This is a genomic window from Streptomyces sp. NPDC007971 (assembly GCF_042958635.1).
In the GTDB taxonomy this organism is placed as follows: domain Bacteria; phylum Actinomycetota; class Actinomycetes; order Streptomycetales; family Streptomycetaceae; genus Streptomyces.
Map to the genome: position 1 here is coordinate 1 of NZ_JBIBJK010000023.1, position 55,588 is coordinate 55,588.

The 55,588-nt window shown below is 72.3% G+C and carries 56 protein-coding genes and 3 pseudogenes (1 of these 59 cut by a window edge); 24 read left to right on the plus strand and 35 right to left on the minus strand.

The genetic code is table 11. The annotated features are described in order from the left end of the window. The first annotated feature begins 234 nt into the window (after positions 1–234). Positions 235–1,074, plus strand: coding sequence for a GH25 family lysozyme (locus tag ACFZCP_RS36590; RefSeq protein WP_391437226.1), 840 nt, complete (start codon positions 235–237; stop codon positions 1,072–1,074). Positions 1,075–1,194: 120 nt separating this feature from the next. Here the strand turns inward: ACFZCP_RS36590 and ACFZCP_RS36595 are convergent. After that, positions 1,195–1,285 (minus strand): annotated as a pseudogene (locus tag ACFZCP_RS36595). A 28-nt stretch (positions 1,286–1,313) separates the two neighbouring features. Continuing rightward, entirely contained in the window at positions 1,314–1,970 is a 657-nt protein-coding gene (locus ACFZCP_RS36600; RefSeq protein ID WP_391437229.1) for an MFS transporter, read from the minus strand. 14 nt (positions 1,971–1,984) lie between these two features. Between ACFZCP_RS36600 and ACFZCP_RS36605 the strand changes: the two genes are divergently transcribed. Continuing rightward, positions 1,985–2,212, plus strand: a complete 228-nt coding sequence (locus ACFZCP_RS36605) for a transposase (protein ID WP_391437231.1) — start codon at positions 1,985–1,987, stop codon at positions 2,210–2,212. Positions 2,213–2,544: 332 nt separating this feature from the next. Here the strand turns inward: ACFZCP_RS36605 and ACFZCP_RS36610 are convergent, their stop codons facing one another. After that, positions 2,545–3,000 (minus strand): MarR family transcriptional regulator, encoded by a 456-nt coding sequence (locus ACFZCP_RS36610; RefSeq protein ID WP_391437234.1) that lies wholly within the window; start codon positions 2,998–3,000, stop codon positions 2,545–2,547. 111 nt (positions 3,001–3,111) lie between these two features. On the opposite strand from ACFZCP_RS36610, the gene ACFZCP_RS36615 reads away from it, so the two are divergent. Together ACFZCP_RS36615 and ACFZCP_RS36620 are read left to right on the plus strand one after the other, a co-directional pair. After that, positions 3,112–4,194: an ABC transporter substrate-binding protein gene (locus ACFZCP_RS36615; protein ID WP_391437237.1), complete on the plus strand. Its 1,083-nt coding sequence runs from the start codon at positions 3,112–3,114 to the stop codon at positions 4,192–4,194. 151 nt (positions 4,195–4,345) lie between these two features. Then, positions 4,346–6,040: a purine-cytosine permease family protein gene (locus ACFZCP_RS36620; RefSeq protein ID WP_391437239.1), complete on the plus strand. Its 1,695-nt coding sequence runs from the start codon at positions 4,346–4,348 to the stop codon at positions 6,038–6,040. 71 nt (positions 6,041–6,111) lie between these two features. Here ACFZCP_RS36620 and ACFZCP_RS36625 read toward each other — a convergent pair. The 4 genes and pseudogenes from ACFZCP_RS36625 to ACFZCP_RS36640 all read right to left on the minus strand — a co-directional run. Further along, positions 6,112–6,466: pseudogene (locus ACFZCP_RS36625) on the minus strand (superoxide dismutase); the annotation flags it as partial. A 381-nt stretch (positions 6,467–6,847) separates the two neighbouring features. Next, entirely contained in the window at positions 6,848–7,786 is a 939-nt protein-coding gene (locus tag ACFZCP_RS36630) for an alpha/beta hydrolase fold domain-containing protein (RefSeq protein ID WP_391437242.1), read from the minus strand. 251 nt (positions 7,787–8,037) lie between these two features. Then, positions 8,038–8,748 carry a hypothetical protein gene (locus ACFZCP_RS36635; RefSeq protein WP_391437245.1) on the minus strand — a complete coding sequence of 237 codons (711 nt, stop codon included), beginning with the start codon at positions 8,746–8,748 and terminating at the stop codon, positions 8,038–8,040. Between the two features lie 45 nt (positions 8,749–8,793). After that, the gene (locus tag ACFZCP_RS36640; protein WP_391437250.1) at positions 8,794–9,996 is read right to left on the minus strand and encodes an SMI1/KNR4 family protein; all 1,203 of its coding nucleotides are present in this window, start codon (positions 9,994–9,996) and stop codon (positions 8,794–8,796) included. A 24-nt stretch (positions 9,997–10,020) separates the two neighbouring features. On the opposite strand from ACFZCP_RS36640, the gene ACFZCP_RS36645 reads away from it, so the two are divergent. The 5 genes from ACFZCP_RS36645 (at position 10,021) to ACFZCP_RS36665 (ending at position 13,784) form a co-directional block, all read left to right on the plus strand. Beyond that, positions 10,021–10,164, plus strand: coding sequence for a hypothetical protein (locus tag ACFZCP_RS36645; protein ID WP_391437255.1), 144 nt, complete (start codon positions 10,021–10,023; stop codon positions 10,162–10,164). Beyond that, complete coding sequence (locus ACFZCP_RS36650; RefSeq protein ID WP_391437258.1) at positions 10,146–10,676, plus strand: helix-turn-helix transcriptional regulator; 531 nt, start codon at positions 10,146–10,148, stop codon at positions 10,674–10,676. Before ACFZCP_RS36645 ends, ACFZCP_RS36650 begins: the two co-directional genes overlap by 19 nt. A gap of 908 nt (positions 10,677–11,584) precedes the next feature. After that, complete coding sequence (locus ACFZCP_RS36655) at positions 11,585–12,241, plus strand: hypothetical protein (protein WP_391437261.1); 657 nt, start codon at positions 11,585–11,587, stop codon at positions 12,239–12,241. Positions 12,242–12,301: 60 nt separating this feature from the next. Then, a complete protein-coding gene (locus ACFZCP_RS36660) occupies positions 12,302–13,270 on the plus strand; it encodes a hypothetical protein (protein ID WP_391437265.1) in 969 nt (322 codons plus the stop codon). A 10-nt stretch (positions 13,271–13,280) separates the two neighbouring features. Continuing rightward, positions 13,281–13,784, plus strand: a complete 504-nt coding sequence (locus tag ACFZCP_RS36665; RefSeq protein ID WP_391437268.1) for a molybdenum cofactor biosysynthesis protein — start codon at positions 13,281–13,283, stop codon at positions 13,782–13,784. A gap of 70 nt (positions 13,785–13,854) precedes the next feature. Here the strand turns inward: ACFZCP_RS36665 and ACFZCP_RS36670 are convergent, their stop codons facing one another. Then, positions 13,855–15,012 (minus strand): FAD-dependent monooxygenase, encoded by a 1,158-nt coding sequence (locus tag ACFZCP_RS36670; RefSeq protein ID WP_391437282.1) that lies wholly within the window; start codon positions 15,010–15,012, stop codon positions 13,855–13,857. A 106-nt stretch (positions 15,013–15,118) separates the two neighbouring features. Between ACFZCP_RS36670 and ACFZCP_RS36675 the strand changes: the two genes are divergently transcribed. Beyond that, positions 15,119–15,676 (plus strand): TetR/AcrR family transcriptional regulator, encoded by a 558-nt coding sequence (locus tag ACFZCP_RS36675; protein WP_391437292.1) that lies wholly within the window; start codon positions 15,119–15,121, stop codon positions 15,674–15,676. A gap of 320 nt (positions 15,677–15,996) precedes the next feature. On the opposite strand, the gene ACFZCP_RS36680 is transcribed toward ACFZCP_RS36675, so the two are convergent. Further along, a complete protein-coding gene (locus tag ACFZCP_RS36680) occupies positions 15,997–17,163 on the minus strand; it encodes an AI-2E family transporter (protein ID WP_391437297.1) in 1,167 nt (388 codons plus the stop codon). 531 nt (positions 17,164–17,694) lie between these two features. Then, entirely contained in the window at positions 17,695–18,117 is a 423-nt protein-coding gene (locus ACFZCP_RS36685; protein WP_391437301.1) for a DUF2267 domain-containing protein, read from the minus strand. Between the two features lie 195 nt (positions 18,118–18,312). Here ACFZCP_RS36685 and ACFZCP_RS36690 point away from each other — a divergent pair, with 195 nt between their 5' ends. From ACFZCP_RS36690 to hypE, 7 genes are read left to right on the plus strand one after another with little or no spacing between them, the layout of a single operon-like run. Further along, on the plus strand, positions 18,313–20,028 hold the full coding sequence (locus ACFZCP_RS36690) for an enoyl-CoA hydratase-related protein (protein WP_391437306.1): 1,716 nt from the start codon (positions 18,313–18,315) through the stop codon (positions 20,026–20,028). Then, entirely contained in the window at positions 20,025–20,615 is a 591-nt protein-coding gene (locus ACFZCP_RS36695; RefSeq protein ID WP_362696538.1) for a hydrogenase maturation protease, read from the plus strand. Before ACFZCP_RS36690 ends, ACFZCP_RS36695 begins: the two co-directional genes overlap by 4 nt. Positions 20,616–20,673: 58 nt before the next feature. Further along, positions 20,674–21,399 carry a hydrogenase nickel incorporation protein HypB gene (hypB, locus tag ACFZCP_RS36700; protein WP_391437315.1) on the plus strand — a complete coding sequence of 242 codons (726 nt, stop codon included), beginning with the start codon at positions 20,674–20,676 and terminating at the stop codon, positions 21,397–21,399. Then, positions 21,396–23,810, plus strand: a complete 2,415-nt coding sequence (gene hypF, locus ACFZCP_RS36705; RefSeq protein ID WP_391437319.1) for a carbamoyltransferase HypF — start codon at positions 21,396–21,398, stop codon at positions 23,808–23,810. The genes hypB and hypF overlap by 4 nt, the downstream gene beginning before the upstream one ends. Before the next feature lie 2 nt (positions 23,811–23,812). Continuing rightward, entirely contained in the window at positions 23,813–24,103 is a 291-nt protein-coding gene (locus tag ACFZCP_RS36710; RefSeq protein WP_391437323.1) for a HypC/HybG/HupF family hydrogenase formation chaperone, read from the plus strand. Then, on the plus strand, positions 24,100–25,242 hold the full coding sequence (gene hypD / locus ACFZCP_RS36715; RefSeq protein WP_362696530.1) for a hydrogenase formation protein HypD: 1,143 nt from the start codon (positions 24,100–24,102) through the stop codon (positions 25,240–25,242). The genes ACFZCP_RS36710 and hypD overlap by 4 nt, the downstream gene beginning before the upstream one ends. Further along, on the plus strand, positions 25,235–26,308 hold the full coding sequence (hypE, locus tag ACFZCP_RS36720; RefSeq protein WP_362696528.1) for a hydrogenase expression/formation protein HypE: 1,074 nt from the start codon (positions 25,235–25,237) through the stop codon (positions 26,306–26,308). The genes hypD and hypE overlap by 8 nt, the downstream gene beginning before the upstream one ends. Positions 26,309–26,461: 153 nt before the next feature. Here hypE and hypA read toward each other — a convergent pair whose 3' ends face one another. The 13 genes and pseudogenes from hypA to ACFZCP_RS36785 all read right to left on the minus strand — a co-directional run bounded on the left by hypA (position 26,462) and on the right by ACFZCP_RS36785 (position 37,622). Beyond that, a complete protein-coding gene (gene hypA / locus ACFZCP_RS36725) occupies positions 26,462–26,809 on the minus strand; it encodes a hydrogenase maturation nickel metallochaperone HypA (protein WP_391437334.1) in 348 nt (115 codons plus the stop codon). A gap of 7 nt (positions 26,810–26,816) precedes the next feature. Then, positions 26,817–27,005: a hypothetical protein gene (locus ACFZCP_RS36730; protein ID WP_391437994.1), complete on the minus strand. Its 189-nt coding sequence runs from the start codon at positions 27,003–27,005 to the stop codon at positions 26,817–26,819. Between the two features lie 20 nt (positions 27,006–27,025). Beyond that, complete coding sequence (locus ACFZCP_RS36735; protein WP_391437338.1) at positions 27,026–27,232, minus strand: hypothetical protein; 207 nt, start codon at positions 27,230–27,232, stop codon at positions 27,026–27,028. A gap of 20 nt (positions 27,233–27,252) precedes the next feature. Further along, positions 27,253–27,849: a DUF5947 family protein gene (locus ACFZCP_RS36740; RefSeq protein WP_391437343.1), complete on the minus strand. Its 597-nt coding sequence runs from the start codon at positions 27,847–27,849 to the stop codon at positions 27,253–27,255. Next, positions 27,846–28,418, minus strand: coding sequence for a NifU family protein (locus ACFZCP_RS36745; RefSeq protein ID WP_391437352.1), 573 nt, complete (start codon positions 28,416–28,418; stop codon positions 27,846–27,848). Before ACFZCP_RS36745 ends, ACFZCP_RS36740 begins: the two co-directional genes overlap by 4 nt. After that, positions 28,411–30,204: a nickel-dependent hydrogenase large subunit gene (locus ACFZCP_RS36750; RefSeq protein WP_391437359.1), complete on the minus strand. Its 1,794-nt coding sequence runs from the start codon at positions 30,202–30,204 to the stop codon at positions 28,411–28,413. Before ACFZCP_RS36750 ends, ACFZCP_RS36745 begins: the two co-directional genes overlap by 8 nt. Positions 30,205–30,268: 64 nt before the next feature. Beyond that, entirely contained in the window at positions 30,269–31,357 is a 1,089-nt protein-coding gene (locus tag ACFZCP_RS36755; protein WP_362696515.1) for a hydrogenase expression protein HypE, read from the minus strand. A 57-nt stretch (positions 31,358–31,414) separates the two neighbouring features. Further along, the gene (locus tag ACFZCP_RS36760) at positions 31,415–32,986 is read right to left on the minus strand and encodes a hypothetical protein (RefSeq protein WP_391437365.1); all 1,572 of its coding nucleotides are present in this window, start codon (positions 32,984–32,986) and stop codon (positions 31,415–31,417) included. A gap of 176 nt (positions 32,987–33,162) precedes the next feature. Then, positions 33,163–33,559 (minus strand): annotated as a pseudogene (locus tag ACFZCP_RS36765) (LysR substrate-binding domain-containing protein); the annotation flags it as partial. A gap of 160 nt (positions 33,560–33,719) precedes the next feature. Continuing rightward, entirely contained in the window at positions 33,720–34,952 is a 1,233-nt protein-coding gene (locus ACFZCP_RS36770) for a SpoIIE family protein phosphatase (RefSeq protein ID WP_391437372.1), read from the minus strand. Beyond that, the gene (locus ACFZCP_RS36775; RefSeq protein ID WP_391437376.1) at positions 34,949–36,079 is read right to left on the minus strand and encodes an FUSC family protein; all 1,131 of its coding nucleotides are present in this window, start codon (positions 36,077–36,079) and stop codon (positions 34,949–34,951) included. Before ACFZCP_RS36775 ends, ACFZCP_RS36770 begins: the two co-directional genes overlap by 4 nt. A 174-nt stretch (positions 36,080–36,253) precedes the next feature. Next, positions 36,254–36,880: a VTT domain-containing protein gene (locus ACFZCP_RS36780; protein ID WP_391437998.1), complete on the minus strand. Its 627-nt coding sequence runs from the start codon at positions 36,878–36,880 to the stop codon at positions 36,254–36,256. Positions 36,881–36,971: 91 nt separating this feature from the next. Further along, positions 36,972–37,622 carry an SUMF1/EgtB/PvdO family nonheme iron enzyme gene (locus ACFZCP_RS36785; RefSeq protein ID WP_391438005.1) on the minus strand — a complete coding sequence of 217 codons (651 nt, stop codon included), beginning with the start codon at positions 37,620–37,622 and terminating at the stop codon, positions 36,972–36,974. Positions 37,623–37,808: 186 nt separating this feature from the next. Between ACFZCP_RS36785 and ACFZCP_RS36790 the strand changes: the two genes are divergently transcribed. Beyond that, positions 37,809–39,371: a hypothetical protein gene (locus tag ACFZCP_RS36790; RefSeq protein WP_391437380.1), complete on the plus strand. Its 1,563-nt coding sequence runs from the start codon at positions 37,809–37,811 to the stop codon at positions 39,369–39,371. A 45-nt stretch (positions 39,372–39,416) separates the two neighbouring features. On the opposite strand, the gene ACFZCP_RS36795 is transcribed toward ACFZCP_RS36790, so the two are convergent. Continuing rightward, positions 39,417–40,628, minus strand: a complete 1,212-nt coding sequence (locus ACFZCP_RS36795) for a hypothetical protein (RefSeq protein WP_391437383.1) — start codon at positions 40,626–40,628, stop codon at positions 39,417–39,419. Positions 40,629–40,753: 125 nt separating this feature from the next. Then, the gene (locus tag ACFZCP_RS36800; protein WP_391437386.1) at positions 40,754–41,722 is read right to left on the minus strand and encodes a LysR substrate-binding domain-containing protein; all 969 of its coding nucleotides are present in this window, start codon (positions 41,720–41,722) and stop codon (positions 40,754–40,756) included. A 185-nt stretch (positions 41,723–41,907) separates the two neighbouring features. Between ACFZCP_RS36800 and snpA the strand changes: the two genes are divergently transcribed. The 4 genes from snpA to ACFZCP_RS36820 all read left to right on the plus strand — a co-directional run bounded on the left by snpA (position 41,908) and on the right by ACFZCP_RS36820 (position 44,714). Next, a complete protein-coding gene (gene snpA, locus ACFZCP_RS36805; RefSeq protein WP_391437396.1) occupies positions 41,908–42,591 on the plus strand; it encodes a snapalysin in 684 nt (227 codons plus the stop codon). Between the two features lie 213 nt (positions 42,592–42,804). Further along, positions 42,805–43,428: a TetR family transcriptional regulator C-terminal domain-containing protein gene (locus tag ACFZCP_RS36810; protein WP_391437400.1), complete on the plus strand. Its 624-nt coding sequence runs from the start codon at positions 42,805–42,807 to the stop codon at positions 43,426–43,428. 93 nt (positions 43,429–43,521) lie between these two features. Beyond that, a complete protein-coding gene (locus ACFZCP_RS36815; RefSeq protein ID WP_362696491.1) occupies positions 43,522–44,193 on the plus strand; it encodes an enoyl-CoA hydratase-related protein in 672 nt (223 codons plus the stop codon). Positions 44,194–44,258: 65 nt separating this feature from the next. Next, a complete protein-coding gene (locus ACFZCP_RS36820; protein WP_362696489.1) occupies positions 44,259–44,714 on the plus strand; it encodes a PaaI family thioesterase in 456 nt (151 codons plus the stop codon). A gap of 242 nt (positions 44,715–44,956) precedes the next feature. Here the strand turns inward: ACFZCP_RS36820 and ACFZCP_RS36825 are convergent, their stop codons facing one another. From ACFZCP_RS36825 to ACFZCP_RS36870, 10 genes are all read right to left on the minus strand, one after another. Continuing rightward, positions 44,957–46,321: a cytochrome P450 gene (locus tag ACFZCP_RS36825; protein ID WP_391437410.1), complete on the minus strand. Its 1,365-nt coding sequence runs from the start codon at positions 46,319–46,321 to the stop codon at positions 44,957–44,959. Between the two features lie 13 nt (positions 46,322–46,334). After that, positions 46,335–46,895, minus strand: coding sequence for an ATP/GTP-binding protein (locus ACFZCP_RS36830; protein ID WP_362696485.1), 561 nt, complete (start codon positions 46,893–46,895; stop codon positions 46,335–46,337). Between the two features lie 3 nt (positions 46,896–46,898). Further along, a complete protein-coding gene (locus ACFZCP_RS36835) occupies positions 46,899–47,282 on the minus strand; it encodes a DUF742 domain-containing protein (protein ID WP_362696483.1) in 384 nt (127 codons plus the stop codon). After that, positions 47,279–48,124, minus strand: a complete 846-nt coding sequence (locus ACFZCP_RS36840; protein ID WP_362696481.1) for a roadblock/LC7 domain-containing protein — start codon at positions 48,122–48,124, stop codon at positions 47,279–47,281. Before ACFZCP_RS36840 ends, ACFZCP_RS36835 begins: the two co-directional genes overlap by 4 nt. Beyond that, complete coding sequence (locus tag ACFZCP_RS36845) at positions 48,121–49,302, minus strand: ATP-binding protein (RefSeq protein WP_391437423.1); 1,182 nt, start codon at positions 49,300–49,302, stop codon at positions 48,121–48,123. Before ACFZCP_RS36845 ends, ACFZCP_RS36840 begins: the two co-directional genes overlap by 4 nt. A 335-nt stretch (positions 49,303–49,637) precedes the next feature. Further along, positions 49,638–50,486 carry a DMT family transporter gene (locus tag ACFZCP_RS36850; protein ID WP_391437426.1) on the minus strand — a complete coding sequence of 283 codons (849 nt, stop codon included), beginning with the start codon at positions 50,484–50,486 and terminating at the stop codon, positions 49,638–49,640. Between the two features lie 126 nt (positions 50,487–50,612). Then, positions 50,613–51,428: an ABC transporter permease subunit gene (locus ACFZCP_RS36855; protein WP_391437432.1), complete on the minus strand. Its 816-nt coding sequence runs from the start codon at positions 51,426–51,428 to the stop codon at positions 50,613–50,615. Between the two features lie 12 nt (positions 51,429–51,440). Beyond that, positions 51,441–52,334 (minus strand): ABC transporter permease subunit, encoded by an 894-nt coding sequence (locus ACFZCP_RS36860; protein ID WP_391437438.1) that lies wholly within the window; start codon positions 52,332–52,334, stop codon positions 51,441–51,443. A 3-nt stretch (positions 52,335–52,337) separates the two neighbouring features. Continuing rightward, a complete protein-coding gene (locus tag ACFZCP_RS36865; RefSeq protein WP_391437442.1) occupies positions 52,338–53,531 on the minus strand; it encodes an extracellular solute-binding protein in 1,194 nt (397 codons plus the stop codon). A 55-nt stretch (positions 53,532–53,586) separates the two neighbouring features. Continuing rightward, the gene (locus tag ACFZCP_RS36870) at positions 53,587–54,618 is read right to left on the minus strand and encodes an ATP-binding cassette domain-containing protein (RefSeq protein WP_391437448.1); all 1,032 of its coding nucleotides are present in this window, start codon (positions 54,616–54,618) and stop codon (positions 53,587–53,589) included. A 110-nt stretch (positions 54,619–54,728) separates the two neighbouring features. Between ACFZCP_RS36870 and ACFZCP_RS36875 the strand changes: the two genes are divergently transcribed. Continuing rightward, positions 54,729–55,490: a GntR family transcriptional regulator gene (locus tag ACFZCP_RS36875; protein ID WP_391437454.1), complete on the plus strand. Its 762-nt coding sequence runs from the start codon at positions 54,729–54,731 to the stop codon at positions 55,488–55,490. Positions 55,491–55,527: 37 nt separating this feature from the next. Beyond that, positions 55,528–55,588 carry the 5' portion of a cache domain-containing protein gene (locus ACFZCP_RS36880; protein ID WP_391437459.1) on the plus strand. 710 nt of this gene lie beyond the right edge of the window, so 61 of the gene's 771 nt are visible here — the first part of the coding sequence; its start codon is at positions 55,528–55,530; the stop codon falls past the right edge of the window.

Below are 55,588 nucleotides of genomic sequence, written 5' to 3' on the forward strand. Positions count from 1 at the left end.
CGCGCGCCCCCCCGCGCCCCCCCCCCCCCCCCCCCCCGCCCCCCCCCCCCCCCCCCCGCCCCCCCCCCCCCCCCCCCGGGGCGGGGGCGGGGGGGGGGGGGGGCCCCCCCCCCCCCCCCCCCCCCCACCACCGCGGGCGGGCAAACCACCGTGCCACTCACATGGTCTAGTTCCCGGCCGGATTGCCTTCGTTGGGCGGCATCCGGAGTGCGGTGCGGTCCGACCCGGAGTCAGATGGACAGCGTGAGAAGCCAGATCTCCCGCCGCTCGCGCTGGTCCGGCACCGGCGTTCTGACCGGCCTCCTGCTGCTCCTGTCGATCCCCCCCGCCATGCCTTCGGCGGCCGACCCCGTGCCCAAGCGCGGCAGCGCCTATATGGGCATGGGGGTGCTCGCCCACGATGGCGCGGACGCCACGGCAGTGCCCGCCGAGTCGGTTCCCCGTGTCACCCAGACCGAGGGCGTGGACGTCTCCAGCCACCAGCTCAACGTCTCCTGGTCCACCCTGTGGAAGAGCGGCGTGAAATGGGCGTACACGAAGGCGACGGAGGGGACCTCCTACACGAACCCCTACTTCACCCAGCAGTACAACGGCTCCTACGCCATCGGCATGATCCGGGGCGCGTACCACTTCGCGACCCCGGACGGCTCGGGCGGTGCCGCCCAGGCGGACTACTTCGTCGACCACGGCGGCGGCTGGTCCAAGGACGGCAAGACGCTGCCCGGCGTGCTCGACATCGAGTGGAACCCGTACGGCGGCTCCTGCTACGGCAAGTCCAAGTCCGCCATGGTCAGCTGGATCCGTGACTTCCTGAACCGCTACAAGACCCGCACCGGCCGCGACGCCGTCATCTACACGGCCACCAGCTGGTGGACCGAGTGCACCGGCAACTACGCGGGCTTCGGCGCGGCCAACCCCCTCTGGATCGCGCGGTACGCCTCGGCGGTGGGGACACTGCCGTCGGGCTGGTCGACGTACACCATGTGGCAGTACACCTCCTCCGGTCCGACCGTCGGCGACCACGACAGGTTCAACGGCGCCACGGACCGGCTGAAGGCCCTCGCCACCGGCTGACGGGCCGTCGGAAGGCCCGGTGCGCACCGGGCGGCTCGCCGGTCACCGCCGGCAGCGGCCCTGCGCACCGGGCCTTTCGGCCACTGTCGTCCAAGGCCCGGTATGCACCGGGATGCCGAGCGGAGAGGGCAGGATTCGAACCTGCGCGGGCCGCAGGGCCCGACCGTGAGGCGTGCTCAGGTCCCCGATAAGCCACTCCGGGCACCTCTCCTCGTTCCCGGCCCGGTCTCCCGTGCCGTTCACGGGAACCACCGTGGCAGGAGCCGCTGACGGCATGCTGACACGCCGGCCGCGCGATCCGTTCTCCGCCCGCCTCCTGGTGGGGCGCCGACGGTGACGTCGTGGCGGGGGAGGAGACGGGCCGGGCTCAGCGCACGCCGCGGATGGGCCAGATGGCCAGCGCGCCGAGCAGGGACAGGACACCGCCGAACAGGAACAGCGGGGTAGCCGCCGAGCGCGGTGACCACGGCCGAGGCGACGAACGGCGCGACGATCTGCGGACCGGCGTTGGCGATGTTCAGCACGCCCATGTCGCGCGCAGCGTCCTCGGCGCGCGGCAGGACCAGTGTCACGACGGCCGTGTCCACGGCCATGAAACAGCCGAACGCGAGTCCGTTGAGCACACTGAACACGAGCATGCCCGGCCAGGTGGGCGACAGCACCGGGACGACCATCACCAGACCGGCGAGCCCCGCGGACACGCCGACGAACACCTTGCGCCGGTTCCAGCGGTCCGAGAGCAGTCCGCCGACCGGCGTGGAGACGGCCGTCGCCGCCATCGAGAACGGGGTGAGGACGGCCATCGCCTCCGTCGGCCGCAGCCCCTTGGGCAGCGCGATGTGGTCGTCGAGGATGTAGAGCTGGTAGCCGACGACGGAGAAGTAGCCCAGCACCATCAGGGCCCGGCCGAGTGACCGCTTCCTCCCGCAACACTGCCTTCTACCAGCGGTTTCTTCGGAAGGTCGAGGCAGCCAATCCTGTCGGTGACATCTACGTCGTCACCGACAACCTGTCCTCGCACAACAGCCTGTCCACCCGGACCTGGCTGGAGGACCACCCCAGAATCCGGCACGTCTTCATCCCCGTCGGCGCCTGCTGGCTCAACCTCCAGGAAGGCTGGTGGCGCATCTTCCGCTAGGCCGCCCTCGCCGGCCAGGCCTTCGCCGGACCACCCGAGATCGAACACGCGACCCGCCTGGCAACATCCCAGCTCAACGCCCGAGCCCGGCCCTGGATATGGGGAAGACCCACACCCTCTACCCGGGCACTACGCCGCCGATACGTGTACACCGTTTGAGAAATCCAGCACTATCGGTGAACCCCACCGCAACTCGCGCCGATCAACTTGCCAATATCCGAAGCATCCACCAAGCCGAGAACGAGGCCCTGGGTGCGTTCGCCATCGAGATCAAATGAGTCGGGTAGGAGCGGCAGAGCAGGCTGCAACCGTCATCCGAGGCTCCGGTGCGATCAACTCTGTCGTTCCGCCGAGGTGGCCGCAGATTGTCCGCCGAGGGCCGCCGCGAGCAAGGGGAGCAGCTCGGCGAGTTCGCCGTGGTCGTTGATGGCGTCCAGGAGCCGAGCCTGGTCGGTATGGACGCGGTCGCCGGCACGGTTGTGGAGGATGCGGCCCCGGGCGGTCAGATAGAGCAGGACGCGACGGCGGTCGGCGGGGTCGGGGCGGCGGTAGACGAGATTGTCGGCGACCATCCGGTCGACGAGCTTGGTCAGGCTGGGCGCCGGCATGAGGGCGTATTCCGCGATCTCGGTCATCGGATGCCCCAGACCGTCGGCGGTGATCGACAGGACGCGCCACTGCTCGACCGAGCAGTCCTCCTCGGCCAGCACGGCGGCCAGGCGCTGGACGAGGCGCCGTTCAGCGTGGCTGAGGAGGTGGGCGAGGTCCGGCGACGGTTCGGACGGCATTGCCGGTGTCCTTCCGCTAGGTCTACTGTTCGGACACATTACGAGCCTCTGCGAGGGCGCTGGGGCCGGACTGGGATCCGCGTGCCCCCATGCCCTCACGGAGGTGGTCTGATGTCTCTGGGGCTGCCAGCAGGGAACGACAGCTTGAGCCAGCTGCTGGTCGTGGCTCTGGTCGTGCCGTTGCAGGGGCCGCCCGGGGTCTTCGGCCCGTCGTGCGAGCTGGCTGCGCAACTGGCCGTGGAGGAGCTGAACGCAGCGGGCGGCGTGCTCGACCGGGAAGTCCGACTGGTCGTGGTGGACGGCGGGGCGCCGCCGGAGCGGGTGGCCGCCGAGGTCGAGGCTCTGGTGTCGCTGCGCGCAGTGGAGGCCGTGGTGGGCTGGCACACCTCGGCGGTGCGCAAGGCACTGGTGCCGCGCGTCGCGGGCCGGGTGCCGTACGTCTACACCGCCCAGTACGAGGGCGGCGAGGACACCCCCGGAGTCTTCCTGACCGGCGAGACCGACGCGGCGCAGTTGCTCCCGGCGATGCGGCTGCTGGCCGAGGCCGCGGGCGTACGGCGCTGGTGCACGGTGGGTAACGACTATGTGTGGCCACGCATGACGGCCAGGGGCGCGCGCCGGTACGCCCGAGCGTGCGGCGGCCGGGTGCAGGACGAGGTCTTCGTACCGCTGGGGACGCACGAGTTCGGGCCGGTGCTGCGCCGGATCGAGCGGTGCGAGGCGGACGCGGTGCTGATGCTGCTGGTCGGGGACGACGCCGCGCGCTTCAACCGTGCGTTCGCCGCGTACGGGCTCCACCAACGGTGTCTGCGGCTGAGCACCCACATGGACGAGAACATCCTGCTCGCCACCGGTGCGGAGGCCACCGAGGGCCTGTGGGCGGCGGCCGGCTTCTTCGAGACGCTGGCGACCGCCGAGAGCCTGGACTTCAGCGGCCGTTACGCGGCCCGGTTCGGTGTCCAGGCACCGGTCGTCGGGAGCCTCGGTGAGTCGTGCTTCGAAGGTCTGCGGCTGCTGGCGGCACTGGCCGAGCGTGCGCGGTCGCTGGACGTGGGGGCGATGTGCACGGCAGGCGGCACGGTCTCGTACGAGGGGCCGCGGGGCGTGCTGCGACTGGACGGCAACCATCTCACCCAACGCCTGTATCTGGCGCGGGCGGACGCCTTCGACTTCGACATCGTCGCTCAACTCTGACCCCCGTCCGTCACCCGTCCGCCGACCATACTCAAGGAAATATTTTCCGTGGGAAGTATCAAGTGGCTTTAAAGAGAGCGAAACTCCTCGGAAACAACGCGGCGGGACTCTTCCGGGACACCTGACCTTGCGTGTGGAAGAGGGAAGCGTCGTGACGGAGATCATCGACAAAGAGGCGCCGCCAACGGCAACCGGGCGGACGTACAACGGCTGGACGCAGAACGACACCCTGGAGGACTACTCGCTGCGCTACGCGCCGAAGTCCTTCCGCCGCTGGACGCCTTATGTGGTGGCCACGACGGCCCTGGGCGGCATCGCCTATCTCGCGGACTTCGCCATCGGCGGCTCGATCGCGATATCCAACGGCTTCTCCAGCGCCATGGTGGCGATCCTCGCCGCGGCGGTGGTCATCTTCCTCACCGGCATCCCGATCTCGTACTACTCGGCGAAGTACTCCATCGACATGGACCTGCTGACCCGGGGCGCGGGCTTCGGCTACCTCGGTTCGACCCTCACCTCGGTCATCTACGCCAGCTTCACCTTCATCTTCTTTGCCCTCGAAGGCTCGATCATGGCTCAGGCCCTGGAACTGGGCCTGCACATCCCGCTCGCCGTCGGCTATCTGATCTGCTCGCTCATCATCCTGCCGCTGGTCATCTACGGCATGACGGCACTGTCGAAGATGCAGGTGTGGACCCAGCCGGTCTGGCTGGTGCTGATGGTCGCGCCGTTCGTCTCCATCGCCATTCAGGAGCCCGGGAGGTTCTCCGAGTTCACCCACTTCGCCGGCAACTCGCCCACCGGCTCCAGTATCAGCATGCTCGGCGTCGGTGCAGGCGCCGGCGTGGCGCTGTCGCTGATCGCACAGATCGGCGAGCAGGTCGACTACCTGCGCTTCATGCCGGACAAGACTGCGGAGAACGCGAAGAAGTGGTGGGGCGCGGTGCTGAGCGCCGGGCCTGGCTGGGTGGTGCTCGGTGCGGCGAAGCAGATCGGCGGGGCGTTCCTGGCCTTCTACATCGCCGGCAGTGTGGGCCTGGCCAAGGCCAACGAGCCCATCCAGCAGTACGTGCACGGCTTCAAGACCTTCGCCGCACCGGTCGCGCTGGGCCTCGCGACGTTCTTCGTGATCCTGTCCCAGATAAAGATCAACTCCACGAACGCCTACTCCGGTTCGCTGTCCTGGTCGAACTTCTTCTCCCGGCTCACCCACCGGCACCCGGGCCGGATCGTCTACATCTTCCTCAACGTCGGCATCGCGCTGGCCCTGATGGAAGGCGGCGTGTTCGGCTTCCTCAACACGGTGCTCGGTTTCTACTCCAACGTGGCCATCGCCTGGATCGGCGCGGTGGTCGCCGACCTGGTGATCAACAAGCCGCTGAAGCTCAGCCCCTCGTACATCGAGTTCAAGCGGGCCCACCTGTACCACTTCAACCCGGTCGGCTTCGGCTCGATGCTGATCGCCTCCGCGGTGTCCATCGCCGCTTACTTCGACGCCTTCGGCGACTACGGCAAGGCGTACTCCCCGTTCATCGCGCTGTTCCTGGCCATGGTGCTCTCGCCGCTGTTCGCGGTGCTCACCAAGGGCAAGTACTACATCGCCCGCGTCGACGACCTCGACGAGCCGCTGCTCGCCGCGGACGGCCTGCCCTCGGCGACCACGCTGACCTGCACGGTGTGCATGACCGACTTCGAGCGGCCCGACATGGCGAACTGCCCCTTCCACGAGGGCGCGATCTGCTCGCTGTGCTGCAGCCTGGAGAAGGACTGCCACGACACGTGCAAGAACGGCAGCAGCACCGGGCCGGTCGACCTCGCCATGCCCGCTCTGCGGTCCGCGGACTGACCACCTGCACGTATCCGCATCCCGGCTCCCCCGGCCCGCGCCCTTCGACGCAGGCCGGGGCGTGCGTATGGTCAGACGCCGGCGGCGGCGTACCGAGCGGCGACGTCCTCCCAGTTGACCAGGTCCCACAGCTGGGTGACGTAGTCGGGGCGGACGTTCTTGTACTGCAGGTAGTAGGCGTGCTCTCAGGCATCGAAGACCAGCAGTGGGGTGCTGCCCTGACCGATTGCCGTGGTGGTCGTAGACCTGTTCCACGATCAGGCGCCGCCCCAGCGGCTCCCAGGCCAGCACGCCCCAGCCGGAGCCCTGCACACTGCTGGTGGCCACGGTGAGCTGCTTCTTGAACTGCTCGAAACCGCCGAGGTGTTCGTCGATGGCGTCGGCGAGGGCGCCGTCGGGGCGGTCGCCGCCGTCCGGGGAGAGGTTCGGCGCACCGGGTCGGTAGGGCCACCCACGCGACGGTTCTGGCCGCGTCGGACTCCCCTCGGCTGCGTACTGCCCTCGAGGGACTCCCGCGGGCGCGTACTACTGCCCTCGACGGACTCCCGCGGGTACGTACTGCTGCCCTTGGCGCACTCCCTCGGGTAAGGGCCGCGGACGGGGCGCAACGGCCGGGTGCTGAACCCGGCCGTCGGGTCCGCCGTCGGCTGCATGGTGGGCGGCCGGATCGGCGCGCGCACCTGCCCGGTGTCGAACCCGTTCTGGTGCGAAGGGAGTTCACGTGACGGACCCGGTGCGCTGTCGAGCGCGGGCGGCGGGCGGCGGGCCGCGGGCCGTGAGCCAGCGTGGCGGCCGGGCGGTGCAGGGTCAGACGGTCAGATGGTGCCGCAGGAAGTCGACGCTCTCCGCGACGACGGCAGGCACTTCCGCCGATCCCAGGAAGATGTGGTCGGCCCCCTCGACGGCGCGCAGCGTCACCGCTCCGCCGGCCCGGGTCAGTGCCCGCTCCAGCGACTCGCTCTGGTCGAACGGCACGACCCGGTCCTCGCGGCCGTGCACCAGCAGGAACGGGGGCGGGGTCGTGGCTCCCGCGTAGGTCACCGGACTCGCGGCGCGGGCCCGCCCGCGAAGGTCGGCCTCCGCGTCGCCGAGCAGGGCGGTGATGGGGTTCGGGTACGGCGGCTCGCCCGGCAGGGGCGGCAAGGGGGACTGTCCGAGCAGCGGCTCGATCTCCGAGACCCCGTACCAGTCGACCACCGCCCGCACGCTGCTGTCCTCGTCCTGTACGCCTTGCCGGCCTTCGAGGGCGGCGCCGTGGGAGTCCGCGCGGACGAGCCCGGCGAGCGCGGCCAGATGACCGCCGGCCGATTCGCCCCAGGCGCCGATCCGCTCCGGGGCGATGCCGAGGAGGCCGGCGTGTCGGCGTACGTAGCGGACAGCCGCCTTGACGTCGTGCAGCTGGGCGGGGAACGGCGCTTCGAGGCTGTGCCGGTAGTCGACGCAGACCAGTGCCAGGCCCGCGCCGAGAACGGCGCCGTGCAGCAGCTCGACGGGCACGGTCGGCGGCGGGTAGCGGCGGTCGCCGTCCAGCCAGCCGCCGCCGTGGATCCAGACGACCGCCGGTACGGCTCCCCGTGCGGCCGGTACGTGGACGTCCAGCAGGCAGGGGCGATAGCCCGGCGTCCGGGCGTAGCTCAGCCCGTGGAAGCGCCGTACTCCGTCGGTGCCCACGAGGGGTGCGGTGGGGGCCAGGAAAGGGGGCGGGGGCCAGCCCGTGTCGATCGGGGCGGGCGCGGTCGAGGTCATGGGCGGGGCCTTCCGTCATCAGCCTGAGCGGCTGTCGGGGTCACGTGCCGGCGAGATGTTACACGTGTAACTAACCTCTGACGAGAGGGCGCGCGGACTGTGTGGTCCGGTTGGGGAGGCTGTCAGGTTCACGGGGGTGGGGGCGCGGGTGCTGCGGTTCGTGGTTTTCCCATCGGCGGCGCCCCCCGGCCGTCATCCCCGGAAGCGCCCGTCGTGGAGGGCCGCCCGGGGGAGTCGTCGTCCCGGGTGCGTCACCGGCCGCCGTTGCGGCGGAACCAGCCCCGCTTGGGCGGGACGGGTGCGGGGCCGGGTGCGGGTGCGGGTGCGGGAGCGGGTGGCGCTGCGGGGTGCCGCTGGGGCTCGACGGGGCCCGCGAACGGGGGCAGTCGGCGGAAGCGCTCGTCGAGCGTGACCGTCGGCGTGATGCGGTTCAGCGCCGCCCGGACCAGGGTGAGCGGGTGGTCCGGGAACTGGGCGTCCCACTGCTCATCGTCGGCCGCGTGGCAGGGCAGGCCGCCGAACTGGCCGCCGTCCGAGTACGGGTGGGGCCGGAAGTAGGCCTCGAATCCCACCTGGTTCGCCACCACGGCCTCACGCAGACCGGTCATCGCGCCTTCCGCGGCCTGCACCTTCAGGACCGTGCTGCACCCGGCCTTGGGGACGGTCCACGAGCCGAGGAACGCCTGGCCGTGCGCTGCGCCGGGCAGGGGCATCTTGATCAGCTGACGGACCGCCGGGACGCCGTGCACCTCGCCGGGCACCGCCTCGACGAGTCCGCCCCCGTGCCGGCCCGCGCCCGCCGCGAGGCCGGTCCTCAGGCGCTCGAACTCGTGCAGCGGGGCGGGCAGATCGGGGACGAGGGGGAAGAAGTGGACCGACAGCACGAGGCCCGCCGTATCCGTCCACACGCCGGGCTCACGCTCGCTGAATCCGGTCAGGTCCAGGCCGGTTATCGGAGTCATGGTGATCATCATGCCGGGTCCGGTCGATCCCCGGGCGGCCGGGGCTCAGCCGCCCTCGTTCGCGCCGGAGGCCTCGAACCTGGCGAACTCGACCGGGTCGTCCTCCTGGTCCAGGACGCACAGCCCGGCGGTTCTCAGCCGGCCGCGCTGCCAGGCCAGCAGCGTGTCGATCAGCCCCTGCTCCAGCGGCGGCCCCTGGGCCGCGTGCCGGGGCCAGAACACGAGCGGCCAGTCGTCGGGCCGGTCGCCCTCGGTGAGCCAGCCCAGGTAGTCGCCGTCGATGGAGTCGGCGAAGGGCAGGAAGCCCCCGGGCTCCGGAAAGGTGGCGAGGGGGTAGCACCGCGGATGACGGCCCGACCTCAGTGACTCATAGGCCTCCAGTGTCCGGTCCACGAAGGCGGTGAGGCGCGGTGCCGTCGTGCGCAGCGGTTCCGGGAAGCGCAGCCAGCCGCTCCAGCAGCCACCGCCGTACGTCTCCATCAGCCGTACGTACTCCGCGGGCAACGGTGTGCCGAACTGCTCGGACAGCCACTCCCAGGTGGCGTCGCCGAGACGCGGGGCCGCCGGGGGCGCGGTGAGCAGGCGCAGCGCCTCCAGTCCGGTGCCTGTCTCCAGCGCGACCCGGCGCTCCGCCTCGGTCAGCCGGGGGGCCGCGGGGGCGGGCGGGGTCCAGGGGCCGGCGGTGCCGAGGAAGGCGGTGCGCGCCACGGTGCCGGGCAGCGGGCCCATCAACGGGCCGGGCGGGGAAGGGAGTTCCCAGGTGTCGCGGACGGTGTGGCGCAGATAGCCGGTGAGCGTGAGGTCGTAGCGGTGCCAGGGGAGCAGGCCGCTGCCGGGTACCGCTCCCCGGTGGGTGACGACCACCGTCCATGCGTCGGGATCGTCGGACACCGACGTGTCCCAGAACAGCGTGTCGCCGCCCCGGCTGCAGCCCCAGGCCAGCAGCCCGCCCGGCTCGGGGTGCAGCAGCGGCCGCTCGTGCTCGGGGAGTGCACGTGCCTTGATCCGCGCCTCCCGGTGCGTGGCCCCTACCCATGTGCCGTAGTCGAACCGCCCCGGCTGCACGCACGGCACATGGATCCAGAGGAACGCGCCGAAGTCCACCGGCCCGTGGCGGTCGGCCAGCCGTTTGTAGTCGGCGGGCAGCCGCGTTCCCAGCCACTCCTCCACTGCCGCCCAGTCGACGGGGACGGGGACGGGCGGGCGTGCGGCATCCTGCGCGGCGAACTCGTCCAGGTCCACGGTCACGTGCGTCCTCCGGGTGATCAACGGATGGCGGGAATTCTGTCACCGGCATGCACCCTCGCCGTCACCATCGCCGACGACAACGTCTTCGGACACTCCTCCTGGACCGCCCCGAGCCTCTTCCACGCGTGGCGCACGGTACGGTCGGCCTCATGGCTGAACCCCGGCTGACCACCTCCTCGTACCTCGTGCTCGGCATCATCGACAAACTCGGCGAGGCGAGCGCGTACGACGTGAAGGTGGAGGCCGGGCGTACCGTCGCACCGTTCTGGTCCGTGCCGCACGCGCAGGTCTACGCACAGTGCGACCGGCTGCTCGGGGCCGGACTGCTGACCCAGGTGCGTCAGGAGAGCGGACGCAACCGCCGGGTCCTGGAGCTGACCGACCGGGGCCGGCGAGCCCTTCGGCAGTGGCTCGCCGACACCGAGTTCGTCCCGGTCGAGGCCCGGGAGCGCGGCATCCTGAAACTGTGGTTCGGGGCCCGCCCGGAACTGCTCGCCCCCGTCCAGCTCGCCGAGCACGAACGCACTTTGGGCGAGTACGAGGAACTGGATCGCGATGTGGGCGAGTTGTTGACGCCCGGCCAGCGGGAGGCGCTGGAGTTCGGCATCCGCTACGAGCGGATGATGGCCGACTTCTGGGACTGGGTCCGGCGCCGGGACGAACGCGCCCAGGACCGCTGACCCCGCCCCGGCCGCCCACGACTCCGTCGACCACTGCCCCTGGCCGGCGCGAACTGACCTGTCTCACCCTCCTGAACGCCGGCGGGCCGCCGCAGCGGTGCTGACCGGCGGGGCCGTGGACGACGTCCGCCGCGACCGCCGGTCCCGCCCCGGCCACCGACGTCTCTCCCCCTGACCGCTGCCCCCCGACCGCCGGCCCCGCCCCGGTCGCCGGCCTCTCCCCCCCGGACCGTTGACCCCTGCGGCGAGCCGCTCTACCGTCGGTAACCCCTCTGATAGTCCAGAAGAGACCATGGCGGACCGGAGCGGACCGGGACCGCCCGGGAGCTGGGAAGAGCAGGGAGTCGCCGTGCGTCGTTGGACGAGCAGCACCTGGCGCCGGGTCGCCACGGTGACCGTGACGGCCGTGTGCGTCGGGTACGCGCCCATCGCGATGACCGAACTGTGGCCGTACGCCCGCCCCGGCGCCCCGGCGTTCGGGGAGTGGCTCCTCGGGCACACGGTCTCGCCCCGCTACGTCGCCGACGCTCTCGCGACCCGCATCGCCCCCTACCGGCACAGCCTGATCCCGATGATCGTGCACTCCGTCCTGGGCGGACTGCTCATGCTGCTCGGCCCCGCGCAGCTGCTGACCGCCACCCGTCGGCGCGCACGCCTGCACCGCGCGCTCGGCGTCCTTTTCGCGGTCACCGTCTACGCCTCGATGGCGGGCGCCGGTCTCTATCTCGCCCGCACCGCGCCCCGGGACGCCTTCAGCGGGGCGGCCTTCTGGATCGTCCTCGCCACGATCCTCCTCGGCACGGTCCTGAGCGTCACCCTCGGCATCCTCCCTCCTCGGCACGGTCCTGAGCGTCACCCTCGGCATCCTCGCGGCCGTCGGCGGCTTCCCCGATCTTCACCAGCGCTGGATGCTCCTGTGCTACGGCTACCTGCTCACCGCGCCCCTGCTGCGCCTGGAGTGGGGCGCTCTTCCGGCGGTGCTGCCCGGGCTGCCGATGGCGGAGATCAACCGGGTCGCCCTCATGCACCTGGGCTCCCTCGTCGTGTTCGGTGCCCTGCTCGCCTCCCGTGCCAAGGACCGCCGGGACATCGTCGACGGCTTCGGCCGGTCCTGGGCACCGCTGCCCGTGACCGCGGCCGCGCACCTGGCGGGGGCCGCCGCGCTCGGCTGGATCGTCCGCGCGCTGTCCGCGTACGGCGCCGACGGGCGCCGTCTGCTGGCCGGTTACCTCGTGCCGTACGGCCTGGCGTACGTGGTGATGGCCCTCGGCGCCCGGCGGGCCGCCCGCGACGGGCGGCCCTGGGCCCGTGAGGAGTGGCGGATCCAGCTGACCGGGCTGTGCCTGGCACCCGTGGTCTCGGCCGGGGCGGTCGCGTTCCTCCAGCGCACGCTGGACCTGGGCCGGTTCACCGCGCTGACGGCCGGCGTCGCCGTCGGCTGCGGGCTCACGGCCTTCGGCGCGACCCTGGTGGTGAGCCTGCGCCTGGTCCACGCCCGTGAAGTCCGGCGCCGCTCGGTACCCGCCCTGCTGCCCGCCGCGCGGCAGAGGACCGCGGTGCCCTAGCCGTACGCCGATTCCCGCCCCCGGTCCGCCTGTTCGTCCCCTCGGAAACGGAACCCTCCCATGGCAGAGTCCCCCGACCCGCCCCGCACCGCCGCGCCGGAGATCGGACCTGCACCTGCCCCGGGCAGGCCGCTGTCGGCCGGCGTCGCCGTACTGGCCACCGCGGTCGCGGTGATCAACGTACTCGTCGGCGGCACCCTCACAGTCGTCGCGCTGACCGGGCACGCCCTCGGCGCCTGGCCCTCGCCGGAGCCGCTGAGCCCCGGTCTGATCGGCGCCGGCATGCTGGGCACGGCCCCCGCCCTGTTCGGCCTCGCCCGCGCCCGCACCTGGGAGCAGGCCCGCACCCTCGTCCTCCCGCTCACCGTGGTCATGGTCGGCCTGTTCGCGGTCACCCTGCTCAACGCCGCCCGGCTCTACATCGCCCACGGCGGCCCCATCGTCCCGGTCTTCTTCAGCCTGGGCTGGCTCTTCGTGCTGGGACTGCTGTGCGTGGGAGCGGTGGTCTGTCTCGCCGGCCAGCTCGGGCGCCGGTCCGGGCCTGCGCTCCCGCGCACCGCTCCGCTGCCCGGCTGGTCCAAGCCGCCGCTCGCCGTGCTGGGCTCGTCCTGGCTGGGCATCGGCACCGGACTGCTGCTCCGCCCCGGTTTCTGGGCGGACTTCGTGCCCTGGCACACCAACCGGGCGGACGCCCAGGCGCTCGGTGTCTGGGCCCTCGCCCTCGGGGTGGGGGTGCTGGGCTCCCTCGCCGAGGACGACCTCGACCGCTCCCGCGCCGCCCTGCTCTCCCTGCCCGGTACGGCCCTCGCCATGACGGCCGTCCTGGCCGCGCGCGCCCCGCACGTCGACTGGTCCTCCGGGCCCGGGCTCGGCCTGGTCGCCATGGTCGCCGGGCTGCTGCTGGCGGGGGCGAGCGGCCGCCTCCTGCTCAGGTCCGGTGCCGGTGCCGGTGCCGGTGCCGGTGCCGGTGAGGGGCAGGGTCAGGGTGCCCGTGCGGGTGCCGGTGGGGCGGTTCACGGCGCTGGCTAGGCTCGGTGGCGTGTCGCACGTGGAAATCCTTCAGCTGCTGGTCTCGCCGGTCCACCGCCTCGCGGGCCGCCCCGGCGCCGGCCTGCCCGAGCTGCCGCACACCGACCTGGTGACGGCGGCCGAGGTCCGGGCGGGACTCGGCATCGTCGGGGACCGGTACTTCAACCACCCCGCGCACCGCAACGCGTCGATCACCCTCATGGCCGTCGAGCGCCTGCCGCAGCCGGGCCCCGAGGAGACGGACCTGCTGAGCACCCGGCGCAACGTCCTGCTGCGCGGCGTGGACATCGACGCCTTCATCGGGTCGACGGTCTTCCTCGACTGCGGCAGCGGGCCCGTGGACCTGGAGGTGTGCCGCGCGGCCAGGCCGTGCGCGTGGATGGACGTCACGGTGGGGCCCGGGGCGCAGCGGGCGCTGCGGGGCGGCGGGGGAGTCCGCTGCCGTCCGCTCACCGACGGGATCCTCAGCGTGGGTCCCGCCGTGTTCGGGGTGCGGGAAGGACCGCGGGCCTAGACCGGCCCCGGAGCCCTGTTCGCCGTCGCCGGGTGTGCGCGGCACGGTGGCGCGCCGTCGTCGACAGTCCTCAACCGAGGTTCGGCGCCGTCCAGTCGGCGTGTCGCAGGACGGCCCGCACCGTCGCCCGGGACGGGGCGAGCCGCAGGGCCGCGTTGCGCACGGCGACGGCCACGGGATGGGACAGCTGCTGGCCCATCCGGCCGGCCTGTCGGGCGGCGCGCGCGACGGACCGGGCGCGGGGCCGGCGCTCGGCGTCGTACCGGGCCAGCGCCGCTTCGACCGTGGGCGCGCCGGCGACCGCCGCGGCGAGGGTGGCCGCGTCCTCCAGGGCCTGGCAGGCGCCCTGGCCGAGATGCGGCGTCATGGCGTGCGCCGCGTCACCGAGGAACGCGATCCGCCCCGCGGCGAAGGACGGCAGGGGTGTCTCCAGTTCGTGGATGTCGTGGTGCAGCACGGCCTCGGGACCGGTCGCCGCCAGCAGTGCGGGGATCGGGTCGTGCCAGTCCCCGAACCGGCGGCGCAACACACCGAGCGGGTCCGAATGACGCACGCCGGGCGGCGAGTTGAGCACCGCGTGCCACTCGGCGCGCCCGTCGGCGAAGGCGATGTGGCCGACCTCGACCCCCGGCCCCCAGGTCAGTTCGAAGTCGCTGCTCAGCCGCACCGGGTGTGCGGTGATGGCGCGCAGGACCGTGGACCCGCTGTAGACGGGTCCGGGATGGTCCGGGAACATCTGGCCGCGCAGCCGGCTGCCCACGCCGTCGGCCGCGACGACCAGGTCCGCCGCCAGTTGCTCCGTGCCCATCGCGACCGTGACCCGGCCGGGCTCCGAGGGGGCCACCGCAGTCACCGGGACGCCCACGTGCAGGCACCGCGGCGGCAGTGCCTCGCGTAGCACACGGTGCAGTTCCGCCCGCGGGATGCCGACGATCGGTGTGCCCAGTTCGCGCGCGAGCGCGGCCCCGTCCATCCGGGCCAGCCTGCCGCCCGCGGGTGTGCGCGTACCCCCGGTGTACTGCGGCCGGGCCGCCGCGCGGACGGCCGCGCCGACGCCGAGCGCGTCCAGCGCACGCAGCCCGTTGGCGTGCAGGGAGATGCCCGCGCCCGCGTCGGCCGGGGTGGCGGCACGCTCGACGACCGTCGTCTCCCAGCCGATCCGGCGCAGCCCGAGCGCGGTGGCCAGCCCGCCGATGCCGCCGCCGACCACCACTGCCGTTCCACCCATGCCGGTCCCCTCCGCCCGTGTGCGCTCCTCGCGCGTCTTCTACAGATGTAGAAGCAGGCTACGCGGGTTCTCTACAGATGTAGAAGCAGGGGTGTAGAAAGAGGGGGTGCCCACCGACCGACGTACTCTCCTCGCCGACGCGGCCATCGGCGTGCTCGCCGACAGCGGGATGCGAGGGCTGACGCACCGCGCGGTGGACCGCGCGGCGGACCTGCCGTCCGGAACCACCTCCGCCTACTACCGCACCCGGCAGGCGCTGCTCACCGCGCTGGTCGGCCGTCTGGTGGCACTGGACCAGGCGGAGCTGCAGGAGATGGGGGGCAGGACGCCGGCCCCGCGCAGTCCCGGTGAACTGACGGCCGGCCTCGTGCTCTTCACCGAGCTGCGGCTCGCCGGGGCCGGTCGCAGGCGTTCGCTGGCGCGCTACGCCTGCGTCATCGAGAGCGTCCGCCATCCCGAACTGCGCGAGATCCTGGTGCCGCGCGAGAACGTGGCCCGCCGGGCCGTCCAGGACTTCCTCGCCGCGCAGGGGGTCGAGGACGCAGCGGGCCGTACGGTCACGCTGCTGACCTGCGTCGACGGGCTGGTCTTCGACCGGCTGGTGAACGGGGGAGGCGTGTCCGCGCAGGAGATCGGCGGCCTCGTGAGCGCGGCCCTGCGCTGAACCGTACGACGACGGCGGCGCCGCCACCCTGGGACGGGGAGACGGCGCCGCGCTTCTGCACGCGTCCGGGGACGTCAGACCAGCCACCCGATGAAGTGGATGATCCCGGCGAGGACGTCGGTGAGAAGGTTCATGATCGTGTTGCTCCTTGCGGTGTGGCTCTGAGTGGGACCTGTGCGTCGACCACGGTCTGCAGCCCGTCGCTTGCACACCGAAAGTATCGTCCCGGCACCCGTGTCCCACCGCTCTCATGAGCGACGATCACCTGTTCCAGGGAACACGTGATCCCCTGTTCGGATCGTGTGACCGGTGCAGCCGACTCATCCGGAGCGGACCGGAGTTGACGGCGCCGGTGCCGTCCGCAGTGCGCGCAGCACCGCCCACAGCACCGAGACGAACGGGACGGCCACCACGGCCCCGATCACCCCCGCCACGATGCTCCCCGCGATGACGGACACGGCCACCACGAGCGGATGCAGCCGGACCGCCCAGCTCATCACCAGCGGGTGCAGCACATGTCCTTCGAGCTGGCCGATGACCACGATGAGCACCAGCACGGCCGCGGCCGTGAGCGGGCCGCGCCCGGCCAGGGCGACCACCGTGGCCACCCCGAGCGCGACCGGCGAGCCCACCAGGGGCACGAACGTGGCGAAGAACTCCAGCAGCGTCAGCGGCAGCGCGAGCGGTACCCGCAGCACGATCAGGGCGATGCCGACGAGGACGGCATTGGTCCCCGCCACGATGATGATGCCGCGCGTGTACCCGGCGAACGTGTGCCAGGCCGCACGCCCGGCCCGGTCCCACTGTGCACGGGCACCGCTCGGCAGCAGCTGGTCGCGGGCCCAGCCCCACATGCGCTCGCCGGAATGGATGAAGAAGACGGAGGCGAAGAACGCGAGCGCCCCGCCGGTGATCACCTCGACCACTCGGCCCAGCCCCGACACGGCGCTGCTGAGCAGACTGGCCTGGTGCCCGGCGATGTAGTCCGTCACCTGGCGCTGCAGATCGGAGAGCTTTCCCGCACTGAGCCTGAACGGCGGCCGCTGCAGCCACAGCTCGATGCGGTGGACCCCGCCGCGGAACTCGCCCGCGAGCTTGCCCGACTCGTTCGCCACCGCGTTGCCCACGAGCGCGAACAGTCCCGTCAGCAGGAGCATGCTGCCGACGAGGGCCACGGCGACGCTCAGGGGCCGGGTGAGGACCCGGTTCAGGAGATCGGCGAGCGGACGCAGCACCGAGGTGACGACGAGGGCGAGGAACAGGGCGACGGCGATGAGCTGGAACCGGCCCAGGACACCGAAGACGCCGTAGACGACGATGCCGACGAGGATGAGACGCCAGGCGTAGGCGGCGGCGATCCGCAGCCAGGGCACCGTGCGGGCGGCCACCGGCCCGTCCGGCTCGCCGCGGGCGGCCGCGGGTCCGACAGGCTCGCCGCGGGCGGCCGGCGGGAGCCGTACGGAGTACGACGGCCTGCTGCCCAGCACGGCTCCGCCCGTCCGGCGACCCCGGCCCGTCCGTCCGCCCGTACCGCCCACCGGGCCTCCCGTCTCCGCTCCGCCGCCGCTCCCTGACCGGCCGTCACATCCAGAGAACCGTAAGGGGCGAGTCGCGGGCGGGGCGGCACAACGCGCCCGAGCCCGCGCCCGGCGCGCAGGCAGGGCTCCCGTCGCGGCCGGGATGCCCGCTCACGGACGAGGCGGTGCCCCCGCACGCCCCACCGAGCGTGCGGGTCTGCGCGAGCCGAGCCCCGTCGATCCGGGCGAAGGGCGCGGACGGATTCCCGGGTCACGGCCGCCCGGCGCCGGGACGAGCCGACAGTGACGGGACCTGCACCCTCCGTGGGTGACGGTCGAGTGAGGCGCAGGCAGACACTTCGCTCGGGGCAGGCGGCAGGAACCCTGCCGCCTGCCCCGAGCCGAAACTCCCGGCCTGAAACCCGTCGGCCCGAATCTCCCGGCCCGAAACCCTCGAAACCCCTGGGCACTCCCGGCCCGAATCTCCCGGCCCGAACCCACCTAGTCGTTCCCGATGGCGCGCTCCACGGGCAGCAGCTCCCGGATGTCGGCGGGCAGCGCCCCGGCCATCCGTTCGGTCAGCTCGGGCGCGAGAGCGGCGTCGAGCACCTCCAGCACGGCGGCGGCATCGCGCAGCGCCGTGTCCTCGTCCGTGCCGGCCCGGTCGGCGATCCGTCCGGCGAACACGGTCAGCCCGAACCGCTCGCCCGAGGCGCCCACGCCGGGGTCGGCGGTCCCGTCCACCGCCTGGCGCACGACCGTCGCCAGATCCGGCGGCAGCTGGGCGGCGACATGGAGGGCGAGCCCGGACGGCAGCCGCTCGGACAGGGTGCTCAGCACGGCGTGCGTCGTCCGCTCGGCGGACCCACGGTCCCGCAGCCGGGCGAGTGCCTGGACTTTTCCGATCATCTCGTCGTGCTTCATGAGGTCGGCTCCTTCCCCACGTGGGCAACGCCCGAGTACTTGTATTCTCCGACCTTCGCGTCCGGCGCGCCGCCCTCGGCGGTGGCCCGGGGCCGCGGCCGTGCGATCCGGATGGAGGAAGCGGGCCGGCCGGGGCGGGCGAAACGCCGCAGGCGTTCTTCCCAGCGCCCTGGGCACCGACGACCATGCGGTGTCATGGACATTTTGCTCGTGGCCAGCGCGTTCAACAGCCTCTCGCAGCGCGTCTACGCCGAACTGTCGGACCAGGGACACCGGGTGGACGTCGTGCTCGCCACCCACGGCGCCGACCCCGTCCGGGCCGCCGTACGGGAGTTCCGTCCGCACCTGATCGTCGCGCCGATGCTGAAGACGGCCCTGCCCGAGGACGTCTGGCGGGAGCACACCTGCCTGATCGTGCATCCGGGACCGCCCGGCGACCGCGGCCCCTCCTCGCTGGACTGGGCCATCGCCGAGCAGGCGCCCCGGTGGGGCGTGACCGTGCTCCAGGCCGAGGCGGCCATGGACGCCGGCGACATCTGGGCGGCCGAGCCCTTCCCCGTGCCGCCCGTCGGCAAGAGCGACCTGTACCGCAACGAGGCCTCCGACGCCGCCGTCACCGCCGTGATGCTGGCCGTGCGCCGGTACGCCGACGGCGCGTACAAACCCCGCCCGCAGACCGACGACCGCGTCCACGTCGTGTGGCGCGACGCCTACCGGCAGGAGCGGCGCCGGATCGACTGGGAGAACGACAGCACCCAGCGTGTGCTGCGCACGCTGCGCGGCGCCGACTCGCAGCCGGGCGTCCTCGACGAACTCCTCGGCCGGGAGGTGTTCCTGCACGGCGGCCACCTGGAGGACCGGCTGCGCGGCCGCCCCGGCGAACTCCTGGCGACCCGGGCGGGCGCAGTCTGCCGGGCCACCCGCGACGGCGCCGTGTGGATCCCGGAACTGCGCCCCCGCAAGAACAGCGGCGACCCGGCACCCTTCCGGCGCCCCGCCGCCGCCGTGCTCGCCGCGTTCGCGGGCCAGGACACCCCCGGGCTGCCGGAGAGCGCCGCCCCCCTGGAACTGCCCGCGCACCGGCGCACCTGGACCGACATCCGCTACCGGCAGCGCGGCGACACAGGCTTCCTGACCTTCTCCTTCCCGGGCGGGGCGATGAGCACCGACCAGTGCCGCAGGCTCCTCGCCGCCTACCGGTACGCGCTCGCCCGCCCCACCTCGGTCCTGGTGCTCGGCTCCGACCGGGACTTCTTTTCGAACGGCATCCACCTCAACGTCATCGAGGCGGCCGCCGACCCGGCCGAGGAGTCCTGGGCCAACCTCAACGCCATCGACGACCTCGTCGAGGCGGTGCTGCGCACCACCGACCGGCTGGTGGTGGCCGCACTCGCCGGCAACGCGGCCGCCGGCGGCGTCATGCTCGCCCTCGCCGCCGACCAGGTGTGGTGCCGCACCGGAGCCGTCCTCAACCCGCACTACCGGCGGATGGGCCTGTACGGTTCCGAGTTCTGGACGTACACGCTGCCGCGCCGCGCGGGCGGCGGCACCGCCCGCCGGCTGACCGAGGAGGCCCTGCCGCTGAGCGCCGCGTCGGCCGCGCGGATCGGGCTGGCGGACCGTCTGGTGCCCGCGGCGGCGGGGGAGTTCACCGCCGAGGTCGAGCGGCTGGCCGCCGACCTCGCCGCCGCCCCCGATCTGCGCCGGCGGATCGCCGCCAAGGCCGCGGCCCGCCGCGCGGACGAGGAGAAACGACCGCTCGCGGAATACCGGCGCGACGAACTCGCCCGGATGCACGAGGTCTTCTTCGACCCCGGAGCCCCGTACCACGCGCTCAGGTCGGCCTTCGTGCGCAAGAAGCCGGCCGGAACCCCCCGGCCGCTGGCGCCCCTCGCCGGGGAGGACCGGTGAGCGCCCCGGCCGGCCGGCTGCTCGTGGCGGGCGTCGGGAACATCTTCCTCGGGGACGACGCGTTCGGCCCCGAGGTGATCCGGGCCCTCATCCGGCGCCCGCTGCCGCCCGAGGTGCACACGCGGGACTTCGGCATCCGCGGCCTGGACCTCGCCTACACCCTGCTCGACGGCTGTGCCACCGCCGTCCTGGTCGACGCGGCCCCGCGCGGACTGCGCCCCGGCACCCTCACCCTGATCGAGGCGGAACCACCCGACGGCACGGTGGTGCCCGAGGCCCACGGCATGGACCCGGAGAAGGTGCTCGCCCTGGCCGCGCACCTGGGCGACGAGCCCTTGCCCCGGGTGCTCGTCCTGGCCTGCGAGCCCGGCGTCCTGCCCAGCGGCGACGAGGACATCCTGCCGGGACTGAGCACACCCGTGCGCGAGGCCGTCGACCGGGCCGTGGACGCGCTGCACACCCTGGTCCCCGTCCTGCTGGCGGATCCGGCGGCGCCGGCACCCCCGTTGGGCCGCCCGATGGAATCCGGGCCCCCGCACGCGGCTGCGCTGCCGGGGCTCGTGCCCGGAGCAGCCGAAGATCGGTGAGACCCCGGGCCGCACACGTGGCCGGGGCTCCGCTTCACGACTCCGAGGAGCTGCGCCCATGTGCCGGTCCGACGTCAAACAAGCCGTGCTGGCGAAGAACGACGACCTGGCCGCGCGCCTGCGCGACGACCTGACGCGGCAGGGCGTGGCGGTGGTCAACCTGCTGTCCAGCCCCGGCAGCGGCAAGACGGAACTCCTCGGCCGGGTCCTGGCCCGAGCGGTGGAGCGGGGAGTTCCGGTCGCCGCCCTCACCGCCGATCTCGCGACCGAGAACGACGCCGTCCGGCTCGCGAGGTCTGGCGCGCCGGTGCAGCAGCTGCTCACCGACGGACTGTGCCACCTGGAGGCACGGCAGGTGCGCGGGCGGCTGGAGGGCTGGCTGCCGGCGGACACCGCGGTGCTCTTCGTGGAGAACGTCGGCAACCTCGTCTGCCCGGCGTCCTACGACCTCGGCGAGAGCCTGCGGATCGTGCTGATGGCGGTGACCGAGGGCGAGGACAAGCCGCTGAAGTACCCCACCGCGTTCGGCTCCGCCCATCTGGTCGTCATCACCAAGACCGACCTGGCCGGGGCGGCCGGCTTCGACGAGGGCGCCTTCCGGGCGAACGTCCAGCGGGTCAACCCGGGCGTGGAGATCATCCCGTCCTGCGCCCGCACCGGCGACGGGGTCGACACGCTCCTGGCCAACGCGCTCGCCGCCCGGCACGGCGCCCCGCCGCACCGGCCCCCCCTCGCCCCGCACCCCCACGGCCACCACCACGGCGCCTCCGCCCCCGTCGCGTGACCGCGCCCGCCACCGCAGCGGTACGGCGCCGGCTCACCGTCCGCGGCACGGTGCAGGGGGTCGGATTCCGGCCCTTTGTGCACCGCCTGGCCGCCGACCTCGCGCTGGCCGGGTTCGTGAGCAACACCGCGAACGGCGTCCTCATCGAGGTCGAGGGCCCGGCGGAGGGCGTCGGACGCTTCTGCGACCTGCTGGCCGAGCAGCCCCCGCCGCTCGCCTCGGTCACCGCGGTCGGCTGCGAGGACCTCCCCGTCACCGGCGCCACCGACCCCTTCGCCATCCGTCCCACCGAGGGGTCCGCCGGCCGCACCCAGCTCCCGCCCGACACCGCGACCTGCGCCGACTGCCTGCGCGAGCTGGCCGATCCGGCCGACCGGCGCCACCGCCACCCGTTCATCACCTGCACCCACTGCGGCCCCCGCTTCACCGTCGCCACCGCGATGCCCTACGACCGTGTGGCCACGACCATGGCGGACTTCCCGATGTGCCCCGCCTGCGCCCGCGAGTACGGCGCCCCGGCCGACCGGCGCTTCCACGCGCAGCCCGTCGCCTGCCCCGACTGCGGCCCGCGGCTGAGCCTGGTCCCGGGCGCCGGCACCGGCGTCCGGCCGGCCCGGGACGCGGACGCCCTGGCAACGGCACGGGCGCTGCTGGCCGCGGGACGGATCGTCGCCGTGAAGGGGGTCGGCGGCTACCACCTGGCCTGCGACGCCACCGACGCACGGGCCGTGAGCGCCCTGCGCACCCGCAAGGACCGCGGCGGGAAGGCCTTCGCCGTGATGTGCGCCGACCTCGCCACGGCGGAACGCATCGCCCTGCTCTCCGGCGCCGAGCGGGCCGTGCTCACGAGTGCCCGGCGCCCCGTCGTCCTGCTGCGCAGACGGGTGCCCGCGGACGGCCTCCGCCTCGCCGACGAGGTGTGCCCGGGCAGCCCGCACGTGGGCCTGATGCTGCCCTACACCCCCGTCCACACCCTCCTGTTCGGGCTGCCGGGCGATCCCCCCGGCCCCCGGGTGCTGGTCATGACCAGCGGCAACCGCTCCGGCGAGCCCATCGTCACCGACGACGCCGACGCCCTGACGCGGCTGGCCGGGCTGGCCGATGCCTGGCTCGCCCACGACCGGCCCATCGCCTCCCCGTGCGACGACTCCCTGCTGCGGGTGCGCCCCGACGGCACCGAACAGGTTCTCCGCCGCTCCCGCGGATACGTCCCCCGCCCCCTGCGGCTCCCGGTCCCGGTCCGGCCCGCGCTCGCGGTCGGCGGCGACCTGAAGAACGTCCTGTGCCTGGGCGAGGGCGACCAGGCCTGGTTCGGGCCGCACATCGGCGACATGGGCGACCTGGCCACCCTCGAAGCCGCAGCGCGGGCCGAACGGCACCTCACCCGCCTCACCCGAGTCACCCCACGGCTGGTCGCCGCCGACCGGCATCCCGGCTACCACTCGACGGCCTGGGCGCGGCGACGGTCGTCCCAACTCGCCCTGGACGCCCCGCGTCTGGTCCAGCACCACCACGCGCACATCGCCTCGGCCATGGCCGAACACGGCCTCGACGGCGCCACGCCCGTGATCGGCGTCGCCTTCGACGGCACCGGGTACGGCGACGACGGGACCGTGTGGGGCGGCGAGGTGCTGCTCGCCGACTACACCGGATACCGGCGCTTCGCCCGCCTGGCCCCCGCCCCGCTGCCCGGCGGCGACTCCGGCGTGGCCAACCCGTGCCGGCTGGCGCTGGCCCGGCTGTGGGCGGCGGGGCTGCCGTGGGAACGGGACCTGCCGAGCGTCCTCGCGTGCTCGGAGTCCGAACTTGCCCTGTTGGAACAGCAGTTGCACCGTCAGGTGTCAAGTGTTCCGACGTCGAGCATGGGCCGTCTCTTCGACGCCGTGTCGTCGCTGGCCGGCGTGTGCCACCGCGCGCAGTACGAGGCGCAGGCCGCGCTGGAACTGGAGGCCGCGGCGACGCAGGCGTGGCACGCGGACGCCCGGGCGTACCGCTTCGGGCTGCGGGCCCTCCCGCCATCGCGCGAGGACCGGAGCGCGGCCCCGTCCCGTCAACCGCTCGGCCGGCTGAGCCGGGCGGCCAGGTGGGAGATCGCACCCCCGTTGCAGGCCGTCCTCACCGACCTGCGGCGGGGTACGCCCGGGCCCGTGCTCGCGGCCCGCTTCCACCGGGGCGTGGCCCGGGCCGTCGCCGAGATCTGCCGGCGGGCCCGCGGAACGACCGGCCTGACCACAGTCGCCCTCACCGGAGGCGTCTTCGCCAACGCCCTGCTGGAGGAGGAGAGCGCCGCCCTGCTGTCCGGGGACGGGTTCACGGTCCTCAGGCACGGCGAAGTACCGCCGAACGACGGCGGACTCGCGCTCGGCCAGCTCATGGTCGCGGCAACGGCAACCAACCACGAGACGGAGTGACCATGTGCTTGGCAGTGCCCGGCAAGGTCGTGGAGATCGACCACGGCGCCGACCCGCTCACCGGGCTGATCGACTTCGGCGGCGTGCGCAAACAGGCGTGTCTGGAGTACCTGCCCGATGTGCGGGTGGGGGAGTACGTCATCGTCCACGTCGGGTTCGCCCTGCAGCGCCTGGACGAGGAGTCGGCCCGGGCCTCCCTGGAGTTGTTCGAGCAACTCGGGCTGCTGGAGGAGGAGTTCGGCGACCCCTGGGCGCAGGCGGCCCGGCAGGAGAGCGGAAGTGAGGTCCTGTGAAGTACATCGACGAGTTCAACGACCCGGACCTGGCGCGTCGGCTGCTGGACGAGATCCGGGCCACGGCCACCCGGCCGTGGGCGCTGATGGAGGTCTGCGGCGGCCAGACCCACTCCATCATCCGGCACGGCATCGACCAGCTCCTGCCGGAACAGGTGGAGCTGATCCACGGTCCGGGCTGCCCGGTCTGTGTCACGCCCCTGGACGTCATCGACAAGGCGCTGGAGATCGCCGCCCGCCCCGAGGTGATCTTCTGCTCCTTCGGCGACATGCTCCGGGTGCCCGGCAGCGACCGGGACCTGTTCCGGGTCAAGGGCGAGGGCGGTGACGTACGGGTGGTGTACTCACCGCTCGACGCCCTCGACCTCGCCCGGAAGAACCCGGACCGCCAGGTCGTCTTCTTCGCCATCGGCTTCGAGACGACCGCCCCCGCCAACGCCATGGCGGTGCACCAGGCCCGCCGCCTGGGCCTGGACAACTTCAGCCTGCTCGTGTCCCACGTCCGGGTCCCCCCGGCGATCGAGGCGATCATGACGGCTCCCGCCTGCCGGGTGCAGGGCTTCCTCGCCGCCGGGCACGTGTGCAGCGTGATGGGCACCGCCGAGTACCCGGACCTGGCGCGCAAGCACCGGGTGCCGCTCGTCGTCACCGGCTTCGAACCGCTCGACATCCTCGAAGGCATCCGCCGCGCCGTCCACCAGCTGGAACGCGGGGAACACCGGGTGGAGAACGCCTACCCGCGGGCCGTGCGCGACCAGGGCAACCCGGCGGCCCTGCGCATGATCGAGGAGGTGTTCGAGATCACCGACCGCAACTGGCGGGGGATCGGCCGCATCCCGGCCAGCGGCTGGCGCCTGAGCGACGCCTACCGCGCCCACGACGCCGAGCACCGCTTCGACGTCGCCGGCATCCGCACCGAGGAGCCCGCCGAGTGCCGCGCAGGCGAGGTCCTGCAGGGCCTGATCAAACCCACCGAGTGCGCCGCGTTCGGCACGACCTGCACCCCGCGCACCCCGCTCGGCGCCACCATGGTCTCCAACGAGGGCGCCTGCGCGGCCTACTACCTGTACCGCCGGATGACCGGCCCGGCACCGCAGGGATCCCGTATCCCGCGCGAGGAGATGAACCCCGTTGGCTGATCTCGCCACAGAAGCGGCCGTCGACCCCGCGAACTGGACCTGTCCCGCCCCCCTGCGCGACCAGCCGGTCGTCGTCATGGGCCACGGCGGGGGCGGCGCCCTGTCCGCCGAGCTGGTCGAGCAGGTCTTCGCCCCCGCGTACGGCAACCCCACCCTGGCCGCGCTGACCGACTCGGCCGTCCTCGAACTGGGCGGCGCGCGGCTGGCGTTCTCCACCGACTCCTACGTGGTGCGGCCGCTGTTCTTCCCCGGCGGCTGCCTGGGCGACCTCGCGGTCAACGGCACCGTCAACGACCTCGCGATGAGCGGTGCCCGGCCCGCCTGCCTCTCCACGGCGTTCGTCCTGGAGGAGGGCGTGGAACTCGCCGTCGTCGAGCGGATCGCGCGTGCCATCGGGACCGCCGCCCGGGCGGCGGACGTCATCGTCGCCACCGGCGACACCAAGGTGGTCGAGTCGGGACACGGTGACGGCGTGTACGTCACCACCGCCGGCGTCGGCCTCGTCCCCGACGGGGTCGACATCCGTCCCCAGCGCGCCCGGCCCGGCGACGCCGTCATCGTCAGCGGCCCGATCGGCCTGCACGGAGTGGCGATCATGAGTGTGCGGGAGGGCCTGGAGTTCGGCATCGAGATCGCCTCCGACACCGCACCGCTGGCGGGCCTGGTGGCGGACATGCTGGCGGTCACCCGGGACATCCACGTCCTGCGCGACCCCACCCGGGGCGGGCTCGGCGCCTCGCTGAACGAGATCGCCCGCGCCTCGGGCACCGGAGTACGGCTCTACGAGCGGTCCGTCCCGGTCCCGGACGAGGTCGCGAACGCCTGCGGCTTCCTCGGCCTGGACCCGCTGTACGTCGCCAACGAGGGCCGGCTCGTGGCCTTCGTGCCCCGGCAGGAGGCCGAGGCGGTGCTCGCGGCCATGCGGGCCCATCCGCACGGCGCCGGCGCGGTCCTGGTCGGCGAGTGCGTCGAGGACCATCCCGGGATGGTGGTCGTCGCCACCGCCCTGGGCGGCACCCGGGTGGTGGACCTGCCGCTGGGGGAGCAGCTTCCGCGCATCTGCTGAGGGGCGAACGGACAGCCTGCCGGGGGGTGGAAGCGAGGGGACGCGGACAGCGTGCCGTGGGGTGCGGACCGTGTGCGGCCCCGCCGGAGCCCGAGGCTCCGGCGGGGCCCGAGGCTCCGGCGGGGCCCGAGGCTCCGGTGGGGCCGCAGCCGCTCAGGGCGCCGTTTCGACGCCCGTGATCTCCAGTTCCCGTCCGCTGCGCAGGTCCTGCGAGGGCCGGTCGCAGCGCGGGCACCAGAAGAACGGCGGCATGCCGACCGCGAACTCCTCGGTGCACTCACCGCACCACGCCCGCGCGGTCACCTGCTCGACGACGAGTCGGGCCGAGGCGAGGGCCGTACCGTCACGGGCCACCTCGAAGGCGAAGTGCAGCGCGTCCGGGACCACCCCCGCCAGCTCCCCGACCCGGACGGTCACCGACGAGACGCCGTCGGTGCCGTCCTCCCGGGCGATCTCCTCGGCCCGCTCCACGATCGCGGTCGCGATCGACAGTTCGTGCACGACGGGCTCAGGGGTACCGGCGGTTCGCGCGCAGGCCGCCGGTCATCCGGACGATCCGCAACTCGCGTACCACGCTCGGCAGTTCCTTCATGAGCAGGGCCAACGCCAGGCCGCCCACCAGAAGGGCCTGCGCGATCAGCACCTGACGCCCGGAAACGACCGATCTGGCCGTCCGCGATCTTTCGCAGCGCTTCATCACGCTCACTCCCTGCTCTCTCATCCGGGCGAGATGTTCGGCATTTCCTCGATCAGCGCGTCGTGCCGCTTCGAGTCGATCCCCGTGGAGCGGCGCGCGTCGGAGGTGCCGTCGACGTGGTGTCCGCTCTGATCCTCGTAGGGGCCCCTGTTGCCCTGGTGCAGACCGCGCACGTGGGTGGGCGTGTCGGGCTTCGCCTGGGGGCGGCCCACTCTGATGCTGCCCATGGTCGTCTCCTTTCTGGGCTTCACGATCGCTCGGTGAGCTCCGCGAAGAACCGCTCGACGGCCGGCCAGACCCGGCCGCCACCGGACAGGCCCCGCCACTCGCGGCGAACGAGGGCGACCATCCGGAAACAGTCGTCGATGGGCACGATCCAGTATTCGCTCTGGCCCCGGACGGTGTTCACCAGCAGGGCTTCCACCTCGGGTGCCATGGTCGCGAGCTGCACAAACGTGCCGGACAGCCGTTGCCAGGCCGCCGCGTCCACCTCCCAGCGCATGGCGCCCGCCGGACTCGGCCCCTGTGCGGTGACCGTGCCGTCGTCGCGCGGCACGAAGAACACCAGGCCCACCGGCACGCCCAGCTGCGCCGTGTCGACCGGAGTCAGCCGGAGCCGGCGCCGGGGCACCAGCCGGTGACGCCCCTCGCCCGCCCCGTCCTCGGCGAACAGGACGGAGCAGGGGCGGCACACACACCGCACCTGCGCCGCCTCGGTCTCGTACAGGTGGGGGTGCTCGTCGGCCACCGGGGCGGCGCACAGGTCGCACACCTCGGGCGCGGCCGTCGCCGTCCGGTCGGCCGCCGAGCGGATGACGCGGGCCAGCGCCCCGTCCACGGTCACCGCGCTCCCTGCGGCTGCGGCGCGGTCCGGCGCGTCAGCGTGGCCAGGGGGACGAAGGCCGGGGCCGGCCGCCGCTCGGCGGCGACCTGCTCCACGGCCGTCAGCTCGGGGGCGGCGGCCAGCACCGCCGCGCGCACGGCCGCCGTGATGTCGGCCGACCCGCCGCCGCACCCGGAACCGCATCCGCCGCCGCTGCTCACCCGCACCCGGGCCACCCGTCCTTCGACACCGGCCCACTCCAGGTCCCCGCCGCGTTCGCGCACCGCGGGCCGCAGCCGCTCGACCGCACGGGCGGCCCGGCGCTCGACGGGCTCCGGATGCAGGGCGTGCAGGACCATCAGGTGTCCCAGCAGTTCGTCGCCGGTGAGGCGCTCGCACAGCGCCTCGTCCGCGTGGTCCAGGACCCGGGCGAGCGCCTCGCCGTAGACCTCGGTCAGCAGACTCACCGACTCCAGCGCCTCGCGGGCGGCCGGGCCGGGTACGGACTCCAGCCCCGCCAGCACCTCGTCGAGCCGGGCGAGTCGGGACTCCACCTCAGGGTCCGGGAGCCGTACGGCCCTGTCAGCCATGGTTGGCTCCGTAGGTCGGCGAGTGCACGGTCGACAGCGTCTTGCCCTTGCCCATGTACATGTGCACCCCGCACGGCAGGCACGGGTCGAAGCTGCGGACGGTGCGCATGATGTCGACGCCCTTGAAGTCGTCGGGCCCGTTCTCCTCGAAGATCGGCTGGCCCTGGACGGCGTCCTCGTACGGCCCCGGGGTGCCGTAGATGTCGCGCGGGCTGGCGTTCCACGGGGTGGGCGGGTACGGGTGGTAGTTGGCGATCTTCTTGTCCCTGATCACCAGGTGGTGGGAGAGCACTCCGCGCACCGCCTCGTGGAAGCCGCAGCCGATCGCCTCGTCGGGTACCTCGAAGTTCTCGTACACCTTGGTGTCGCCGTCGCGGAGCATGCCCATCGACTCCTCCAGGAACTGCAGGGCCATGGCGGCGGCGTACGCGACGAAGTACGGCCGGGCCCGGTCCCTCTCCAGGGTGTTGCTCCACTTCGGGATCTTCCACTCCAGGGTGGTCTCCGGGAGCGATTCGCCCTTGGGCAGCGAGATGCGCACGCTGTGGCCGGTGGCCTTGATGTACGGCGTGTCGACGATGCCGCTCAGGGCGGTGGTCCACAGCCGGGCAAGAGGCCCGCCGCCGGTGTCCAGGGCCAGGTGCTCGCCGGTCTCCGGGTGGTGCCAGCGCGGGCTCATCACCCAGCTGTAGTTGCCGTCGAAGTCGCGCTTCTGCGGCACCGGCACGGTGGTCTGGTTCCACGGGTGGCGCATGTCGACGGGGTTGCCGAGCGGGTCGTGGGTGACGAAGGGCTGCTCGTTGACCCAGTCCTCGTAGAAGGAGCTGCCGAGCATGATCCTGAGGCCGAGGTTGATGTCGACCAGGTTGTTGGTGACCAGCTTGCCGTCCACAATGATGCCGGGGGTGACGTACATCGCCTTGCCCCACTGGTTCATGGTGGCGTAGCGGTAGTCGACGACGTCCGGGTTCTGCCAGGCGCCCCAGCAGCCCAGCAGGATGCGGCGCTTGCCGACCTCCTCGTAGCCGGGCAGTGCCTCGTAGAAGAAGTCGAACACGTCGTCGTTCATCGCCACCGCCTTCTTCACGAAGTCGACGACGTGCATGAGCCGGCTCAGGTAGTCGGTGAAGGTGTTCGGCTGCGGCATCGTGCCGACCCCGCCCGGGTACAGCGTCGACGGGTGGACGTGCCGCCCCTCCATCAGGCAGAACATCTCCCGGGTGACCCGGCTGACCTTCAGCGCCTCCTTGTAGACCTCGCCCTCGAAGGGGTTGAACGCCTTCATGATGTCGGCGATGGTCCGGTAGCCGTGGATGTTCCCGTGGGACGCGTCGGTGCGCTCGGCGCGGGCCAGCAGACCGGGGTTGGTGGCCTTGACCATCGCCTCGCAGAAGTCCACGAAGACCAGGTTGTCCTGGAAGATGGTGTGGTCGAACATGTACTCGGCGGCCTCGCCGAGGTTGGTGATGTGCTCGGCCAGCTTCGGCGGCTTGACGCCGTAGGCCATCTGCTGGGCGTAGTTGGAGCACGTGGTGTGGTTGTCGCCGCAGATGCCGCAGATGCGCGAGGTGATGAACCCGGCGTCGCGCGGGTCCTTGCCCTTCATGAACACCGAGTAGCCGCGGAACAGCGACGAGGTGCTGTGGCACTCCACGACTTCCCGGTTCGCGAAGTCGATCTTCGTGTAGATGCCCAGGTTGCCGATGATCCGGGTGATCGGATCCCAGGACATGTCCACGATCTGTGCGGGTTTGCGCCCTTTGGTGCGGGACTCGGTGGTCGTCATCTGCGGTACTGCCCCTCGCTGTTCGGGTTCGGCGGTTCGGTGGCGGGATGCGGGACGGACGGCGTCAGGCGCGCCAGTGCGGGTCGTAGCCGCTGGTCAGCTTGCGCTTGTTGTGGCGCCACTTGGGCTCGTGGTTCACCACGTCGTTGGTCAGGCCGCGCAGCCGGCGGATGATCGCCCCGTACGGCTTGACGGCGAGGGTCGACAGCGTCGCCCCGGGGGGTTCGTCCATGAACGGCATGAACGCGTCGGGGAACCCCGGCATCGTGCAGCCGATGCAGATGCCGCCGACGTTCGGGCAGCCGCCGATGCCGGCCATCCAGCCGCGCTTGGGCACGTTGCAGTTGACGACCGGGCCCCAGCAGCCCGTCTTCACCAGGCACTTGGGCGAGTTGTAGTCGTTGCCGAAGTCGGCCTGCTCGTAGTACGAGCCCCGGTCGCAGCCCTCGTGCACGGTCTTCCCGAACAGCCACTGCGGCCGCAGCATGTGGTCCAGCGGGGGTGGGGGAGCGCTGCCGGCCGCGTGCTGGAGCACCCAGATCAGGGTCTCCATGAAGTTCTCCGGCTGGATGGGACAGCCGGGCACGTTGACCACCGGGAGGCCGGCCTCGGACCTGAACTCCCAGCCCAGGTAGTCGGCCAGGCCCATACAACCCGTGGGGTTGCCTGCCATGGCGTGGATGCCGCCGAACGTGGCGCAGGTGCCGGCGGCCACCACTGCCCAGGCCTTCGGGGCGAGTTGGTCGATCCACCAGTTCAGGGTCTGCGGCTCACCGGTCTCCGGGTCGTTGCCGAACGACGTCCAGTAGCCGTCGCCCTCGATGATCTGCTGGTTCGGGATCGAACCTTCAATGACCAGGATGAACGGGCTCAGGTCACCGCGCGCTGCCGCCCGGTAGGGGGCGAGGAAGTCCTCGCCGCCCAGGCTGGGCGAGAGCACCTTGTTGACCAGGTTGACCTTCGGCAGGCCCGGGATGAGGCCGAGCACCACGTCCTCGATGGACGGCTGGTCGGCGGCCGTCAGGGAGACGGTGTCGCCGTCGCAGCTCATCCCCTCGGAGATCCAGAGGATGGTGATCTCGTCGATTCCCTTCGGCTCCCCGGACCGGCCGGGCTCGCCGCGGACTTCGGTGGTACCGCTCTGGGTCGTCATGTCGTCGGCCTTTGCTGCAGTCGGTCGCGGAGTCGGTCGTCGGCGTGCGCCGGCAGATCAGGGGCGTCCATCGAACCGTCCCTCCTCCGGCCGGTCGGCCGGACGCTGGGGCCGCGGGGACTGCGGCCGGGGTGGGTGGCTGGGGCCCGCCGGACCCGGTGGGTCCGCCCGGTCGAGCGGTTCGAGCTCGTCGGGCCGGAAATAGTGGAAACGGCCGTACCAGCCGTGCAGTTCGGCGGCGGGATCGTCGTCGACGGTCACCGCGAGGTGCACGCTGCCGTCCACGTCGTGGAAGACCGCGGCGACCTGGGCGGTGCGGCCGTCCAGGAACATGTCCTGGGCGTCCGCGCCCCGGCCGCGCGGCCGAAGCCGCACCCGGCTGCCGCCACCGACGGGGACGCCGTCCACCGGCACCGTGTCGGTCGCCGGGGACAGCCCGTCGTCGGCGTCCTGCTGCCACCAGGAGGGCCGTTCGGAGGGCGCGCCGGTCGTGGCCGGCGTGGCCGGGTTCAGGGAGCGGATAGCTCCGTGCAGCCGGGCGAACACCTCTGGGGGCATGCTGTCGACCCGGTCGAGGATCTGCGCGGCACGCGGGTCCGTGGCCCGGGCCTCGGCCTTCTCCTCGTCGGTCAGAAGCATCGTGCGCAGCGTCAGGATCTCGTCGATCTCCGCCGCGTCGTGCAGATCGCCCGGGCTCTCCGGCGCCACCTGCGGACGGTCCGGGAGGATGATCGGCGCGGAGAGCATGACCGGCCCGGTCGGGCCCGTGTCCTGGGTCGCGCCGCCGAGCACCGGAAAGGTGAACTCGTTGCGGCAGCCGCGCACCTGGTCCGCGAGACCGTCCGGCGGATCGATGAGCGAGACGAACTCCACGCCCGCACCTCCGACGAGCGTGTGCGCCGCGAGCAGCGCGGAACGCAGCGCATCGCCGCGGGCTGCCCGGACCTCGGGTGCGCACCCGGTGTTCTCGGTGCGCACCCGCAGCCGGTACACGTCCTCGGCGACCCGCTCGGCCACGACCGCCGTACGCGCCCGGACCTCCTCGCGCCGCCGCACCACCCGCCCGGCCCTGCCCGGCAGCGGCTCCGTCTCCTCGCCCGCGGGCGCCCCGGCTCCGGCGGAGCACTCGCCCCGCAGCAGATCCGCCAGCGGCCACTCCACGGTGACCTCGCGCGGGACCGCCTCGTCGAAGGTGAGACAGACCGTCCCGTCGTCGGTGCGCAGCGACTCGACCGGGCGGTGGCGGCCGTCCGCACCCAGGGCCTGCACCTGCTTGTGCTGCATCTGCAGGTAGCGCACGCGCACGCGCAGGACCGCACCGGGCCGTCGCACGCGCACCAGGCACTCGGTCTGCTGGTACCAGGAGTCCGCGGAGCCGGCGATGCCCGGCGTGACGGGCCCGTCCGCCTCCACCCAGTCCCGGGGCAGCAGTACCCCGAACTGCCAGCGGACCCGGTTCTTGGCCGAGGACCGGCGATAGGGGTACAGGAGATAGCCCTCGTAGAGGACGGCATCGGCGACAGCGCTCACCTGGGCAAAGGCACCGCCGGACACGTCGTACGACGCGCCGTCGGCCTCCTCGTCCACGGTGGCGCACGCCCCGCCGCTCCCGCCGCCCGTTGCCGTCATCCCGCCTCCTTGTCGCAGGTGCACCGGCCGATTCCTTCCACCAAGGTCACACCTCTCACGGATCCTCGCTCCTTAGGCGGACCGGTATTGCTCCGGTCAGGGGAGAGCGGGGCCGCGGGCGGCGGTGCGGGGCGGCGGAAGAACGGCGGCGCCGGGCGGGTCGGCGCCGGCGCCTGTCACCCGGCGCCCGCGCTGTCCAGGCAGCACCGCACGAAGTCCTGCACGACCGGATTGCGGTCGTCGTCGGCGGCCCAGGCCACCGCCACCTGCGTGGGGCTCACACCGGTGACCGGCCGGTGGACCACGCCGGGGCGGGCGTAGAACCGTGCGGCGGACCGTGGCGCGAGGGCGATGCCGTAACCGCTGGCGATGGCGTTCAGCCAGTCGTCGGGCTGTTCGGTGACCGCACCGATGCGCACGGGGCGGCCCCCGCGCTCGTCGGCCGCCAGCCAGTGCGCGCCACGAGCCGGTCTCCTCAGGGGCGGCGACGAACGGCTCGTCCCACAACTCGTGGAAGGCGATCGTGTCGCGGGCGGCCAGCGGGTGCGTGCCGGCCATCGCGACCCAGCGCGGCCCTGGCCTTCCACGTGCGGGCACAGGTCCTGCACACCGTCGCGGCCCCGGGCCTGTTCCTGGCCCGCGCGGCAGCAGCCCTGTCCCTGGCCGTGCTGCGCTAGAAGCCCTGTCCCTGGCTGTGCTGCGCTAGAAGCCCTGTCCCCGGCCGTGGGTGCGCTCACCCCGGGGCGTTCTCGCACGGCAGGCGCTCCAGCGCGACCAGGGCCGCGTCGTCGTCGAGATCGCCGCCGACGTGACGCAGCAGGGCGCGGCGCAGGGCGAAGACCATCGCGGGCAGCGGGCGCCCGGCATGGGCGCGGGTGTGCGCGGTCAGGTCGTAGAACCGGCCGCGGCGGTCGCGGGCCTCGATGAAACCGTCCGTGTAGAGCACGAGCCGGTCGCCCGGGCCGAACGGCACCGTCTGGGCCACGGGAGCCGCCCCCAGTAGATCACCGAGTCCCAGAGGAGCTCCGGGCTGCTCGGGCGGATGGGCGTGGACCCGGCCCGCACGGACGACGAGCGGCTCGGGATGACCGCAGTGGACGATACGGGCCACGGCCTCGCCGGGCGGGAACTCCACCAGCAGTGCGGTCGCGAACCGCTCCGTGAACAGCGCCCCGGTCCCCGGCTCGTCGGGCCCTTGCGGATCATCGTTGTCCTGCGCACCGTCCAGCGCCGCTATGTGCCGCTGGGCGCGCTCGTCCAGCTGCCGGGCCACCGTGGTCAGGGACGCCTCGCGCTTGGCCAGCTCCCGGAACGCGCCGAGCAGGGTCGCCGAGGCCCCGACGGCGGGCAGCCCCTTGCCGCGCACGTCACCGATGAGGATGCGGGTGCCGTACGGGGTCCGGACGGCCTCGTAGAAGTCGCCGCCGATCCGTGCCTCCGACTCGGCCGGCAGATACACGCCGGACAGGGCCAGGGAGCGCATGCGGTGGGGGAGCGGGTGCATCAGTGCTCGCTGTGCGGTCTCCGCAACCGAGCGGGCCTGGCGCAGCTGCCGTTCCCGGCGCCGGCGCAGCGCACAGGTGGTCAGCGAGGCGAGCCCGACCACGACCAGGGCGCACAGGACGACGTTCGAGTCGGGGGAGCCCCGCTGTCCCGCGTTCACCTGCAGCAGCAGGGTCAGCACGAGTGCCGCGCCGCCGAGCGCCGCCGTCGCCCAGAGCGGGAGCACGGCCGCGGCCAGGACCGGTACGGCGGCCATCACCGGCGCGACGTGCAGCCAGTCGGGCGTCAGCAGGTCGGTGACCGTGACGGCGGCCATGAGCAGGACGGGCGCGAGCGCGAGAAGCTCGCGGGAGCGGGGCGGCCGGCGCCCCGCGACCGTGCCGTGGCCCTCGCCGTCGCAAGGCGTGTGCTCCTCGGTGGGCAGGCCGGCGCTGTGCGGGAGACCGGTGCGGTGCCGGGTCATCGTCGCTGGGTGGGCCGAAGGGAGCCGAACGCGCGGTGGCGCCGGGCGGACGGCCGGGGCGGGGCGGGCGCGGACGTCGTCAGGCAGGTGAGAGCCGCGTCCAGGTGACGGAGCAGGTGCCGGTCCTCGGCGCGGGCGACCGGGGCATCACAGCCGGGCCTGCCGAGTCTGGCGACCGCGTGGCGCGCGGCGGGCAGGGCCGGGTGGGGCCGGACCTGACCGCGGCAGTCGTACACGCACAGGGCCGTGGTGCGCAACAGGCGGGCGTACGGCTGGGCGAAACCGTCGGCGCGCGGGGCGCCCTGCGACCGTGCGCCGACGCGGCCGACCGCGGGCCGCTCGTCCAGGAGCCGTCCGGTCGCGCACACCTGCTCCTCCACGTCGGCCAGTGCGTGCAGCACCCGCCGGTCCAGGTGCCGGCGGTGGCGCCGCGCCGTCGGCCGTACGTTCCACCGCACGCTCTCGTGCGCCTCCTCCACGGCGGTGCGCGCCTGGGCCACCGCGGTGTCGAGCTCATGGCGCCAGGCGGGGCCGAGCACCTCGCGCGGCCGCCCGCGCCCGGTGACGGAGTCGGCCAGACCGTCGAGGTGATGGGCGAGCAGGGTGCGCAGTCTCTCCAGCGCACGCTCCGCGGAACGCACCCGCACGGCGGGCAGCAGCAGCGCGCTGCACGCGAGGCCGAAGGCGAGGCCCAGCACGATCTCGGCGAGGTGGTCGGCCAGCTCGGCCGGATGCCGTCCGCGGACCAGGGCGTACGTGATGAGCGCGGTCGTCGGCAGATGCAGCCCGTGGTGGCCGAGGAACTCGCGCCGGGACAGCACGACGGAGGCGAAGACCACCAGAGCGAGACCGGCCGTGCCGGGTTCGACGTAGAGGGCCGCGGGTACGGCGACCGCCACGCCGAGCACGCATCCGGCGGCGTACCGGGTCGCGGCGGCGAGCGTGCGCACCACCGTCGCCTCGACGATGAGCAGCGCCGCGACGGCACCCACGTAGGGGTGCGGCGCATGCAGCAGCGTCACGCACGCCTGCCAGGTCAGTCCCGCCGCCACGGTGGCGCGCGCGGCATCCGCGCACTCTGTTCGGCCGAACGGGATCGGTGGGGCCGTCATCCGTGCGCTGAGCATGCCTTCCCCGTCTCCTTCGCCTGTGCCCGGTTCGCCGGGCCCGCCCCAGCCGGCCCGGAGCAACAGCCGTCCAGGGTAATCGGACAAATAGGGCATCTGGCAAATAAGGAACACGTCAAATCTGTGCTTCCACCGACCGGAACTGCCGCCCACCGGACTTACTGCCGACCGGAGCTACCGCTGCCGCTTCCGCGTCCGGTGTGCCTCCGTGAGCAGGGGCAGCAGGGAGAGCGCGAGGAGCGCGGCGACCAGCGGCAGCAGATACGCGTCGACGTGGGCGACCGACGACCCCAGGAGGTATCCGGCCAGGACGAGACTCTGGGACCAGAGCAGACCGCCGACGCACTGCCAGCAGGTGAACGTCCGCACGGGCACGCCGAGCGCGCCGGCCGCAGGATGCAGCACGGTCCGCACCATCGGGACGAAGCGGCCGATCACCAGCGCCTTGCCGTAGCCGTAGCGGGCCAGCAGCCGCTCCGCCCGTGCCACCGCCGCCCGCACGCGCCGGCTGGACGTCCGGGCCAGCAGCGGCCGCCCGCCGTGCCGACCGAGCAGATAGCCCACCTGTGCCCCCGCGACGGCACCGACGGCCGCGCACACCAGGACCTGCCACAGCTCCAGCCGGGGCACGTGCCGAGCGCTCGCCGCGCACAGCACCCCGGCCGGGAACAGCAGTGTGTCGCCCGGCAGGAAGAACCCGACGACCAGCAGGCCCGACTCGGCGAAGATCACCACGAGGACGCCGAGCGCCCCGAAGGCGGCGAGCAGCGAGGCGCTGTCCGTCGGATCGACGGCGATCACCGCCCTCGCCCCCGGGCCCTGCTCGTGGGTCGCATCCCTCAAGTCTCCCGTGGCCGCGGCCGGGGCGCCCGCAACGGACCGTGGGCCCGGATCAGCCCCTCGCGGAACGGGCGAGGCGGAAGCCGACGTCGTCGACGCGGAAGGTGGGGTGGCTGCGGCGTCTGACGGAGGCCCGGCAGCTCCAGTGCTCGTCGAACCAGCCGCCTCCGCGCAGCACCCGGTAGCTGCCGTAGACCTCGGCGTCGTAGACGTCCCAGCACCACTCCCACACGTTGCCCAGCATGTCGTGGAGGCCCCACGGGTTGGGCCCCTTGCCGCCCACGTCGCGGATCCGTTCCGCCGAGTTGCCCCGGTGCCAGGCGATCTCGTCCAGGGGGCCGTAGCGCGGCCCGTCCGTCGTGGCCCGGCAGGCGTGTTCCCACTCGGCCTCGGTCGGCAGCCGGTAGCCGTCGGCCGAGGTGTCCCACGCGATGTCCTCGTCCCCGGCGCCGAGACGGTAGACGGGGGTGAGGCCCTCGCGCAGCGACAAGGCGTTGCAGAACCGGACCGCGTCCCACCAGGAAACCCCTTCGACGGGCAGCCGCTCCCCGTCTGTGGCGCTCGGCCGACAGCCCGTGACCTGCGCGTAGAGCGCCTGGGTGACCGGATGTGCGGCGAGCCGGAAGGGGGCCGCTTCGACCGTCCAGCGGCGCTGGGTGCGTCGGTCCGACAGCGTGACCTGTCCCGCCGGAACCGTGATCATCTCGGGGTCTGCACTCGTCTCCACGAGCAGTTGATCATACTGCCCGGGCGATCTGGTGGCGGCTGTGCCCGGCGCCCCGTGCGCAGACTGCCGGCCGTTGTCCCGGACCCCCTGTCGGCTCCGCGTGCCCGGCCTTACACTGCCGATTCGCAGTAATACGGGGGAAGTTGACGGGGGGAGCCCACCATGTCCGGAAATCCGTACGGTCCTTACCAGGAATTCGCCATGCCGCCGATGCCGTCGGCGCCGCCACCCGCGCCCCCGGACGGCTGGAGGGCGGTGGCGGTCGCGGTACTCAACCTGAGCGGTCTCGGCCTCGGTTACGCACTCCTGCGAAGATGGGTCCTGGCGGCCGTCTGCTGGGCGGCGACCGCCGTCCTGCTGTTCGTCGCCCTGCCTGCCGACGCCGACGGCGTCCCGGGGGCTGCGCTCGCCGTCTACGTCCTGCTGGTGCTGCTGGCCGCCGTCCACGGCGCGTTCGCGGGACTGCGCACCCGGCTCACCTGGCCGGGCCGGGCGCCGCTGGCCCTCCTGCTCGGTGTGCTGCTGCTCGCCGTTCCGGCCTTCGGCACGGTCTGGTACGACGACGCGCACGACGAGGCCGTGCAGCAGGCGCTCCTCGACCGGCTCGACCACGCCGACCATCTGGTGACGACGGCCGGCCGGCACAGGTTCCCCACCGCCCGGGGCGACTACCGGGCGGCGCTGGAGATCTACCGGGACCTCGCGGTCGACCACTCCGGCTCCCGCGCCGCCGGCCAGGTGCCCGACCGCATGCGGACCTTCTACACCACCGTCGCCGCGGCCTACGGCCACAAGGAGTACTGCGACGCCGTCGAGCCGCTCAAGTACCTGCGCACGGTGCCCCGCACCATGCCGGGCAAGCAGCTCGGCACGCTGGCACAGTGGCCCGACGACCGGCTCGCCGCCTCGCTGTACGCGTGCGGTTCGGCCGGTCTGGCCGGCGGCGGGACGGACTGGGTCACGCGCTTCGGCGACCTGCTGAACACGTTCCCGCACTCCGAGTCCGCGGCCAAGGTCGTACCCGCCGTGGACGCGGCCGTGAAGAACGCCGAGAAGGACGTGAACGGCGCTCAGCCCTGCACCGCCGTCGCCCAGTTGCGTGACCTGAACACCCGGATCACCGACCTGTCGGGGACGGACGCGGGCACGTCCGACGCGCTGACGAAGTCCGCCGGACGTGCCGACCGGAGCGGCGACGCGGGGGAGTACGCCTGCGGTGTCGACCAGTACAAGGACGGCGACTTCAGTGCGGCCCAGAAGACCCTGGACCAGTACGTCGCGGACAACAGGAGCGGCAGGAACCGGGATCGCGCCAAGAAGATCGCCATCGGGGCCGAGGTCGCCCAGACGCTGCCGGCGGCCGGGAAGAAGCTGCCGACGACCGCCTCCGGCGGCAGCATCTCCGTCACGGTCAAGAACGACAGCCCCGACGACGTCACCGTTCTCTACACCGGCCCGGTCACCGGCAGCTTCACCCTCAAGGGATGCGGGAGCTGCAAGTCCTACGCTCTCCTCGACACGCTCAGGACCGGCTTCAAGCCGTGCAGCAGCGGCAGGAACTACCCGCAGCGCACGCTCAGCCTCCCTGTCGGCACCACCTACTTCGTGCACAAGCCGCACGGCGGCAGCACCGCGACACCGGCCTCGGACACGGCCCGGCTCCGGTCCGGGTACATCTACACCGAGTGCGCGTACACGACATCGACCCTGGGATCCACCTCCTGACGGGTGCGCGGCGAGCGGCGGGGCAGGCCGTTGCCCGCCCCGCCCTCATGTGCCGGTGCGCAGGAAGGCGGACCAGCCGCCCTGGGGCCGCTCGCCGACCTGCAGGCTGCGCAGCTTCCTCAGGACCGCCGGGTCCTGGGCGTCGAGCCAGTCGACGAGCTGCCGGAAGGAGACCAGACGGACGTCCTGCCAGAGGGCGATCCGCCTCAGCGCCTCCTCCGCGGCATCCATGTAGATACCGCCGTTCCACTCCTCGAAGTGGTTGCCGATGAAGAGCGGCGCCCGGTTCGTCTCGTACGCGCGCCGGAACCCGGCCAGGTACGACTCCGTCGCCTGCAGGCGCCAGTCCGCGTGGTGGTAGGAGGGTGCCCGGGTCGAGTTCCCGGACTGGTTGGCCAGCATGTTGTAGTCCATGGACAGCACCTCGAACCGGTGTCCAGGAAAGGGGATGCCCTGGAGCGGCAGGTCCCAGATGCCGCCCCTCCTGCGCGGCCAGCGCTGCACCCCGCCCGGCGAGGACGCGTCGTAGCGCCAGCCCAGCCCGCGGGCGGCCGGCAGCAGATTCCGCTGCCCGAGCAGGCACGGGGTACGGCCGCCCACCAGTTCCCGGTCGTAGTCGAAGGGCAGGGCGGGGTGGTCGTGCCAACCGGTGTGGGTGCGCCAGGACTTGACGAACGACCGGGCCTGCTCGATCTCCGAGTGCCACTCGGCCGGACTCCAGTGGGCCACGGATCCCGGGCCGGCGCAGAAGTGTCCGTTGAAGTGGGTGCCGATCTCGTGTCCGTCCAGCCAGGCCTCACGGACGTACTTCAGTGTCTCCTTGATGTGGGCGTCCGTGAGGTAGCCGATGTCCGAGGCACCCACCGGGTTCCCGGGCGGGCGGTACAGCCGCTTCTTGTCCTCCGGCAGGAGATAGAGGCCGGAGAGGAAGAACGTCATGTGCGCGTCGTGCGCGCGTGCCAGCTCCAGGAACCGCGGGAACAGGCCCTTGCCCAGCTCACCGGCGCCGTCCCAGGAGAAGACCACGAACTGCGGTGGGTCCTGCCCCGGGTCCAGGGGCGCCGGGGAGGGCGGCTGATGCGGCTGCGCGCCGGTGTACGACGTGGAACCGTCCCCGATGATCCGCGGCAGATCCCGTTCCGCCTGCGGACCGCCCAGCCCGGCGAGCGCTCCGCAGCCGGTCAGTGAGGTGGCCGCGGCGCCGAGACAGGCGCCGAGGCCGAGGCGTGTCACGTCCCTGCGGGTGATTCCACTCATCGGCATCCCAACCCGCGCCGTCGCCGGCCGCGCTGTGCGCCCCCGGGGTACTCACTACACCCCGCACCGTAAGACAGATAAGCCTACGAATGGATCATTTGGGGCGGCGTGGCGTCCGCAAGGACTCAGGCCCGCACCACACGCAGCGCCGGCGCCGGCCGAGCGGCAGCCCTGCGCCCCAGCCACTCCTGATACGCCGGAGCCTGACGGGCCACCTCCCAGTAGGCCTCCTCCAGCTCGGCCGAGCCGTTGTCGAGTTCGGTCGCCGTACGGGCCGCGAGCAGCAGCCGCACCCCGATCGGGTCGCCCTCCAGGGGCCGGACGGCGAGGTCGGGGCGGGGGCGCGCGGTCGGCTGGCTCACCGTGACGACCTCGCCGATCGCGGCCAGCGAGTAGGCGGTGAGATAGTCGCCGTGCAGCAGATCGGGCTCGATGCCCGCGTCGCGCAGCACGCGGCACAGCCCGTCCCACTCGCCGTCGACCGTGGAGTCGACCATCCACCGTTCGCGGGCGAGGTCGGCCAGGCGCACCTCGCGCCGCGCGGCCGCGGGATGGTCGGCGGCCAGGGTGACGAACTGCGGCTCGCGTTCCACCAGGACCCGCAGGAACAGCCCGGCCGGGATGCGCAGCGGACTGCCCTCGACCTCGTGCACGAACGCCAGGTCGAGCCGGCCTTCGGCGACCATGCGCAGCAGCGAGTTCGCGGACGCGTCCATCTGGAGGGTGGGTTCGGCCGGCGGCACCCGGGAGCGCAGCCGGCGCAGCCAGCCCGGCAGCGCCCGGCTCGCCGTGGCGCCGATGCGCAGCCGGGGACCGCCCGCGGCCCGGGCGGCCGCGGCCCTTGTCTCCGCGACGATCGCGGCGAGTTCGGAGACGAGCGGTCGCGCGCGGCTCAGCACGAGGTGGCCCAGCGGCGTGGGGCGGCTGCCCGTACGGCCGCGGGTGAAGAGCCGGCCGCCCAGCGTCTGCTCGATGCGGCGCAGCTGGGTGCTCAACGAGGGCTGGGCCATGCCGAGTTCGCGCGCCGCCTTGTGCAGACTGCCGGCGTCGGCGATGGCGCAGAGCACGCGCAGGTGCCTGACCTCGAACTCCATGTCGGGAGCGTAAGGGCGGGCCCGATGAGACGCCAGATGTTCAAATGCCAACGGAACCGGGCGAGTTGACGGCGATAGCCCTCGGCTATCCCCGATTGCCATCATCCGCCGGGCCCCGGGGCGGGCCCAGACTCATGGGCGACCGATCGTTCACCACCCCACATGAACGAGTAGGAGCCCCCCACATGACGTCGATCCGTACGTCCTTCGTGCCCGCGAAGAACTCCAGGAGACTGCTGGCGCTCGGCCTCGGCCTGGCGTTCGCGGCGCTGGGCACCGCGATCCCGGCGAACGCCCAGACCGCCGGCCGGGCCGCGGCGCCGCGCGCCCACTACGCCGGCACGGCCGAAGGCACGGCGAACAACAAGGCGTTCTTCGAGGCCGTGCTCGCCTCGGTCGCCAGGAAGCAGGCGGCGCACCCCGGCCTGAGGTCGGTGACCGTCTCCTACGACGCCTCCCAGGCGCCGAGCTTCCGCTCGCAGATAGCGAGCGCCGCGTCGATCTGGAACAGCTCGGTCTCCAACGTCAAGCTGCAGGCGTCCTCGGGCGGCGCCGACTTCGCCTACTACGAGGGCAGCGACCCCCAGGGGTCGTACGCCTCCACGGACGGCCACGGCAACGGCTACATCTTCCTCGACTACGCGCAGAACCAGGAGTACGACTCGGTCCGCGTGGCCGCGCACGAGACCGGCCACGTGCTCGGGCTGCCGGACCACTACAGCGGTCCGTGCAGCGAGCTGATGTCGGGCGGCGGCCCCGGTCCGTCCTGCACCAACCGCTACCCGAACGCGGCCGAACGCGCCCGCGTCAACCAGCTGTGGGCCAACGGCCTGGCCAAGGCCCTGACCGAGCTGAACAAGGTGCACTGACCGAGGGGGCGGGCCGTGACCGAGGGTCCTCCGGCCTTCCGGGAACCGCCCGTCGTCGCCCGGGGCGGGCCGTGCCGCCGACGCACGGCCCGCCTCTTGCATGTTCTATGTCATACAGCATAGATTACTCACCGGTAATGACCGGTGCGCCACCTTTCCCGGCTCGGGCAGGGGACGTACGAGCCCCACGGGAAGGTGACGGGTGGTACAGGGATGAGCCCGCGCAGGAGCGACAGCCGGGACCGGATGATCAGCAGCGCGGCGGCGCTGCTGGCCGAGCAGGGGGCCGGTGCGACGAGCATCGACCGGGTGCTCGCGCACAGCGGTGCCCCGCGCGGCTCGGTGTACCACCACTTCCCCGATGGCCGGACCCAGCTGATCGACGAGGCGGTGGCCTTTGCCGGGGACGTCATGGCGGCCCGGATCGCCGCCGCGGCGCGCGCCGGCGATCCGGTCGCGGCGATCGACGCCTTCTTCGCCCTGTGGCGGGACCGGCTGTCCGGCAGCGATTTCCGCTTGGGGTGCCCGGTCGTGGCCGCGGCGGTGGCGGCCGACGAGGAGGGGCCCCGATGGGCGGACTCCGCCGCCGCGGTCTTCGCCCGCTGGCAGGACGCCTTCGGTGACCTGCTGGTGGCGGGCGGCCTGCCGCAGCCGCGCGGCCGAAGGCTCGCGTCCTTCATCATCGGCGCGATCGAGGGCGCGGTGGTGCTGTGCCGTGCCGAACGAAGTCTCGCCCCCCTGGACGCGGCTGCCGCGGAGATCCACGACCTGCTGGTCCACGCCCTTGCCGACCGGACCGGGCCGGGAACCGGCGCCGGGGAGGCCCCCCGGCCCTGACGCCTTGTGCCTCCCGCGTTCTCCGTGACCCCCGTGCTCTTTGCCGGGGCGGGCGGGCGCGCCCTCCCGCTCCGCCCACCCGAAGGAGTCACCATGCCCACGCTCGACCGTCAGGACCTTGTCTTCGTGCTCGACCTCGGGCCCGGGGAGAACCGTTTCCACCCCGACTGGATCGCCTCCGTCGACGAGGCCCTGGACGAGGTGGAGAGGGCACAAGGGCCCCGGGCGCTGGTCACCGCCGCGACCGGGAAGTTCTACTCCAACGGCCTGGACCTCGACTGGCTCCTCGCCCACGCCGACCGGCACCGGGACTACGTCGTCTCGGTGCACGCACTCTTCGCACGGCTGCTGTCCCTGCCGGTGCCCACCGTGGCCGCGCTGCAGGGCCACACCTTCGCGGCGGGCGCGATGCTCTCCCTGGCGCACGATGTCCGGGTGATGCGGGCCGACCGCGGTTTCTGGAGCCTGCCCGAGGCCGACATCGACATTCCGTTCTCGCCGGCCATGTCCGCGCTGATCCAGAGCCGGCTCACCCCGCCGGTCGCCCACGAGGCCATGACCACCGCGCGCCGCTACGGCGGCCACGACGCGCTCGCCGCCGCGATCGTGGACCGAGCGGTCGACGAGGACGCCGTACGGTCCACGGCCGTCGAACTCGCCGCCGCCCGGGCGGCCAGGGCCGGCACGACCCTCGGCACCATCAAGTCGCGTATGTACGCACCCGTCCTGGCCCTCCTGCGGGACACGGCCGACCCCCTCGGCTGACCGGCAGTCCCTCCCGGCCCTCCACGGGCCGGGCCGTCCCACCGGCACGACAGCAAGGAACAGACATGTCCACCACCGACTCCGCCGCGCTCTCCGGGCTCGAACTCATGCGCTGGATCCAGCGCGAACGCCCCGCCCAGATCCCGTCCATCGGCAGGCTGATCGGGATGCGCTTCGACGAGGTCGACCCCGGCCGCGTCGTGGTCTCCCTCGACACCCGCCCGGACTTCTCCAACCCCCTCGGCACCGTGCACGGCGGCATTGCCGCCACCCTGCTCGACTCCGCCATGGGCTGCGCGGTCCACACCACACTGCCCGCCGGAGTCGGCTACACCACGCTCGAACTCAAGGTGAACTACATCCGCGCGGCCCGCACCGACGGGCAGACCCTCACCGCCGAAGGCACCGTCGTGCACGCGGGCCGCCGCACGGCGACCGCCGAGGGCAGGGTCCTCGACGAACAGGGCAAGCTCATCGCGCACGCCACCACGACCTGCCTGATCCTCGGCCCCGAGGCCTGAGGCCACCGCAGGTTCGGGCCGGCCGGCCCCGGCCCACCGTGCGCGAACGCAGTTCCGCGCGGAGGGGGAACGGCCCGGCCCGTCGCCGTCCGCAGGCGGGAGAAGGCGAACGGCACGGCGTCCGCCGGCGGGCGCGGGCGGCGCCGTCTCCACGGCCTGTGGCAGCGGTGCACCAGCCGCCCCGCGAACGCACGGTCGGCTGATGCACACCAGAGGGCTGTTCCCGTGGAGAGTCGCCTACGTCACTCTCCCCTGGTCCACGCCAGGAACCGGCTGAACAGACCCGGCTTGGACTTGGGCGCGGCCTGCGCCGACGGCTGCTGCGCGGGGTTCGCGACCCGGTGCGGGACGGGCGGGGCCGCCTGCGGCTGCGGTGTCTGGGCGGCGGGCGCAGCCACCGTGCGGGGAGTGAACCGGACCGGCAGGGTCACCAGGGAGCGGCTCCAGGGCGCGGGGACCCAGCTCAGGTCCTTGAACGGCACCCGGACCTCGATGTCCGGCAGCCGGTTGAGCAGCGTCTCGATGGCCGTGACGGCGATCACGAACGCCGGGTCCTTGGCGGGACAGGCGTGCGGCCCGGCCCCGAAGGCCAGATGGGCCTTGGCGCTGAGCTGCTCGCGGTGCTCCGCCAGCCGGGGATCGGTGTTGGCGCCCGCGAAGGAGATGACCACCGGCTCGTTGGCCCGCAGCGTCCGGCCGCCCAGCTCCACGTCGTGGGTGGGGTAGTGGGCCGCGTAGTTGGCGATCGGCGCGTAGTTCCACAGCACCTGGGTGACCGCGTCCTCGACCGGCAGGCCGGTCTGCCAGTCCTCGCCGAGGATCAGGGCGCTGCCGGTGCCGATCGTCGCCGACAGGGGCATGGTGCCCCCGGACAGCAGCGTCACGAGCTGATGCAGCATCTCCTCGTCGGTCAGTCCGGCGGAGTGCTCCATCAGACGGGTCGTCAGGTCGTCCCCGGGACGACGCCGCTTGAGCGCGATCAGCTCGTACACCGCCTCGCCGACGATCTGGTCGGCGCCGGGCTGGCCGTCGAAGAGGCCGCTGATGCCGGCGATGACCCGGTCACCGATCTCGGGCGGGCAGCCGAACAGGTCGCTGAAGACCAGCAGCGGCAGCGGCTGCGCGTACTCCGCCATCAGCTCGGCCTGGCCGAGGCGCTCGGAACTGAACCGGCTGATCAGGTAGTCGGCCGACTGCTGGGTCTGCCGCACCAGTTGCAGCTCGTTGACGGAGGCCAGGGAGTCGGTGACCGCCTGGCGCAGCCGGGCGTGTGCCGCGCCGTCGCTGAGCAGCGCGTTGGGGCGGTACCGCATCATCGGCAGGGCCGGGCTGTCCTCGGGGACGCGTCCCTCGTTCAGCGCCTTCCAGCGCCGCGAGTCCCTCACGAACGAACCGGGATTCTGCAGGATGTACAGGGCGGCGTCGTAGCTGGTGACCAGCTCGACCTCCACCCCGGGGGCGATGTCGACCGGCGCGCTCGGGCCGAGGCTGCGCAGGTGTTCGTAGTGGCCGTCGGGATCGGAGCCGAACTCGGGGCCGTACAGGGGGAGGTTGCCGTGCGCGGGGCAGCCGTGCGGTGGGCCTTGTATGCCGGGACGCTGCTGCATGTGGGGGTGGCTCCTAGTCGAGAAGGGACAAGAGGTGGTGGACGAGGGTGATGAGGGCCTGCGCCGACGACTGCTGGTCCCGTACGTCGCAGGAGACGACGGGCGTGCGGTCGGACAGGTTGAGCGCCTCGCGGATCTCCGCGAGCGGGTAGTCGGTCGTGCCGTCGAAGTGATTGACGCCGATGGCGTACGTCAGGCCGAACCGCTCGACCAGGTCGAGGACCGGGAAGGACTCGGAGAGCCGCTCGGGGTCGACGAGCACCAGCGCGCCCAGCGCCCCGCGGGACAGTTCCTCCCACATCTCCTTGAAGCGCTCCTGACCGGGCGTGCCGAAGAGGTACAGGACCACCTCGTCGCTGATGGTCAGGCGACCGAAGTCCATCGCGACCGTCGTGGTCGTCTTGTCCGGAGTCCCCGACAGGTCGTCAAATCCCACGCTGGCTTCGGTGATCTCCTCCTCGGTCCGCAGGGGCTCGATCTCGGAGATGCTGCCGATACAGGTGGTCTTCCCGACCCCGAAGTGCCCCACCACGAGGATCTTCACCGCAGTCAGGACGCCTGAATCCAGGTACACGAATCACGCTCCGAATCGGGCTTTGAGGCCGTCGAGCACGGCGTTGAGCACTTCTCGATCAACTCGTTCGGCGCGGGGAACGGGCTTCCTGGCGATGATGAGACCGCCTTCCTCCATCTGCGCCAGCAGAATCCGGACGATGCCCAGCGGCAGATGGGTGTGGGCGGCCACTTCGGCGACGGACAGAAAGCCCTCCGCGACCAGCTCCAGAACCTGACGTGCCTCGGGGGAAAGCGTGCGCGCGGAAGCAGAGGCGCCTTCCAGCGCGGACACCAGGGTCGTGCGCTCGTAGGCATTGTCCGGGGGCAGGGAACGCCCGTTCGTGATCACGAAGAGCGGGACTAATGCGGAGGTCAGCTCCAGTTCCTGTTCCGGCCCGTCATTCACGTGCGGCTCGCCTCCCCGCGTGGTGCGGTATATACGCCCAGCCGGGGCACCACCTCATGCAGACGGGTGGTGAACTCCTCGATATCCGCGTCGTGTTCGGCGGCCGCGGCCAGGAACGCGCCACGGCCCGCGGAGATCAGGAAGATCCAGCCGTGCTGGAACTCGATCACCGTCTGCCGCCACTGCGCCTCCTGGTGCACGCCGGCGAACTGCGAGGTGGCCCGGCTGTAGGCGTGAATCCCGGTCATGGCAGCGGAGATGGTGTCCGCGAGGTCCTGGCTCATGCCCGTGGTGGCGCCACGGGGCAGGCCGTCGGAGCCCAGCAGGACGGCATGGCGTGCGCCCTCCACCTTGCCGACCACCTCGTCGAGGTCGGTGATCGGGATCCCCGTGCTGCCCACCGGTCCACCGTGCGTGCGGGCGTCGCCCACCCGCCCGTCCGTCGCCTCGGCGGTCACCCGGGGCGGCGAGGTGAGGTTGTTGCCGAGCCGGGCGACGAGCCGGTGCATCCGGAACGAGATCTGCTGCATGTCGACGTCGGGCGCCGCGGCCGCGGCCAGATAGGCGCCCTGACCGGCTCCGATGAGGAAGATCCAGCCGTGCGAGAACTCGATGATCGTCTGGTTCCACTGCCTGTCCTCACCCGGCCCGGCGAAGTGGGAGGTCGCGCGGCTGAGCGACTGCATCCCCGCCATGGCGGCGGAGATCGTCCGCACGTCCTGCTGCGCCATGCCGTCGGTCGCGCCGCGGGGCAGGCCGTCCGCGGACAGCAGGACGGCATGGCGCGCCTTCGGCACGTTCTGCACGATGTCCTCGAGCATCCACGACAGGTCTGTGGTCATGCCTCATCGGACCCTTCGGACGGCGCCGGCGCGAGGTTGCGGCCCGAGAACGTCCCGCGCTGGAAGGCTCCGAGGCCACGGCCCGCGGTACGGCCGCTCTCCTCCTGCGCCGCGGCGGGCGACGGCGCGGTGTCCTCGTCGCGGACGCTGGCGATGGGTACCTGGCGCGCCCCTCGCCTCGGCAGGCCGTGCGCGGTGCGCGCCACCGGATCAAGTCGGCCGACGGTGCCCCGAGCGCCGTTGACCTGGGTGTTCTCGGCCGGTGTCATCTCTTCCTCGGTCCACAGTTCTTCCGGCAGCAGAACGACCGCCCGGACGCCGCCATAACGGGAGACACCGGTCACGTCCACCCGGAATCCGTACTGCTGAGCGAGAAGGCCGATGACGGGAAAACCGAACTTGGGCTGGTTTCCGAGGTGGGAAAGGCGTGGGCGGTAGTCACCGGACAGCAGGGCGGACGCCTTCTGCCGGTCTTCGTCGTTCATGCCGACACCGGCGTCGTCGATCACAATGCACAGGTTCTTCTGCACCCGCTGGAAAGTGACCTCGATGGGCGAACCCTGCTGCGAGAAACTGGCGGCATTGTCGAGAAGCTCGGCGACGGCGAGAGCGACCGGAGAAACGGCGGAGGCCTTCAATGCAAGACCGGTCTGCTGCATGATTTCCACGCGCCGGAAGTTGCGAATCTGACCCTGTGCGCTGCGCACCACGTCATAAACGCTCGCGGGCCTATTGCGACGACCCAGCGGGGCACCACACATGACGGCAATTCCCTGCGCCTTGCGTGCCATCTGTGCATTGGCGTGACTGACTTCCATCAAATCACTGAGAACGGAATGTCCGCCGTATTTGCGCTGAACTTCCTCCAGCAGTGCCAGCTGTTCCGCAGCGAGACTCTGCAGAAAGCGTGCGGAGCCCTTGAGAACGGCCTTGGTGCTTTCTTCGGCGGCCTCCTCGGCTTCTTGGATGGTCTTGGCGTGCTCGTTCTGGTGCCGCTGCAACTCCGCTCTTAAGACGGCCAGTTGGCTGTCGGCCTCGCTCACCCTCTGCGTGAGGGCGGCCTCGGCCTGCTGCTTCTTCGCCGCCATGGCCTGGTTGCGGCGACGGAGCACCAGGGCCGCGGCCACGGCGACCACCGTCACCGCAACGAGGCACCAGACGAGTGCGTCTTGATTCATGGAAACCTTTCCTGTGTGTAGCCTGCAACCACCGGCGGGCGAACCTCGCGGGAATCCGTGGCGCAACCACTGGGAGCGACACGGCTGCCGTCGTGCTGAGAACCGGGCCGTTCTCAAAAGCGACCGAGCCGGGTGGACCAAAGCCGCAGACGCGGGGATGCTATCACTCACATAGGGGAACCTTGGCAACGCGGAGCGTTGATTGACGGCCTGGTAACCCTCACCTGTTCGCCACCGAAGCTATTGAATGTGAGACAGTCGTCGCCTTGCGGTCGAGAGGCGAGTGCGGGGGTATTTATTCGGCATCATGCCGGACTGATTGCTCTTTGTCGGACTTATGTCATGGCGATGCGCTGGACGGCCCGGCTCAGCACCAGCACCCCCACCACGATCAGCGCGGCGCCGCACGCCTCGGGCACCAGCCACCAGCCCGTACGGACGCGCTCGTCGAACAGGGTCATGCCCAGGGCCAGGCTGATCACCGCGTCGCCGATGGTGAGCGCGGGCTGCGCGGCGGCCAGCGGACCGGCCTGCAGGGCGTTCTCCAGCAGGAGCACGGCGGCGGCGCCCGTCAGCGCGAAGCCGTAGGTCTGCCAGGACCGCAGGAACGCCGGGAAGCCGTGGTCGGCAAAGGTCCCCGAGGCGGACTTCAGCAGTGCCGCGGTCAGGGCGTTGCCCGTCGCGGAGGCAGCCGCCAGCAACGCTGCCCGACGGGCCCCCGCCCGCCCCCGGGAGGCCAGGAACACGGCCGCGCCCATCGCGCCGAGGCACAGCCCGACGGCCGGGACCCACCGGTGCAGGGGCGCCTGACTGGTGGCGCCGTGCGGGGCGGCCGAGGCGAGCAGGACGGCCAGGCCCGCCACCACCGCACCCACACCCCACCAGCCCGAACGGGGCAGCCGGCGGTGCATCAGCGGACCGGCCACGAGCAGGGCGAACGGCAACTCCATGATGAACAGCGGCTGCACCAGTGCGAGCGGCCCGTTGACCAGGGCCAGGCTCTGGAACACCGCGGCACCGATCACCCCGGCCATGCCGATCACCCAGGCGGGGCGGCGCATCAGCTCCCCGAGGAGCCGAACCCCGGTGCGCCGGCTCGTGGACGCCGCCTTGCGCTGGAACGCGGTCCCCACGGCGTTGCTCGCCGCTCCCGTGACGGCGAACAGCGCGGCCAGTTCGATCACGAGCCTCTCCTGCCTGAGGGCACACCTCCCGTACGGGCGTCGGGCACCCTCAGCCTACGAAGGCCCCGGCCGGGACGCCGGAGGACGGGCCGCAGCGCCCAGACCGTGCCTCCCCGGAGAGACGGCTCACACCCGGCTCGACGTCGCCGTGTCCGCCGACAGCCGCTGGGCGGCGTAGATCGGTACGACCGACAGCAGGACGAGGACGGCGGCCACCACGTTCACCACCGGAGCCTGCTGCGGCCGGGTCATGTTGTCGAAGATCCAGACGGGCAGGGTCTCGATACCGGGTCCCGCGGTGAAGGTCGTCACGACGATCTCGTCGAAGGACAGGGCGAAGGCGAGCAGGGTACCGGCCAGCAGCGCGGAGCGGACCAGCGGGAAGGTGACGTCCGCGAAGGCGCGGAAGGCGGTCGCGCCGAGGTCCATCGCCGCCTCCTCGTACGAGGCGGCCGTGCGCCGCAGCCGGGCCACCACGTTGTTGAAGACGACGACGATGCAGAAGGTGGCATGGCCGACGATCACGGTGAACAGGCCGAGACCCACGCCGAGCGGCGCGAGGACCGTGCCGAAGGCCGAGTTGAGGGCGATGCCCGTGACGATGCCGGGCAGGGCGATCGGCAGGACCACGACGAAGGACACCGCCCCGCGGCCGAAGAAACGGTGCCGGGCCACCGCGAACGCGATGAGCGTGCCGAGGACGAGTGCGACGGCGGTGGCACCGAGGCCCGCCTTCACGGACACCCACAGGGCCCCGCGTGCACCGGAGTTGTCCAGGGCCACGGACCACCAGTGCAGGGTGAGCCCCGGCGGCGGCCAGCTCGCACTGCGGTCGGGGTTCAGGGAGTTGACGAGGACGAGCAGCAGCGGGACGTAGATCACCGCGAAACCGAGTGCGGCGCCGGTGCGCAGGGCGATGCGCGCGGTGCGGCCGAGATGCATGGCGCTCTCCTCCTACAGGCTGGTCAGGGCGCCCGTGCGGCGGATCGCCAGCAGGTACAGGACGATCACGGTCACGGGCACGGTGCCGAGCGCGGCGGCCATGGGCAGGTTGAGTTCGATGTTGGAGTACACCAGGTTGCCGACGAGCTGGGTCTTGCCGCCGACGATCTGCACGGTGATGTAGTCGCCGAGGCTGAGCGAGAAGGTGAACACGGACCCGGCGGCGACGGACGGCAGCACCAGGGGCAGCACCACCGAGCGGAAGGTGCGCCCGGCCCTCGCGCCGAGGTCGGCGGACGCGTCGAGCAGGCCGTCCGGGAGCTGTTCGAGAGCCGTGTGGATCGGCAGGATCATGTACGGCAGCCACAGGTACGTCAGGGTGAGCACGGTCGCGGGCAGGCCGAAGCCCGGGCCGCCGAGGCCGAAGGGCGCGAGCATCCAGTCGGCGAGTCCGCCCCGGGAGAGGATGAGCCGCCAGGCGTACACCTTCACCAGGTAGCTCGCCCACAGCGGGGTGAGGATCGCCACCACGAGCAGCGGGCGCCACTTCGGCCGGGCCACCCGCGCGGTGTACAAGGCGACCGGGAAGGCGATCACGGCGCACAGTACGGTCACCGCCAGTGCCACGCCGACGCTGCGCAGGATCACCTGGCGGAAGACCGGGGTCGTGATCAGCGTGCGGAAGTTGTCCGTCGACCACACCCTCACCACCTGGGAGGTGAAGGAGTTCGTCGTCCAGAACGCCGAGACGAACAAGGCCGCCAGTGAGCCGAGGTAGAGCACGGTCAGCCACAGCAGCGGGGCGGTGAGCAGGAGGGCCAGGCGGAGCCGGGGCCTTGTGTGCAGTGCTCCGGCGAGCCGCCGCACGGTTCCCCGTCCGGCGGCGGGCCTCGCTTCGCTCGTCACGGCTCAGCCCTTGATCTCGGTCCAGGCCTGCACCCACTTCGCGTACGGCACGCACCTGACGTCCTTGCGGCCGTCCAGGCACTGCTCGATGGGCGTGTTCCAGAAGGCGATGTTCTTCCAGTAACCCTCGTCGGCCGCGTGGTAGTCCGTGCAGAAGTTCCTGTCACTGGTCTCGGCGCAGGCCTTCGAGTTGGCCGGGGCCTCTCCGAAGTACTCGGCGACCTGGGCGTTGACCTTGGGCGAGACGATCCAGTCGAGCCATTTGTAGGCGCAGTTGGGGTGCTTGGCCTTCGCCGAGACCATCCAGGTGTCGGACCAGCCGGTCGAGCCCTCCGCGGGGACGAACGCCTTGACCTTGGCGCCCTCACCGGCGGCGAGGCCGGCGATCACCTGCCAGGTGGTCCCGACGACGGAGTCCCCGCTCTTGAAGGCGGAGACCTCCTTGAGATAGTCGCTCCAGTACTCGCCGATGTCCGCGTTCTGCTTCTTCAGCAGGGCCACGGCGGCATCGAACTGCTTCTGGTCGAGCGCGTAGGGGTCCTTGATCCTCAACCCGGGCCTGGTCGCCCTGAGATACAGCGCCGCGTCCGCGATGTAGATCGGTGAGTCGTACGCGGTGACGTGCCCCTTGTACTTCGAGGCGTCGTCGAAGACCGCCGACCAGGAGGTGGGCGCCGGGCGCACCTTCTCGGTGTTGTACATCAGCAGGTTGGCGCCCCGGCCGTGCGGGATGCCGTACATCTGCCCCTTCACCGAGTTCCAGGCGCCGTTCTTCAGACCGCTGAAGACGTCCTTGTAGTGGGGGACGAGGCCGGTGTTGACGGGGGCCGCGTCGCCGGAGGCGATCAGTCGCAGGGAGGCGTCCCCGGAGGCGGAGACGGCGTCGTACTCCCCGGTCTTCATCAGCTTGACCATCTCGTCCGAGCTGGCGGCGACCTTGGAGCGGACCTGGCATCCGGTCTGCTTCTCGAAGCCGCTGACCCAGTCGGCCTTGGGATCGTTGGAGCCGTCCTCGACGTAGCCGGCCCAGGCGATCAGGTTGACCTGGCCCTCGGTCCTGCCGAGCTTCGTCGGGGCCCTGAGATCGGGCGGGTTGAGGCCCGTGGCCGAGGAGCCGCTGCCGGAGGAGTCGCAGGCGGCGGTGAGCAGCAGAGCGGCGGCGCAGGCCGCGGCCCGGAGGGTTCGGGTGAGACGCACGACGTTCTCCATGGGTGAGGGTGTCTTGCGCGGAGCGGGTTCGGGGGAGCGGGAGTCAGGAGGGGATCCGTACGGCGTGTCTGCGGTGCCACCGAAGGCGGACCCGGGCGCCGCGGTAGGCGGCGACGTCCTCGGAGGAGGTCTCCAGGTTCTGCTGGAGGGCGGTGAGCCGGCCGCCGCCGTCGAGGTCGACGAGGAAGCGGGTGGCCTCGCCGAGGTAGACGACCTCGACGACGGTGCCGGTGGCGCTGGCGTGCTCCGGCTCCTGTGCCCCGGCGGACTCCTTGAGCACCCGGATCTTCTCCGGACGGATGGTGTACGTGCCCGGGGCGCCGAGCATGCGGTGGGCCGCCTCGCCCTCGACCAGGTTCGAGGTGCCGACGAAGGAGGCGACGAAAGGGGTTGCCGGGCGCTCGTAGATCTCGGCGGGGGTGCCGACCTGGGTGATGCGGCCCCGGTCGAGGACCGCGATGCGGTCGCTCATCGTGAGGGCCTCCTGCTGGTCGTGGGTGACGAGGACGAAGGTGATGCCCACCTCCCGCTGGAGTGCCTTGAGTTCGACCTGCATCTGCTCGCGCAGCTTCAGGTCGAGGGCGCCGAGCGGCTCGTCGAGCAGCAGCAATCGGGGGCGGCCGACGAGAGCGCGGGCGAGGGCGACGCGCTGGCGCTGCCCGCCGGAGAGCTGGGCGGGGCGCCGCTGGCCGTAGCCTTCGAGACGGACCTCGGCGAGGGCCTTGCGGGCACGGACCAGACGTTCGGCCTTCGGCACCCTGCGGACCTTGAGCCCGTAGGCGACGTTCTGTTCGACCGTCATGTGCGGGAACAGGGCGTAGTCCTGGAAGACGGTGTGCACGTCCCGCTCGAACGGGGCCAGGCCGGTGACCTCCTGTCCGGCGAGTTCGATGCGGCCCCCGGTCGGGGTCTCGAATCCGGCGATGAGCCTGAGGACGGTGGTCTTGCCGGAGCCGGACGGGCCGAGCATCGAGAAGAACTCCCCGTCGCGGATGTCCAGGTCCACCCCGGCCACGGCGGCCGTCTCCCCGAACGACTTCCGCAGGTCCAGCAGGCGGACCGCGCTTCCCTCCATGCGGGAACCTTTCTGGCGCGCTCTGAGTTGAACGCAAACATATGAAGTCATAGTTCTCAACTCAAGGTCCCCTTAAGGTAAAGCTTGAGTCAATGCACAAGGTGGTGGCCGTGAGGCAGCACGAGATCGACGGCAGCGGCCGGGCGGCGGGCAGCGGCGCCCGCAGGGCCGTCTTCAGCCCGGTGGACAACCGGGCCCGCGTGGACACCGTCGTCCGCCGCATAGGCGACGCCATAGAGCTGGGTCTTCTCGCCGACGGCGAGCAACTCCCCGGCGAGAGCGAACTGGCAGGGCAGCTCGGGGTGTCGACGGTGACCCTGCGCGAGGCCCTCATGGCCCTGAGGCAACAGGGGCTGGTCACCACCCGCCGGGGGCGCGGCGGCGGCAGCTTCGTCTCGCTCCCCGAGGTCCCCGCCGACGACCGGCTCAGGGCGCGGCTGCGCGGCTGGAGCACCGAGGAACTGCGCGATCTGGGCGACCACTGGGCCGCCCTGTCCGGCGCCGCCGCCCGCCTCGCGGCGCAGCGCACGGAACCCGACGACCTGCACCAACTGCACCGCACCGCCGACGAGTTGGCGCATGCCGGGGAGACGGCGGCACGCAGCCGCCTCTACGGCCGCTTCCACGTCGAACTCGCGGCAGCCGCCCAGTCCGCCCGGCTCACCCGCGAGCAGGTCGCTCTGCAGAGCGAGGTGGGGGCGCTGCTGTGCCTGGTCCTCGGAAGCGGCGAATATCGTGAAGAAGTCGCGGACCGGCACCGCTGCCTCCTGCGGGCCGTACAGGATGGGGCCCACGAAACGGCCGGCACGCTGGCCGAGCGGTGCGTCAGGGAGTCGGCGGCGCGGCTCGTCGCCGTGTGCCTCACCCTCTGAGCGCGCCGCACCCGGTTCCCGTCCGCTGGAGGACACCATGGGCTGCAGCCCCGGGCCGACGTCCGCGACGCTCGACACGGACGCCGGGCGGGTGGCCT

Coding starts and splice junctions, on each gene's coding strand:
- ACFZCP_RS36855 (WP_391437432.1), bottom strand. CDS start 51,428: ATGCATCTCGGCCGCACCGCGCGCATCGCCCTGCGCACCGGCGCCGCA.
- ACFZCP_RS36870 (WP_391437448.1), bottom strand. CDS start 54,618: ATGGAGGGAAGCGCGGTCCGCCTGCTGGACCTGCGGAAGTCGTTCGGG.
- ACFZCP_RS36660 (WP_391437265.1), top strand. CDS start 12,302: ATGGCAGAGTCCCCCGACCCGCCCCGCACCGCCGCGCCGGAGATCGGA.
- ACFZCP_RS36810 (WP_391437400.1), top strand. CDS start 42,805: ATGAGCCCGCGCAGGAGCGACAGCCGGGACCGGATGATCAGCAGCGCG.
- ACFZCP_RS36630 (WP_391437242.1), bottom strand. CDS start 7,786: ATGACCTCGACCGCGCCCGCCCCGATCGACACGGGCTGGCCCCCGCCC.
- ACFZCP_RS36845 (WP_391437423.1), bottom strand. CDS start 49,302: ATGAATCAAGACGCACTCGTCTGGTGCCTCGTTGCGGTGACGGTGGTC.
- ACFZCP_RS36775 (WP_391437376.1), bottom strand. CDS start 36,079: ATGCTCAGCGCACGGATGACGGCCCCACCGATCCCGTTCGGCCGAACA.
- ACFZCP_RS36795 (WP_391437383.1), bottom strand. CDS start 40,628: ATGAGTGGAATCACCCGCAGGGACGTGACACGCCTCGGCCTCGGCGCC.
- snpA (WP_391437396.1), top strand. CDS start 41,908: ATGACGTCGATCCGTACGTCCTTCGTGCCCGCGAAGAACTCCAGGAGA.
- ACFZCP_RS36800 (WP_391437386.1), bottom strand. CDS start 41,722: ATGGAGTTCGAGGTCAGGCACCTGCGCGTGCTCTGCGCCATCGCCGAC.
- ACFZCP_RS36685 (WP_391437301.1), bottom strand. CDS start 18,117: ATGAAGCACGACGAGATGATCGGAAAAGTCCAGGCACTCGCCCGGCTG.
- ACFZCP_RS36645 (WP_391437255.1), top strand. CDS start 10,021: ATGGCGGGAATTCTGTCACCGGCATGCACCCTCGCCGTCACCATCGCC.
- ACFZCP_RS36615 (WP_391437237.1), top strand. CDS start 3,112: ATGTCTCTGGGGCTGCCAGCAGGGAACGACAGCTTGAGCCAGCTGCTG.
- ACFZCP_RS36690 (WP_391437306.1), top strand. CDS start 18,313: ATGGACATTTTGCTCGTGGCCAGCGCGTTCAACAGCCTCTCGCAGCGC.
- ACFZCP_RS36815 (WP_362696491.1), top strand. CDS start 43,522: ATGCCCACGCTCGACCGTCAGGACCTTGTCTTCGTGCTCGACCTCGGG.
- ACFZCP_RS36750 (WP_391437359.1), bottom strand. CDS start 30,204: ATGACGACCACCGAGTCCCGCACCAAAGGGCGCAAACCCGCACAGATC.
- ACFZCP_RS36635 (WP_391437245.1), bottom strand. CDS start 8,748: ATGACTCCGATAACCGGCCTGGACCTGACCGGATTCAGCGAGCGTGAG.
- ACFZCP_RS36670 (WP_391437282.1), bottom strand. CDS start 15,012: ATGGGTGGAACGGCAGTGGTGGTCGGCGGCGGCATCGGCGGGCTGGCC.
- ACFZCP_RS36825 (WP_391437410.1), bottom strand. CDS start 46,321: ATGCAGCAGCGTCCCGGCATACAAGGCCCACCGCACGGCTGCCCCGCG.
- ACFZCP_RS36755 (WP_362696515.1), bottom strand. CDS start 31,357: ATGACGACCCAGAGCGGTACCACCGAAGTCCGCGGCGAGCCCGGCCGG.
- ACFZCP_RS36710 (WP_391437323.1), top strand. CDS start 23,813: ATGTGCTTGGCAGTGCCCGGCAAGGTCGTGGAGATCGACCACGGCGCC.
- ACFZCP_RS36650 (WP_391437258.1), top strand. CDS start 10,146: ATGGCTGAACCCCGGCTGACCACCTCCTCGTACCTCGTGCTCGGCATC.
- ACFZCP_RS36785 (WP_391438005.1), bottom strand. CDS start 37,622: ATGATCACGGTTCCGGCGGGACAGGTCACGCTGTCGGACCGACGCACC.
- ACFZCP_RS36745 (WP_391437352.1), bottom strand. CDS start 28,418: ATGGCTGACAGGGCCGTACGGCTCCCGGACCCTGAGGTGGAGTCCCGA.
- ACFZCP_RS36730 (WP_391437994.1), bottom strand. CDS start 27,005: ATGAAGCGCTGCGAAAGATCGCGGACGGCCAGATCGGTCGTTTCCGGG.
- ACFZCP_RS36590 (WP_391437226.1), top strand. CDS start 235: ATGGACAGCGTGAGAAGCCAGATCTCCCGCCGCTCGCGCTGGTCCGGC.
- ACFZCP_RS36655 (WP_391437261.1), top strand. CDS start 11,585: ATGCTCCTGTGCTACGGCTACCTGCTCACCGCGCCCCTGCTGCGCCTG.
- ACFZCP_RS36610 (WP_391437234.1), bottom strand. CDS start 3,000: ATGCCGTCCGAACCGTCGCCGGACCTCGCCCACCTCCTCAGCCACGCT.
- ACFZCP_RS36770 (WP_391437372.1), bottom strand. CDS start 34,952: ATGACCCGGCACCGCACCGGTCTCCCGCACAGCGCCGGCCTGCCCACC.
- ACFZCP_RS36820 (WP_362696489.1), top strand. CDS start 44,259: ATGTCCACCACCGACTCCGCCGCGCTCTCCGGGCTCGAACTCATGCGC.
- ACFZCP_RS36760 (WP_391437365.1), bottom strand. CDS start 32,986: ATGACGGCAACGGGCGGCGGGAGCGGCGGGGCGTGCGCCACCGTGGAC.
- ACFZCP_RS36600 (WP_391437229.1), bottom strand. CDS start 1,970: ATGGTGCTGGGCTACTTCTCCGTCGTCGGCTACCAGCTCTACATCCTC.
- ACFZCP_RS36790 (WP_391437380.1), top strand. CDS start 37,809: ATGTCCGGAAATCCGTACGGTCCTTACCAGGAATTCGCCATGCCGCCG.
- ACFZCP_RS36840 (WP_362696481.1), bottom strand. CDS start 48,124: ATGACCACAGACCTGTCGTGGATGCTCGAGGACATCGTGCAGAACGTG.
- ACFZCP_RS36735 (WP_391437338.1), bottom strand. CDS start 27,232: ATGGGCAGCATCAGAGTGGGCCGCCCCCAGGCGAAGCCCGACACGCCC.
- hypB (WP_391437315.1), top strand. CDS start 20,674: ATGTGCCGGTCCGACGTCAAACAAGCCGTGCTGGCGAAGAACGACGAC.